The organism is Klebsiella grimontii, assembly GCF_900200035.1.
GTDB classification, from domain to species: Bacteria; Pseudomonadota; Gammaproteobacteria; order Enterobacterales; family Enterobacteriaceae; genus Klebsiella; species Klebsiella grimontii.
Genome location: NZ_FZTC01000021.1, coordinates 1 through 57,087 on the forward strand (window position 1 = coordinate 1; position 57,087 = coordinate 57,087).

At 59.1% G+C, this 57,087-nt stretch carries 54 protein-coding genes and 1 other annotated feature (1 of these 55 only partly in view); of the genes, 32 read left to right on the forward strand and 22 right to left on the reverse strand.

Annotated elements, in window-relative coordinates; genetic code table 11:
- The 5 genes from KOSB73_RS20335 to KOSB73_RS20355 form a co-directional block, all read left to right on the forward strand.
- The coding region (locus KOSB73_RS20335; protein WP_098140890.1) for a fimbria/pilus outer membrane usher protein at positions 1-1,726 on the forward strand (1,726 nt) is incomplete at its 5' end.
- A 10-nt stretch (positions 1,727-1,736) separates the two neighbouring features.
- The gene (gene fimF / locus KOSB73_RS20340; protein ID WP_024359987.1) at positions 1,737-2,264 is read left to right on the forward strand and encodes a type 1 fimbrial adaptor subunit FimF; all 528 of its coding nucleotides are present in this window, start codon (positions 1,737-1,739) and stop codon (positions 2,262-2,264) included.
- A 12-nt stretch (positions 2,265-2,276) separates the two neighbouring features.
- Positions 2,277-2,780, forward strand: a complete 504-nt coding sequence (gene fimG / locus KOSB73_RS20345; RefSeq protein WP_004138850.1) for a type 1 fimbrial minor subunit FimG — start codon at positions 2,277-2,279, stop codon at positions 2,778-2,780.
- Between the two features lie 17 nt (positions 2,781-2,797).
- Entirely contained in the window at positions 2,798-3,703 is a 906-nt protein-coding gene (locus tag KOSB73_RS20350) for a fimbrial protein (RefSeq protein WP_024359988.1), read from the forward strand.
- Positions 3,690-5,165 (forward strand): EAL domain-containing protein, encoded by a 1,476-nt coding sequence (locus KOSB73_RS20355; protein WP_171820865.1) that lies wholly within the window; start codon positions 3,690-3,692, stop codon positions 5,163-5,165. The genes KOSB73_RS20350 and KOSB73_RS20355 overlap by 14 nt, the downstream gene beginning before the upstream one ends.
- Positions 5,166-5,203: 38 nt before the next feature.
- Here the strand turns inward: KOSB73_RS20355 and KOSB73_RS20360 are convergent, their stop codons facing one another.
- Positions 5,204-6,532, reverse strand: coding sequence for a 6-phospho-alpha-glucosidase (locus KOSB73_RS20360; RefSeq protein ID WP_049089510.1), 1,329 nt, complete (start codon positions 6,530-6,532; stop codon positions 5,204-5,206).
- 11 nt (positions 6,533-6,543) lie between these two features.
- Entirely contained in the window at positions 6,544-8,079 is a 1,536-nt protein-coding gene (locus KOSB73_RS20365; protein WP_064342923.1) for a PTS transporter subunit EIIC, read from the reverse strand.
- A 258-nt stretch (positions 8,080-8,337) separates the two neighbouring features.
- Here KOSB73_RS20365 and KOSB73_RS20370 point away from each other — a divergent pair, with 258 nt between their 5' ends.
- Complete coding sequence (locus KOSB73_RS20370) at positions 8,338-9,036, forward strand: GntR family transcriptional regulator (RefSeq protein WP_098140892.1); 699 nt, start codon at positions 8,338-8,340, stop codon at positions 9,034-9,036.
- 84 nt (positions 9,037-9,120) lie between these two features.
- Here KOSB73_RS20370 and KOSB73_RS20375 read toward each other — a convergent pair whose 3' ends face one another.
- The 4 genes from KOSB73_RS20375 to KOSB73_RS20390 all read right to left on the reverse strand — a co-directional run bounded on the left by KOSB73_RS20375 (position 9,121) and on the right by KOSB73_RS20390 (position 12,439).
- Entirely contained in the window at positions 9,121-9,459 is a 339-nt protein-coding gene (locus tag KOSB73_RS20375) for a DUF1869 domain-containing protein (RefSeq protein ID WP_098140926.1), read from the reverse strand.
- 8 nt (positions 9,460-9,467) lie between these two features.
- Positions 9,468-9,800, reverse strand: coding sequence for a TehB family protein (locus KOSB73_RS20380; protein WP_098140894.1), 333 nt, complete (start codon positions 9,798-9,800; stop codon positions 9,468-9,470).
- Between the two features lie 205 nt (positions 9,801-10,005).
- Entirely contained in the window at positions 10,006-11,931 is a 1,926-nt protein-coding gene (locus tag KOSB73_RS20385; protein ID WP_024359991.1) for a putative bifunctional diguanylate cyclase/phosphodiesterase, read from the reverse strand.
- A 10-nt stretch (positions 11,932-11,941) separates the two neighbouring features.
- A complete protein-coding gene (locus KOSB73_RS20390; RefSeq protein ID WP_004138833.1) occupies positions 11,942-12,439 on the reverse strand; it encodes a putative pterin-binding protein in 498 nt (165 codons plus the stop codon).
- 303 nt (positions 12,440-12,742) lie between these two features.
- On the opposite strand from KOSB73_RS20390, the gene shiA reads away from it, so the two are divergent.
- Together shiA and KOSB73_RS20400 are read left to right on the forward strand one after the other, a co-directional pair.
- Complete coding sequence (gene shiA / locus KOSB73_RS20395) at positions 12,743-14,077, forward strand: shikimate transporter (protein WP_098140896.1); 1,335 nt, start codon at positions 12,743-12,745, stop codon at positions 14,075-14,077.
- A 9-nt stretch (positions 14,078-14,086) separates the two neighbouring features.
- Positions 14,087-14,818 carry a lipoyl protein ligase domain-containing protein gene (locus tag KOSB73_RS20400; RefSeq protein ID WP_098140898.1) on the forward strand — a complete coding sequence of 244 codons (732 nt, stop codon included), beginning with the start codon at positions 14,087-14,089 and terminating at the stop codon, positions 14,816-14,818.
- Here the strand turns inward: KOSB73_RS20400 and KOSB73_RS20405 are convergent.
- Entirely contained in the window at positions 14,811-15,728 is a 918-nt protein-coding gene (locus KOSB73_RS20405; RefSeq protein ID WP_004138824.1) for a LysR family transcriptional regulator, read from the reverse strand. The genes KOSB73_RS20400 and KOSB73_RS20405 overlap by 8 nt on opposite strands.
- A 114-nt stretch (positions 15,729-15,842) precedes the next feature.
- Between KOSB73_RS20405 and KOSB73_RS20410 the strand changes: the two genes are divergently transcribed.
- Positions 15,843-16,232, forward strand: coding sequence for a tautomerase family protein (locus KOSB73_RS20410; RefSeq protein WP_049087413.1), 390 nt, complete (start codon positions 15,843-15,845; stop codon positions 16,230-16,232).
- 49 nt (positions 16,233-16,281) lie between these two features.
- Here the strand turns inward: KOSB73_RS20410 and KOSB73_RS20415 are convergent, their stop codons facing one another.
- A complete protein-coding gene (locus KOSB73_RS20415) occupies positions 16,282-17,013 on the reverse strand; it encodes an HPP family protein (protein WP_049099671.1) in 732 nt (243 codons plus the stop codon).
- Positions 17,014-17,198: 185 nt separating this feature from the next.
- On the opposite strand from KOSB73_RS20415, the gene KOSB73_RS20420 reads away from it, so the two are divergent.
- Positions 17,199-18,308 (forward strand): adenosylhomocysteinase, encoded by a 1,110-nt coding sequence (locus KOSB73_RS20420; RefSeq protein ID WP_049087414.1) that lies wholly within the window; start codon positions 17,199-17,201, stop codon positions 18,306-18,308.
- 378 nt (positions 18,309-18,686) lie between these two features.
- Here KOSB73_RS20420 and cobS read toward each other — a convergent pair whose 3' ends face one another.
- The 7 genes from cobS to dacD form a co-directional block, all read right to left on the reverse strand.
- Complete coding sequence (gene cobS / locus KOSB73_RS20425; protein WP_024359996.1) at positions 18,687-19,427, reverse strand: adenosylcobinamide-GDP ribazoletransferase; 741 nt, start codon at positions 19,425-19,427, stop codon at positions 18,687-18,689.
- 39 nt (positions 19,428-19,466) lie between these two features.
- Positions 19,467-19,700 carry a bifunctional adenosylcobinamide kinase/adenosylcobinamide-phosphate guanylyltransferase gene (locus KOSB73_RS20430; protein ID WP_004138801.1) on the reverse strand — a complete coding sequence of 78 codons (234 nt, stop codon included), beginning with the start codon at positions 19,698-19,700 and terminating at the stop codon, positions 19,467-19,469.
- 193 nt (positions 19,701-19,893) lie between these two features.
- Positions 19,894-20,229: a DUF496 family protein gene (locus tag KOSB73_RS20435; protein WP_004103624.1), complete on the reverse strand. Its 336-nt coding sequence runs from the start codon at positions 20,227-20,229 to the stop codon at positions 19,894-19,896.
- Positions 20,230-20,397: 168 nt separating this feature from the next.
- Complete coding sequence (locus tag KOSB73_RS20440) at positions 20,398-21,456, reverse strand: FUSC family protein (RefSeq protein ID WP_004138799.1); 1,059 nt, start codon at positions 21,454-21,456, stop codon at positions 20,398-20,400.
- Positions 21,457-21,564: 108 nt separating this feature from the next.
- A complete protein-coding gene (gene sbmC / locus KOSB73_RS20445) occupies positions 21,565-22,038 on the reverse strand; it encodes a DNA gyrase inhibitor SbmC (RefSeq protein ID WP_024359997.1) in 474 nt (157 codons plus the stop codon).
- Positions 22,039-22,164: 126 nt separating this feature from the next.
- Positions 22,165-23,601 (reverse strand): capsule assembly Wzi family protein, encoded by a 1,437-nt coding sequence (locus KOSB73_RS20450; RefSeq protein ID WP_098140900.1) that lies wholly within the window; start codon positions 23,599-23,601, stop codon positions 22,165-22,167.
- Positions 23,602-23,754: 153 nt separating this feature from the next.
- Complete coding sequence (gene dacD / locus KOSB73_RS20455) at positions 23,755-24,921, reverse strand: serine-type D-Ala-D-Ala carboxypeptidase DacD (protein ID WP_004138794.1); 1,167 nt, start codon at positions 24,919-24,921, stop codon at positions 23,755-23,757.
- 180 nt (positions 24,922-25,101) lie between these two features.
- Between dacD and sbcB the strand changes: the two genes are divergently transcribed.
- Positions 25,102-26,526 carry an exodeoxyribonuclease I gene (gene sbcB, locus KOSB73_RS20460; RefSeq protein WP_004138792.1) on the forward strand — a complete coding sequence of 475 codons (1,425 nt, stop codon included), beginning with the start codon at positions 25,102-25,104 and terminating at the stop codon, positions 26,524-26,526.
- 104 nt (positions 26,527-26,630) lie between these two features.
- On the opposite strand, the gene fusA is transcribed toward sbcB, so the two are convergent.
- Positions 26,631-28,733, reverse strand: coding sequence for an elongation factor G (fusA, locus tag KOSB73_RS20465; protein ID WP_004138791.1), 2,103 nt, complete (start codon positions 28,731-28,733; stop codon positions 26,631-26,633).
- A 238-nt stretch (positions 28,734-28,971) separates the two neighbouring features.
- Between fusA and KOSB73_RS20475 the strand changes: the two genes are divergently transcribed.
- Positions 28,972-29,283, forward strand: a complete 312-nt coding sequence (locus tag KOSB73_RS20475) for an ArsR/SmtB family transcription factor (RefSeq protein ID WP_004138790.1) — start codon at positions 28,972-28,974, stop codon at positions 29,281-29,283.
- A gap of 7 nt (positions 29,284-29,290) precedes the next feature.
- On the opposite strand, the gene nifJ is transcribed toward KOSB73_RS20475, so the two are convergent.
- On the reverse strand, positions 29,291-32,806 hold the full coding sequence (nifJ, locus tag KOSB73_RS20480; protein WP_049089502.1) for a pyruvate:ferredoxin (flavodoxin) oxidoreductase: 3,516 nt from the start codon (positions 32,804-32,806) through the stop codon (positions 29,291-29,293).
- A 404-nt stretch (positions 32,807-33,210) separates the two neighbouring features.
- On the opposite strand from nifJ, the gene nifH reads away from it, so the two are divergent.
- From nifH to nifM, 14 genes are all read left to right on the forward strand, one after another.
- Entirely contained in the window at positions 33,211-34,092 is an 882-nt protein-coding gene (gene nifH / locus KOSB73_RS20485) for a nitrogenase iron protein (RefSeq protein ID WP_004122384.1), read from the forward strand.
- 16 nt (positions 34,093-34,108) lie between these two features.
- Positions 34,109-35,557, forward strand: a complete 1,449-nt coding sequence (gene nifD / locus KOSB73_RS20490; RefSeq protein ID WP_004138788.1) for a nitrogenase molybdenum-iron protein alpha chain — start codon at positions 34,109-34,111, stop codon at positions 35,555-35,557.
- A gap of 55 nt (positions 35,558-35,612) precedes the next feature.
- Positions 35,613-37,175 carry a nitrogenase molybdenum-iron protein subunit beta gene (gene nifK, locus KOSB73_RS20495; protein WP_004138787.1) on the forward strand — a complete coding sequence of 521 codons (1,563 nt, stop codon included), beginning with the start codon at positions 35,613-35,615 and terminating at the stop codon, positions 37,173-37,175.
- A 39-nt stretch (positions 37,176-37,214) separates the two neighbouring features.
- Entirely contained in the window at positions 37,215-37,433 is a 219-nt protein-coding gene (gene nifT / locus KOSB73_RS20500; protein WP_098140903.1) for a putative nitrogen fixation protein NifT, read from the forward strand.
- A 10-nt stretch (positions 37,434-37,443) separates the two neighbouring features.
- Positions 37,444-38,106 carry a NifB/NifX family molybdenum-iron cluster-binding protein gene (locus KOSB73_RS20505; protein ID WP_024360007.1) on the forward strand — a complete coding sequence of 221 codons (663 nt, stop codon included), beginning with the start codon at positions 37,444-37,446 and terminating at the stop codon, positions 38,104-38,106.
- 322 nt (positions 38,107-38,428) lie between these two features.
- Positions 38,429-39,802, forward strand: coding sequence for a nitrogenase iron-molybdenum cofactor biosynthesis protein NifE (nifE, locus tag KOSB73_RS20510; RefSeq protein WP_098140905.1), 1,374 nt, complete (start codon positions 38,429-38,431; stop codon positions 39,800-39,802).
- Positions 39,803-39,812: 10 nt separating this feature from the next.
- Positions 39,813-41,198 (forward strand): nitrogenase iron-molybdenum cofactor biosynthesis protein NifN, encoded by a 1,386-nt coding sequence (nifN, locus tag KOSB73_RS20515; protein ID WP_024360009.1) that lies wholly within the window; start codon positions 39,813-39,815, stop codon positions 41,196-41,198.
- Positions 41,185-41,655 carry a NifB/NifX family molybdenum-iron cluster-binding protein gene (locus KOSB73_RS20520; protein ID WP_004122400.1) on the forward strand — a complete coding sequence of 157 codons (471 nt, stop codon included), beginning with the start codon at positions 41,185-41,187 and terminating at the stop codon, positions 41,653-41,655. Before nifN ends, KOSB73_RS20520 begins: the two co-directional genes overlap by 14 nt.
- A gap of 195 nt (positions 41,656-41,850) precedes the next feature.
- On the forward strand, positions 41,851-42,675 hold the full coding sequence (gene nifU / locus KOSB73_RS20525; protein WP_004138782.1) for a Fe-S cluster assembly protein NifU: 825 nt from the start codon (positions 41,851-41,853) through the stop codon (positions 42,673-42,675).
- Positions 42,676-42,705: 30 nt separating this feature from the next.
- Positions 42,706-43,908 carry a cysteine desulfurase NifS gene (nifS, locus tag KOSB73_RS20530; protein ID WP_024360010.1) on the forward strand — a complete coding sequence of 401 codons (1,203 nt, stop codon included), beginning with the start codon at positions 42,706-42,708 and terminating at the stop codon, positions 43,906-43,908.
- Between the two features lie 14 nt (positions 43,909-43,922).
- Positions 43,923-45,065 (forward strand): homocitrate synthase, encoded by a 1,143-nt coding sequence (nifV, locus tag KOSB73_RS20535; RefSeq protein WP_049085767.1) that lies wholly within the window; start codon positions 43,923-43,925, stop codon positions 45,063-45,065.
- A complete protein-coding gene (locus KOSB73_RS20540) occupies positions 45,065-45,325 on the forward strand; it encodes a nitrogenase-stabilizing/protective protein NifW (protein WP_004122407.1) in 261 nt (86 codons plus the stop codon). The genes nifV and KOSB73_RS20540 overlap by 1 nt, the downstream gene beginning before the upstream one ends.
- Positions 45,322-45,768: a nitrogen fixation protein NifZ gene (locus tag KOSB73_RS20545; protein WP_024360013.1), complete on the forward strand. Its 447-nt coding sequence runs from the start codon at positions 45,322-45,324 to the stop codon at positions 45,766-45,768. Before KOSB73_RS20540 ends, KOSB73_RS20545 begins: the two co-directional genes overlap by 4 nt.
- On the forward strand, positions 45,765-46,565 hold the full coding sequence (gene nifM, locus KOSB73_RS20550) for a nitrogen fixation protein NifM (RefSeq protein ID WP_098140906.1): 801 nt from the start codon (positions 45,765-45,767) through the stop codon (positions 46,563-46,565). The genes KOSB73_RS20545 and nifM overlap by 4 nt, the downstream gene beginning before the upstream one ends.
- A 23-nt stretch (positions 46,566-46,588) precedes the next feature.
- Here the strand turns inward: nifM and KOSB73_RS20555 are convergent, their stop codons facing one another.
- On the reverse strand, positions 46,589-47,119 hold the full coding sequence (locus KOSB73_RS20555; protein WP_004138775.1) for a flavodoxin: 531 nt from the start codon (positions 47,117-47,119) through the stop codon (positions 46,589-46,591).
- A gap of 321 nt (positions 47,120-47,440) precedes the next feature.
- Between KOSB73_RS20555 and nifL the strand changes: the two genes are divergently transcribed.
- The 4 genes from nifL (at position 47,441) to KOSB73_RS20575 (ending at position 52,573) form a co-directional block, all read left to right on the forward strand.
- Positions 47,441-48,928 carry a nitrogen fixation negative regulator NifL gene (gene nifL, locus KOSB73_RS20560; RefSeq protein WP_049085768.1) on the forward strand — a complete coding sequence of 496 codons (1,488 nt, stop codon included), beginning with the start codon at positions 47,441-47,443 and terminating at the stop codon, positions 48,926-48,928.
- A complete protein-coding gene (gene nifA / locus KOSB73_RS20565; RefSeq protein WP_004138773.1) occupies positions 48,925-50,499 on the forward strand; it encodes a nif-specific transcriptional activator NifA in 1,575 nt (524 codons plus the stop codon). The genes nifL and nifA overlap by 4 nt, the downstream gene beginning before the upstream one ends.
- A gap of 164 nt (positions 50,500-50,663) precedes the next feature.
- Positions 50,664-52,070: a nitrogenase cofactor biosynthesis protein NifB gene (gene nifB, locus KOSB73_RS20570; RefSeq protein WP_024360016.1), complete on the forward strand. Its 1,407-nt coding sequence runs from the start codon at positions 50,664-50,666 to the stop codon at positions 52,068-52,070.
- Positions 52,070-52,573, forward strand: a complete 504-nt coding sequence (locus KOSB73_RS20575) for a nitrogen fixation protein NifQ (RefSeq protein ID WP_004138772.1) — start codon at positions 52,070-52,072, stop codon at positions 52,571-52,573. Before nifB ends, KOSB73_RS20575 begins: the two co-directional genes overlap by 1 nt.
- Before the next feature lie 74 nt (positions 52,574-52,647).
- On the opposite strand, the gene KOSB73_RS20580 is transcribed toward KOSB73_RS20575, so the two are convergent.
- The 4 genes from KOSB73_RS20580 to KOSB73_RS20595 all read right to left on the reverse strand — a co-directional run bounded on the left by KOSB73_RS20580 (position 52,648) and on the right by KOSB73_RS20595 (position 56,047).
- Positions 52,648-54,006, reverse strand: coding sequence for an APC family permease (locus KOSB73_RS20580; protein WP_004122426.1), 1,359 nt, complete (start codon positions 54,004-54,006; stop codon positions 52,648-52,650).
- A complete protein-coding gene (yoeI, locus tag KOSB73_RS31515) occupies positions 53,996-54,058 on the reverse strand; it encodes a membrane protein YoeI (RefSeq protein ID WP_096335043.1) in 63 nt (20 codons plus the stop codon). The genes KOSB73_RS20580 and yoeI overlap by 11 nt, the downstream gene beginning before the upstream one ends.
- A 235-nt stretch (positions 54,059-54,293) precedes the next feature.
- Positions 54,294-55,184: a LysR family transcriptional regulator gene (locus tag KOSB73_RS20590; protein ID WP_049085770.1), complete on the reverse strand. Its 891-nt coding sequence runs from the start codon at positions 55,182-55,184 to the stop codon at positions 54,294-54,296.
- A 38-nt stretch (positions 55,185-55,222) separates the two neighbouring features.
- Complete coding sequence (locus tag KOSB73_RS20595) at positions 55,223-56,047, reverse strand: SDR family oxidoreductase (protein ID WP_049131089.1); 825 nt, start codon at positions 56,045-56,047, stop codon at positions 55,223-55,225.
- Positions 56,048-56,222: 175 nt separating this feature from the next.
- Between KOSB73_RS20595 and hisL the strand changes: the two genes are divergently transcribed.
- Positions 56,223-56,273, forward strand: coding sequence for a his operon leader peptide (gene hisL, locus KOSB73_RS30485; RefSeq protein WP_009654477.1), 51 nt, complete (start codon positions 56,223-56,225; stop codon positions 56,271-56,273).
- Positions 56,249-56,371, forward strand: a sequence feature (His leader region). It overlaps the preceding gene by 25 nt.
- Before the next feature lie 47 nt (positions 56,372-56,418).
- A protein-coding gene (gene hisG, locus KOSB73_RS20600) for an ATP phosphoribosyltransferase (protein WP_004138766.1) crosses the window boundary here: on the forward strand, positions 56,419-57,087 show its 5' portion. The gene runs 231 nt beyond the window's last position; 669 of the gene's 900 nt are visible here — the first part of the coding sequence; it begins with the start codon at positions 56,419-56,421; the stop codon falls past the right edge of the window.

The window sequence follows — 57,087 nt, forward strand, 5'->3', positions numbered from 1 at the left end:
TGCCCGCGGCACCGCTCAGGTGTCGGTGAAGCAGAACGGCTATGAGATTTACCAGAGCACGGTGCCGCCCGGTCCGTTCACCATCAACGATCTCTACTCCGCCGGCAGCGGCGGCGACCTGCAGGTGACCATCAAAGAGGCCGACGGCAGCAGCCAGGTCTTCACCGTCCCTTACTCGTCCGTTCCGGTGCTCCAGCGTGAGGGCCATACCCGCTATGCCGTCACCGCCGGAGAGTATCGCAGCGGCAGCAATCAGCAGGAAAAACCGACGTTCTTCCAGGGGACTCTGCTGCGTGGTCTCCCGGCGGGCTGGACGCTGTACGGCGGCACCCAGCTGGCGGACCGCTACCGCGCCTTTAACCTCGGCGTCGGCAAAAATATGGGGGAGCTGGGGGCGCTGTCGCTGGATATCACCCAGGCCAACGCCACCCTGCCCGATGACAGCGAGCGTCAGGGGCAGTCGGTACGTTTCCTCTATAACAAGTCGCTGACGGATACCGGCACCAATATTCAACTGGTGGGCTACCGCTACTCGACGCGCGGCTATTTCAGCTTCGCCGACACCACCTACAGCCGGATGAGCGGCTACAACGTCGAGACCCAGGACGGGGTGATTGAGGTAAAGCCGAAGTTCACCGATTACTACAACCTCGCGTACAACAAGCGCGGCAAAGTGCAGCTCAGCGTTACCCAGCAGTTGGGGCGTACCGCCACGCTTTACCTGAGCGGCAGCCACCAGACCTATTGGGAGACCAGCAAGTCCGACCGGCAGCTCCAGGCCGGGCTTAACGCCGCCGTCGACGATATCAACTGGACCCTGAGCTACAGCCTGACCAAAAACGCCTGGCAGCAGGGTCGTGACCAGATGCTGGCCGTCAACGTCAATATTCCGTTCAGCCACTGGATGCGATCCGACAGCAAGTCGGCCTGGCGACACGCCAGCGCCAGCTACAGCATGTCCAACGATCTGAACGGCAGGACCACCAGCCTGGCGGGGCTATACGGCACGCTGCTGGAGGACAACAACCTGAGCTACAGCATGCAGACCGGCTACGCCGGCGGCGGTGAGGGCAACAGCGGCGGCACCGGCTACGCGGCGCTGAACTACCGCGGCGGCTACGGCAATGCCAACGTCGGCTACAGCCGCAGCGACGGCATCAAACAGCTGTACTACGGCCTGAGCGGCGGCGTGCTGGCCCACGCCGACGGCGTCACCCTGAGCCAGCCGATGAACGACACGGTGGTGCTGATCAAAGCCCCCGGCGCAGACAATGTAAAAATAGAAAACCAGACCGGGGTCCAGACCGACTGGCGCGGCTACGCCGTTCTGCCCTACGCCACCGAATACCGGGAAAACCGGGTGGCGCTGAACACCAACAGCCTGGCCGATAACGTCGACCTGGACGACGCGGTGGCCAGCGTAGTGCCAACCCACGGCGCGATAGTTCGCGCGGAGTTTAAGGCCCACGTCGGACTCAAGCTGCTGATGTCGCTCATCTATAACGGTAAGCCGGTTCCCTTCGGCGCGCTGGTCACCTCTGTCGGCAGCCAGGGCAGCAGCATCGTCGCCGATAACGGCCAGGTTTATCTGAGCGGGATGCCGCTGGTCGGCAAAGTACAGGCGAAATGGGGTGAAGGCCCGAATGCCAGCTGCGAGGCGAACTACAGCCTGCCGCCGGAAAAACAGAGCCAGATGCTGATCTCGCTGTCCGCCGAGTGCCGCTAAGGAAACCATGATGAGAAAAAACTTCTACCTGCTGAGCGCCCTCGTATCACTGGCGGTCAACAACGCCAGCGCGGCGGACAGCACCATCACCATCAGCGGCTACGTCCGCGATAACGCCTGCGCCGTGGCGGGTGAATCGAAAGATTTTACCGTCGATCTGATGAATAACGCCGCCAGGCAGCTTCATGCGGTTGGGGCGACCACGCCGCTGGTGCCGTTTCGCATCGTGCTGTCGCCCTGCGGCAGCTCGGTCACCGCCGTCAAGGTCGGCTTTGTTGGCGTTGCCGATAGCAGCAATACCGAACTGTTAAAGCTCGACGGCGGGGCTTCAGCGGCGGCAGGCATGGGCGTGCAGATCCTTGACGCGCGGCAAACGGCGCTGCCGCTCAACGCCGCTTCGTCAGCGATCGCCTGGACCACGCTGACCCCCAGCCAGGCCAACACGCTGAACTTTTACGCCCGGCTGATGGCCACCCAGGTGCCGGTGACCGCCGGACACGTTAATGCAACCGCAACCTTCACGCTTGAATTTCAGTAACCGGAGGCGCTGATGAACCCGACCTATTCCGGATGGCTGCTGGCCGCGATGCTGGCGGCGTCCTCCCCGACGCTACAGGCCGCCGACGTCACCATTACCGTTAACGGCAAAGTGGTGGCCAAACCCTGTACGGTTTCCACCGTTAACGCCACCGTCGATCTCGGCGATCTCTATACCTTTAGCCTGGTGTCCGCCGGCTCTTCGTCGCCCTGGCATAGCGTGGCGCTCAACCTGAGCAACTGCCCGGTCGGCACATCGCGGGTCACCGCCAGCTTCAGCGGCACGGCGGATGCCACCGGCTATTACAAAAACCAGGGTACCGCCGGCAATATCCAGCTTGAGCTCCAGGATGCGGGCGGCACCACGCTGAATACCGGCGCGAGAAAAGAGGTACAGGTGGATGACGCCACCCAGACCGCCAGCTTCCCGCTCCAGGTCAGAGCGCTAACGGTCAACGGCGGCGCTACCCAGGGAACGATCCAGGCGGTGATTAACGTCACCTATACCTACGCCTGAGCCAGGAGAAAAGAGGAATGAAAAAAATAGTCACCCTGTTGTTAACGCTGCTGCTGGCGGGCTGGTCGCTCAACGCCTGGTCGTTCGCCTGTAAAACCGCCGCCGGGGTGACAATCCCCATCGGCGGCGGCTCGGCGAACGTTTACGTGAACCTCGCGCCGGCGGTCAGCGTCGGGCAGAACCTGGTGGTGGATCTCTCGACGCAAATTTTTTGCCATAACGATTTCCCGGAAACCATGATCGACTACGTGACGCTGCAGCGCGGTTCAGCCTACGGCGGCTTACTGTCGAGCTTTTCCGGCACCGTCAGGTATAACGGCGTCAGCTATCCGTTCCCGACCACCAGCGAAACGGCGCGCATGACCTACAATTCCATTGTTGATAGCCCCTGGCCCACCGTCCTCTATCTGACGCCCATCAGCAGCGCGGGCGGCGTCGCGATTTCCGCCGGTTCATTAATCGCGGTCCTGATCCTGCGCCAGACCAACAACAAGGATAATGACGACTTCCAGTTCGTATGGAACATTTACGCTAACAACAGCGTCGTGGTGCCAACCGGCGGCTGCGACGTTTCCGCTCGCGATGTGACGGTGACGCTGCCGGAATATCCCGCGTCAGCCGCCATTCCGCTGACGGTTTACTGCGCGCAAAACCAGAATCTGGGCTACTACCTCTCCGGTACCACGGAGAACGCGGCCAATTCGATATTTACCAATACCGCCTCGGCCTCCCCTGCCCGGGGGGTGGGCGTTCAGCTAACCCGTAACGGCAGCGTCGTTCCCGCCAACACCACGGTGTCGTTAGGCAACGTCGGAACCTCGGCGGTCAGCCTCGGATTAACCGCCAACTACGCGCGCACCAGCGGCCAGGTGACCGCGGGTAACGTGCAGTCAATTATCGGAGTGACCTTTGTTTACGAATAACCCCCCGCCCCCTGCCGGCAGGCGGCAGGTCGACTGCATCCTGTCGCCCTGTTCGCTGGCCGCCGAGGGGCTGGTGCGGATAATAGAGGAAGGGGGAACCCGGCCCGTCGTGCTGCCGTCAGAGTCGCCTGCCCTACCGGCTGGCGTTCGCCGCGTGGTGGTCTTTCTCCCTGAAGCTCCCGCCCGGCTTCTCGCCACCCTGAAGCGGGCTGCCGCGCTGCTGGCTCGGTCCGCCACGCCGCTTCCCATGCTGTTTCTCAGCCGCAGCCCGGCGAGCTGGCTGTGGTCCACCCTGCTGCATCAGGTCGCCGACCGTCGCCTGCTTTCAGCCGTGCGGGCCGCCGCATCCGATCTGCCGGTCCCCAGCCTGGCGGCGCTGCTGCGCGACGCCATACTCGACGGCTATCCTTCCCTTGAACAGCTGGCAGAGGAAGAGATGCGAGCTTTCGGCAAGCGCCCCGCCGGGCTCACCAGGCCGGAGCTGGACGCCATCCTCGGTTTACTCTGCGGCTACAGCGCCAGCGCTCAGGCGAAACGCCGCGGCATCAGCCACAAAACGCTCTACAATCAAAGAACCGCAGGATTAAAAAAAATGGTGGAACACCATCCTGAAATGGCCCCCGGTTTTCCCGGCAGCCAGATACGAGAACAGAAAAGCGAGCCCATCGCCGCCCTTTCCGCTTTCGAGCGCGAACTCGTCCATGCGATCCACACCCGACATATCTTCCCGGTTTTCCAGGCCATTGCCGATGAACGCCGGCAATTAAAGGGGATGGAGATCCTCTCCCGCTGGAACCGAAACGGCAGCGTGCTGCTTGCCGATGAGTTTTTACCGCAAATAGGCTCGGAATATGCCTGGCTGGTGCTCACCGCTTTTGTGCTTCAGGAGGCGGTACAGAATATCAACCGGCATTCTGGCGAATGCTATTTCGCCGTGAATATTCCCGCCGCCGTCGCCAGTAATGATAACCTGCTTCGCATGATGGAAACCGCGCGCCAGCAGCTGCGTCAGCCACAGCGGTCGCAGAGGCTGGTGCTCGAGTTCGCTGAAAACAGCGACCTCAACCGCCACGGCAAAACAGCCGACAATATCGCCCGCCTGCAAAAGCGCGGCTTTCGTATCATGCTCGATGGCTGCTTCTCGCAAAGCAGCGTGATGTTTCCGGTACGTACGGTGAGATTCAACGCCTACAAGCTGGATATGAGCATCGTCAATGATATGCAGCGCGATCCGCACGCGCTCGCCCTGATTAAAAGCCTCATCCACTACTGCCAGTTGACCGACAGCCGCTGTCTGGCGGAAGGCGTGGACAGCCGGGATAAATTTAACAAACTCAAAGCGCTGGGCGTCGACTCTTTTCAGGGGGACGCCATCGCTGCGCCGGTAGGCAGGGAAAACGTGGCGGAGATGATGGCGGAGCTCTCAGGCGAAGCGGAGCCGCAGTCCGGCGTCGCAGTGTAGTCAGCGCCCGACGGGAGACATCGGGCGTTGACAGCGCATTAGCGCAGTTCCGGCCAGTAGCCGCGGTTGGCCACAATCAGTTCATCAAGGATCGCTTTTGCCACCGAAGCGCTCGGTACGGTTTTGGACAGGGTCATCGCCTGCCACAGCTTCTGATAGCTTCCTTCAACCCAGGCATCCACCACCAGTTTTTCAACCGCCACCTGCTGCTCCATCATCCCCTTTTGAAACAGCGGGATCTTACCCATCGCCAGCGGCTCGGGGCCATTAACGCCCACCAGGCAAGGCACTTCGACCATCGCGGTATCGTCAAAATTCGCAATAGCGCCGTTGTTTTCCACAATCAGCAGCATTCTCTCCTGAGTGTTAAAGGCGATGGCGCAGGCGAGGTCAACGATAAAGGTCGCATGCGCCCCGGCATGGAAATGCGCCGCTTTGCCGCTCTGCCGGGCGACGATTTCTCTGGCCATATCAAACACCTCCTTCTCTCTCCCCGCCATCACCTCGTTGGCGCGAGTAAAGTCGGGGTCCGAATGGGCCACCTCATAATCGGCATAAAAATAGTATTTCAGATAGGTATTGGGCAAGGTGTCGGTATCCAGCGCAAAGACGTCCTTCACCTTTTTGAAGGTCTCAATCCAGCTCGGCGCTTTATGCTGAAAATCCTCTTTCGGACTGCAATAGCCCAGTTCGGCAACGTGGTTTTTTAAGGCCGGCATGAGATCGTTACCGGCCTTGTCGGTAATGCTGGTCCACCAGCCAAAATGGTTCAGGCCGAAATAACGCACGTTCATCTCTTTACGCGATTTAAGTCCGAGAATATCGGCAAATAACCCTTCGATGGCCACCGGCATATCGCAAATATTAATAATTTTGGCCGTTGGGCGTAGCCGACGCGTGGCCTCGGCCACGATAGCCGCCGGATTGGAATAATTAAGCATCCACGCGCCGGGTGAATACGTTTCCATATAATCAACCAGTTCAAGGACGCCGGCGATAGAGCGCATACCATAAGCGATACCGCCCGGTCCGCAGGTTTCCTGGCCAATCACGCCATGCTTAAGCGGGATTTTCTCGTCTTTTTCGCGCATCTCATAAAGGCCTACGCGAATATGGGCCATCACAAAATCGACGCCGGTAAAGGCTTCCTGCGGATCGGTGGTGAAGCTAAATGCGACTTGCGGATAGCGTTCAGCCACCAGAATCGCACAGGCTTCACCGATAACGCTTTGCCGATCGCGATGATTATCATAGAGACGAATTTCGCTCAGCGGAAACCTGTCCATATTTTCCAGCAGCATCATCACAATTCCCGGCGTGTAGGTACTGCCGCCGCCTGCAATAGTCACAACAAATTTATTTTTCATCTTCCACCTCATTATTCATGCACATCTAAATAGCGATTCACAGCGTTACGGATTTTATTAACCCCTAAACCATAAATAACCTGAACGTGATGACCTTTAATAATGACGCTGGTACCGCCGCTGGTCTTCAGAATATGTTCCTGAATCAATGCAGGGTCCCGCACGTCAACCCGAAGTCGCGTAAAACAATTATCGACAGAACAGACATTTTCTTTGCCGCCAAGGCCGAGGATGACCTGCTCCCCTGACGCCGCGTCAGGCGAACCTGCGCTTGGCGGTTGATTAACCACGGCGACCTCTTGTTCCTGGCCGGGCGTTCGCATTTTGAAATGGATAATCATAAACTTACCGACATAATACATTGCCGCTGTTTCCATTAGCCCCAGCGCGACAAACACGGGCCAGCGCGTGAGATGCGCTCCCGCCGGAATGTTGTAAACAATAAAGTCGATAATGCCGTTGGTGGCGCAGACCCGTACATCAAGCAGCCACGCCAGCATCTGGAAAAACCCGTCTAACAGCGAATAAACCAGCCACAGCAGCGGTGCGGTAAAGATAAATAAAAACTCAAAAGGTTCGGTTATGCCCACCAGGAACGAGGTCACAATCAAAGGAATCAGCGTGATTTTTAACTTTTGCTTATTTTCGGGCCGGGCGGTTTTATAAAAGGCCAGCGCCATTCCGGCGGTACCGAATATTTTCACCATCCCGTAGGTGAGAAATCGCGCCGAATCGCTTAACGCGGCCCCGGTGTTATTGGCGATTTCCGCGAGGAAAATGGGTTTTGCCCCCACTACCGTCTGTCCATCAATCAACAGCTGTCCGCCAATGGAGGTAAACACAAACGGCGACCAAATCAGGTGGTGTAATCCGGTCGGAATAAGAAAACGATTGAGAAAACCATACAGAAAAACGCCCGCGGCCCCGAAGGTTTTCATCACCCCGGTCAGCGCCGAGATGCCGTGTTCCACGATCGGCCAGACATACACCGTGGCGATGGCAAATACGCCGACCAGCGGGATCATGATAATCAGGACCAGCTTGCTATTGCCATAAATAGAGAATGCGCCGCGAAACTCAATTTCGACAAACCGGTTATGAATAAAAGCGACCGCGCAGCCAAGAATGATGCCAAGAAATACGCCCATATCAATGACCTGGAAACCAAAAATATAGGTTTGTCCGCTGCCGTAAAGCTGCGCGTTACTGGCGCCGGCGGCGAGGCGCTGGGTCAAGGTTAGCCAACTATTATTCGCCGCCAGGTACATAAACCAGGTCATTGCGGCAACAAAAGCCGCTTCCGCTTTGCGGGTTTTAGCCAGCCCCCCCGCCAGCCCGAGGCAAAAGAAGAAGCCAAGGTTGTTCATCACTGCCCACAGCATGCTGGAAACGTATTTCCCCAGCAGATAAAGCGAGCTGTCTTCCGCTAGCCAAATTTTATTGGTTGTCATACTGAGCAACGCAATCAACAGACCAATCACCGGCAAATACAACACAGGCCCAATCATGGCCTTCGAAAAATCCTGTAATTTTTTTACCCCGATCATTCTCACCCCCGTACTGCTTATCGACCGTCAGCGCTCGAAACATGCGATTCAGCCTATGCGTCGACCGAAATAAATCAGAGGAGTTAAATCGTCATCTGTGATGAAAGTCATATATATCTTGAAGTAATAGATATATAAATAAAATCAAATAAATAGATGACAGCTAAGACACGAAAATCTATAAAAATAAATATAATTCTAAAATCAATAAGATAGAAACAAAATTCAATAAACAGCGCCGCCAGGAGACATCTATAAGTGATATACAAATTAATCGCCGGCAGGCTAAAAAATCGCATCAATAGCGATGAGTTTGAGGTCGGAGATGCGCTCCCGAGTGAAAAAGCGCTGGCCGGGGAGCTGGAGGTCTCAGTGATGACCATCCGTAAGGCGCTCACGCTGCTGGAGAGTGAGAAACTGATCGTCAAGCGTCACGGCAGCGGTTCATACGTGGCGCGCAAGAGCAATTATCACGGTGGGGAGCTTGACGGGTTCAACTACCAGATGCACATCGGCGGCGTCACCAACTATCATAACAAGGTTATTGAGTTCACGATGATCGATGCGCCTCTGGCGATCGCACAACAGTTGAAAATTGAGCCGGGTGAAAAGGTCTATTACGTCAGACGCATCCGGATGATTGACGACTCGCCTATTCTGATTGAAAACAGCTATATACCGGTGTCGATTTTTCCCTGGTTAAGCGTCGGAAATCTGGAAAGATCGAAATTTAACTATTTCAAGAAAGAGTGCAATATCACCATTCTGGAGAGCCACCGCAGCTATACCCCGGTTCTCGCCACCCGCGAACAGGCAGAGCTCTTGCAGGTTCCACAAAACAGCCTTTTGCTACGGGTGCAGTCAATCAGCTATGCGCATAACAATACCATTGTCGATTTATCCGATATTTACCAAAATACCAACAAATACAATGTCAAACACATCACTCGCCGCTAAAAACCGCTGGCTACCGCTGACGCGAATGGCGCTGGTCAACGCGGGGTGACCAGCGTCAGCTGACGATTTGCCTTCGGCACACGACTACCAGCCGCAGACGTTAGTCTCTTCGTCGGACTCGTAGCCGCGGACAATATTAATCAGGTCTTTTACCGCGTCGGCCGCCGTCTGCGGATCCTGCAGCCCGGCCAGGGTCGCAAATTCGCTATCGACCGACACGCCGTTATTATTATTGGTCACCGTTAATATAAATCCTTTTCCTCCGGCGTTATCCGCCGACAGCGTAGAAATAAGTTCAGACACGGCCTGGGCGGCGATATCAGGTACATAAAGAGCCATCGGCTTAAGATAGACTTTTTCTTTTTTCTCTTTATTGTTGCCGTTGATAACCGCTAACGCATAGCCTTTATTTTCACTGTTCATCATAATGCCTATCCTTCGATCAGAATTTTAGGGTCAACGTAAAAATCAACATTAAAAATGGTATCCTCCGTTAACGCCTCGATGCGGTGCCATTTCTCAGGGGGAAAAACGCCAAATTCGCCTTCGGCAATGGTCAGGGTTTCCAGCGGATCCACACTGGTCTCATCAGCATATCCAAAATAGCGGATCGCACCGCGCATGACCGACAGACGCGGATAGACGCCCTGGCGGGTACCGGCATCCAGGTGCCGCTTCCAGATTGAGGCCGGCGCCGTCTGTTTGGTCCACAGCGGCGTGCTCCGGGTATGCACATAGTGGGTAGGAATAATGATTCGCTGCATGATTTTGCCTCTCTTAACGCGCCGCATATACGGTCGGAACCAGGAAAATATGTTGCATATGATATACCCCTTTCAATCGCTAAGGGTATTATTTTTTAACGACACGAATCTCTACCCCTATTTATACCTATTAGGGATTACAGCGATTTAAAATAAATAAGGGCAATGTTCAGCTAAATTAACATTGCCCTTATTAAGAGATGAACTACCTGTTTTCGGGTGAATTAAGCGGCCCCGGCTTACCGATTAAATAGCCCTGTACCAGGTCACAGCCTAATTTGCGTAACGACTGCAGCTGCTCTTCTGTTTCGACCCCTTCAGCCACGATACGCATATGCAGGCTTTTGCCCATGCTGATAATCAGCCTGACGATATCGAGGTCATCTTTCTGGTCAGGAATATTAATGACAAAAGAGCGGTCGATTTTTATCTTATCAAAGGGGAAGTAGCTTAAACGCGATAACGAAGAGTAGCCGGTACCAAAATCATCAATCGAGATCTGCACCCCGAGCTCGCGCAGCTGGCTGAGGATCTCTAAAGAGCGGGTATTTTCGTTAAAGACGTCAGATTCGGTGATCTCCAGATCCAGACGATGCGGGTCAAGCCCGGTGCTTCTCAATATGGCCACCACGGTATCGGTCAGCGAGCTATTAATCAGCTGAATGGGCGACACGTTAACCGACACTTTTAGCGGCGACGACCAGCTGGCGGCCGCTTCGCAGGCGGTTCTCAACACCCACTCGCCCAGCTGATTAATCAGGCCAATCTTCTCCGCGACCGGGATAAATTCGGTCGGCGGAACGCTGCCGCGCAGCGGATGGAACCAGCGCACCAGCGCTTCGTAGCCGTAGATTTCACCGTTCAGGGTGTCAGCTATCGGCTGATAGTAAACCCTGAACTCACCTTTGTTCAGCGCCTGCATGAGATCATCTTCGAAGGATTTGTTTTCCTGCTGGCGCTGAAGCAACCCAGGGCGGTATACCTGGACTTTACCGGACCCCGCTTTTTTCGCTTCATACAGCGCCAGATCGGCGCATTTATATAAATAGTCGGTGCGGCTTTCGCCGTCAGAGATAACAATCCCGATACAGGCGCCAATCTGGATCAGCGTATCGTAAATCTGATACGGCTGACTGATCTTTTCCCGGATCGCCTCCGCCCGCTCCAGCGCCATTTCCTCGTTGAGATCGTGCGAAACCAGAGCAAACTCGTCCCCTCCCAGCCGGTACAGCGTTTCTGACGTTTTGCGAAAAAAGGAGAGACGGCTGGCCAAATCCTGCAGCAGCTTATCCCCGGCATCGTGCCCCTGGGTATCGTTGACGTCCTTGAAATTATCCAGGTCAAACAGCATGACGACCGCCGAGCCGTTATAAGGCCGCACCTGATTAACGACCTCCTGCAGACGTTGCCAGAAAGAGAGCCGGTTGGGCATACCCGTCAGCGAATCATGATAGGCATCGTACTGCAGCCGACGGTTCTGCACCTGAAGCTTCTCTTTTGAAGCCTGCAGATCGGTTGCCAGTAATTTCATCCGCACGTGGGCGCGACGCAGGGTGTTATTCTGCTTCAGCATCAACAGCCCAAGAGTGATACACAGAATAATCAGCAGAATAGAAATAGCCGAATAGATGTAATACAGGTTCTGTATTTTATCGTGGGTCAGATTAACAAGATTAAAATCCTGGGCGAGTGAAGTAGACGCAAGCGAGGTCAACGGCCCGTCGAGAGTGCTCATCTCCTGCAGCATCAGCTTCAGCTGCGCTGTCGACATGGTATCCAGCTGCTTATCCAGCCGGCCCAGAAGACCAATCAGGCTGTCAACTATCGCCTTACGGTGAGGATCTTTGCCGATAAACTTTCCCAAATCACCCTGCTGCAGCAGCGCGATCTGGCTCATCATAATTTCCAGGCGCAGGCGTACCTCATCGTGGTCGCTTCCCTTCACCTCCAGCCCCATCGCGCTTAGCCGCGCCTCGAGGCGCATGTACTCGGAGACTATCTGGGAAACGGACCACGAATCGGTATAACGCGTTAATTTTTGCAGCTCACTTTGCCGCTCATGCACCAGATAAGTAATGTAACCGGTCACAAGGAAGAGCAACAAAATAATGGCAGTGAGTATTCGATTCAAGATCAAACCCTTACTCAATTATAATCTTCGAAACCTGCCATGCCGAACGGGAATAATAAATCTGATTCTGCAATTCCGGGCTACTGTCGTAGGGATAAACAATAAATAAAGGCCCTTTATCGCGAATGCGCATATATTCGCCGTTCATTTTTAAAGCCAAAATTACCGGAAATTTATGAAAATCATCGATGGGTACGATGGTGGTGTAATCGTTTAGCGCCAGCACCCGCGCCGACTTACCTTTGGCACCGACTAAATCCATGAGTTTACTGAGGGAAATGCCGTCAAAGCGCACCTTTCCCGAGTACCACGGCGTGGTTGTGATCACCGTTTGCATCCCCAGCTTTTCTAATGCCGCGACATCAAAAACGGCGGTATCACCCTCATTCGTATTACTAATCAGGCCGGAAATAGTTAAAACGGGTTGGCCCACCGGCGCTGGCAGTTTTTCTGCAAAAGCGGAAGGGGAAACCATAACACAAAATAAAGCTGCAAAAATTAAACGCATTTAACTCACCCTTCCGAAATTGGAGACTTGTTAATTGTAAACCATTTAAGTCATTTCTTAAAAGGTGTCCCCATTGAGTTCAAAAATTAAAATTAAAAACAATAAGCGGACTCCGAAGCTCACATTCTGAACGCGTCGCAAAGACGTCCCGCGCCCGGTTAAGCAAACCCTTTATGCCTTTAAACGCCCAGAGCAGGTAAAAATCTTTTCTCTTAACCATCCGCGCGGTAGTCTCAAGGCTGGCGCGGATCCGAAAAGCGTCTCATTCCAATAATTAAAAACTCAGCAACAGACAGGACAGGTATGGACTCAACGTTAATTTCTCAACGCCCCGGCAAGGAGGCATGCTCACTCAACCGCGCCCGCAGAGCGGCCTGGGGCAGCTTCGCCGGGGCCGTGGTCGACTGGTACGACTTTCTTCTTTATGGCATCACCGCCGCGCTGGTATTTAACCGGGAGTTTTTCCCGCAAATCAGCCCGGCAATGGGCACCCTCGCCGCGTTTGCCACCTTCGGCGTCGGCTTCCTCTTCCGCCCTCTCGGCGGCATTATCTTTGGCCATTTCGGCGATCGCCTCGGCCGTAAACGCATGCTGATGCTGACGGTGTGGATGATGGGGATCGCCACCGCCTGTATCGGTCTGCTTCCCTCCTTCAGCCAGATTGGCTGGTGGGCGCCGGTTCTGCTGGTCCTCCTGCGCGCCGTCCAGGGTTTTGCGGTGGGCGGTGAATGGGGCGGCGCGGCGCTGCTGGCGGTAGAGAGCGCGCCGAAAAATAAGAAAGCGTTTTATAGCAGCGGCGTACAGGTGGGCTACGGCGTCGGGCTGCTGCTCTCTACCGGGCTGGTATCGCTGATAAGCGCCAGCACCACCGATGAACAGTTCCTCAGCTGGGGCTGGCGCCTGCCGTTCCTGTTTAGCGTCGTGCTGGTGCTGGCGGCGCTCTGGATCCGCAACGGCATGGCGGAATCCGCCGAATTTGAACAGCAGCAGCGCGAACAGCAGGGGCAGCCAAAGAAAAAGCGTCTGCCGGTCGTGGAAGCGCTATTCCGCCATCCGGGCGCGTTCTTAATGATTATCGGTCTGCGTCTGTGCGAACTGCTGACCATGTATATCGTCACCGCTTTTGCGCTCAACTATTCGACGCAAAACCTCGGTCTGCCGCGCGAGCTGTTCCTGAATATTGGCCTGCTCGTCGGCGCCATCAGTTGCCTGACCATCCCCTGCTTCGCCTGGCTGGCGGACCGCTTCGGTCGACGCCGCGTCTATATCATCGGCGCGCTGATCGGTACCCTCAGCGGCTTCCCGTTCTTTATGGCGCTCGAAAGCCAGTCTTACTTCTGGATCCTGTTTTTCGCGCTCATGCTGGCGAATATTGCGCACGACATGGTGGTTTGCGTACAGCAGCCGATGTTTACCGAAATGTTCGGCGCCAGCTATCGCTACAGCGGGGCCGGGGTGGGATATCAGGTCGCCAGCGTCGTCGGCGGCGGTTTTACGCCGTTTATCGCCGCCGCCCTGGTCACCTTATCCGGCGGCGCCTGGCATAGCGTCGCTATCTACTTGACCGCGGGCTGCCTGCTCTCCGCCCTCACGGCGATGCTGATGAAACCCAGCCGCCATGACGAAGAACCTCAGTAAGGAGAAATGATGACTCAGGATCCCTGCTGGCCGCTGCGCGTTAACCACCAGCAGCTGCCGGTTCGCTACTGCGCCGACCCAACGCTGGCCGAGCAACCGCTGTTTGACCGGGCTCGCGACGGGGAAGCGGTGGTTCAGCTCTGGCAGGCCCCGCAGGGGTTTGTGGTGCCGGGAAGCTATCGGAAATTTGCTGAACTCCCGGCGACGAGCGAGCAGTTCGCCAGCCGGGGATGGCCGGTCTGGCTGCGCCGCTCCGGCGGCGGGCTGGTGCCGCAGGGGCCGGGAATTGTCAATCTCAGCCTGGCCTGGCCGGTTTATCACTCGCTGGGCGAAGCCGCAGAGCCGATTTATCTTTCCCTCTGCGCGCTGCTGCAGCGCACGCTGGCGACTTTCGGCGTGGCCAGCCACTTCCAGGCGGTCAATGGTTCTTTTTGCGATGGTCGCTATAATCTGGCCTGCGGCGAGGGCGAGAATGCGCGAAAAATAGCCGGCACGGCCCAGTACTGGCGACCGATGGCGGAAGGTCAAGGCCATGTGGTTCTCGCGCACGCGGTGGTGTTGCTGGATGCCGACCTGGCAGCGGCTCACCGGGCAGCCAATGATTTTGAAGCCCGGCTCGGCAGTGGGCGGGTTTACCGCGCCGATAAAACCGTGACCCTGGCGGAGCTGATTTCAGACGGGGCCGATTTGCTGCCGCGCTTTCGCGAGGCGCTGGCGCAGCAGCTCGATAATATCAGCTGAAGGTCGCCTTCAGATAGCGGCTAAAGGCCTCTACCGCCCGCGATACGCGTGGCGTGTAGGGGCGAATGACGTAGAGACTTTCCGCAAACACATCCACCGGCCGCCATCCCGGCAGCAGCTCCTGTACCAGCCCGCGGCCAATCGCCTCCCTGGCGCTAAAATCCGGCAGTAAGGCAACACCCAGCCCCGCCAGCACCGCGTCGCGCAGGGATTCGCTGTTATTGGTGGCAAACGGCCCCTGCACCTTAACGCTCACCCGCTCGTCGTTGCGCTCAAAGGTCCAGTGCGGGCTTTGCGGCCCGCGCGGGTAGGTCAGGCATTGATGCTGACGCAACGCGTCAGGCGAATCGGGACGGCCAAAGCGGCGAATATAGTCCGCCGAGGCGACCACCAGGGTAGCCGTACGGCACAGCGGCCAGGCCACGTGGGTCTCCGGCAGCAGCTCGCGACGACAGTGGCGAATGGCGAGATCGAACCCCTCGCTGGCGAGCGACACCAGCCGGTCGGTCACCTCCAGTTGGAGATGAAGCTGCGGATGCTGATGCAGAAAAGGGGTAATGGCCGGGACTAGCTGCTGGCGTGAGAACGCCACCGGCGCGGTCAGGCGCAGCGTACCGCGCAGCGGGCCGCCCTCCTCATCGCAGGTGCCGGTAAAGATCTCGCGGATCTGCCCAAACGGCTCGTTCAGTTCCGCCACCAGCCGCAGGCCATCTTCGCTTAGGGTCACGCTACGGGTGGTGCGGTGCACCAGGGTTTTCCCGGTGACCCGCTCCAGTTCGCTAATTTTCTGGCTAATGGCGGATTTGCTGACCGCCAGCTTTTCCGCAGCGCGGGTATAGCTTTTTTGCTCCTCCAGCACCGTAAGCCAGTACAAATGGGTCCAGTAAATTTCCGGGCGTATCTCGCGCATATCGATTGTTCACAGAGAAAAACAATGCGTTCAAATATAGCGGTTTTTGTCGTCGTCAGCATTGGTTAGCATCACATTCACAGACCGTTAACCCGACAATAAGGATCATCTGCTATGCCATTACTGACGTTTGATATCATTGAAGGACGCAGCGAAAGCGAGATCAAAACCCTGCTGGATGCGGCACATCGCGCCGTCGTGCAGGCGTTCAAGGTGCCAGAGCGCGACCGCTACCAGATTGTTCATGAAAACAAAGCCTACCATATGATCGTTGAAGACACCGGGCTAGGGCTGACGCGCAGCCGGGAGGTGGTGGTGGTGAGGGTATATACCAGCCCGCGCAGCGAAGAGCAGAAGCAGCTTTTTTATGCCATCCTGCAAGCTGAACTCCAGGAGCACTGCGGGCTGAGCGGCGACGACCTGATGATCTCGGTAATCAGCAACCACAAAGGGGACTGGAGCTTTGGCCGCGGCGTGGCGCAGTACGTTACCGGCGAACTGTAGCCCTGGCGGCGATGCGGAGCGCCGCATCGCCCTGCGGGGGGCGGGAAAATCAGGATCGGCGGGCGCCGGCGATACGCTGTCTGGCCTTTTGTTCTATATTTTCCAGCAGCTCCTGCACATCGTCTTCATCAATGTCGAGAAACTGGCCATCCAGCAGGGCCGCGTGAATATCATCGCGGGTCACCGACAGGCCCAGCGGCACCGCTTTAGCCTTCACCTCTTCCGCGGCCAGCGGGTGCGGGTAGCGTCGTCCGACCAGGTTGTTGAAGACGATGGCCAGCAGCGCCAGCATCAGGGAATTGAGTAATACCGGGGTCAGAACAAAGTGGTAGCCCTCGCTCTGTATCCCCACCCCGCCGAGGATCGCCGTTAACGCCACCGCTCCGCCCGGCGGATGCAGGCAGCGCAGGAAGTACATGCCGGCGATCGCCAGCCCTGCCGCCACGCCGCAGGCCAGCGCCAGGTTCGGGATCGCTATGCCCACGGTCACGCCGATCAGCGCCGAGAGCACGTTGCCGCCGACAATCGACCAAGGCTGGGCCAGCGGGCTGCTCGGGACGCCAAACAGCAGTACCGCCGAGGCGCCCATAGGGGCGATAAACCAGATATTAACCTCGCCTAACAGCCAGTGGCTGAACAAGCTGGTCACCGCCAGGCCCGTCCCGGCGCCGATCGAGGCCAGAACAATATGTTTTCTGGCGACCGGTAAGGCGTGTGGCTTCAGGCGACCGAGAAAAATGCGGATCCGCGAAAAGAGCGATCCGGGTAATACGCTTAACATCCTGCTGCTCGCTTACGTCATCGTAAAAACTTATGCTTTATTTTCTTTTTTTAACCTTATTTTAACAACCATGTCTTTATCGTGGCTTTTTGCCATTCATTTTGTGAATGTAAAAACGGCGCGCGCTACGTTAAAATCCCCTCACCTCTGGGTATCAGCATTCTATGGATTGAAGGTCAAACACGTTGAATAACAAAATAAAATTAGAGAAAGAAATCGCATGGGCCAGTCAGAATATGCCGCGCACTCTGCGTCAGGTCGCCGCCCTGCCCGATCTCAGCGAGGTGCGTCTGGCCTGCTGTATGCATCTCGATATGAAAATGATCCCGCTGGTGCAGGGAATTCTGGAAAAAGGCGCGAAGGTTTTTCTCACCACCTGTAACCCAACCACGGTACAGGATGAGGTGGTCGCCTGGCTGGTGGAGCGCGGCGCGGAGGCCTGCGCCTGGCGCGATATGAGCGATGCCGACTGGCAGCAATCGTGGGAAAAAGCGATTGCCTGGCAGCCGACGCATCTGTGCGAAATGGGCGCGGATATCACGACCCTACTGCATCAGCGCGGGGAGTTCGGCAACGTTGTCGCCGGGCTTGAAGCGACAGGTTCGGGCGTGAGCCGTCTGGGCGATATTCGTCCTGGCTATCCGATTTTTAACTGGGATGATTTGCCGGTTAAGGAAGGACTGCACAACCGTCATATGGTCGGCCTGACCGCGTGGCATACCTTTTTCCAGACAACCCACCTGACCCTGCATGAGAAAAAAGTGCTGGTCATCGGCTATGGTCTGGTCGGCCAGGGCGTCGCGGCGGCAGCGAAGGCCTTCGGCGGCCAGGTGATGGTGGCGGAAATCGACCCGGCACGGAGATTACAGGCGGCCTATGATGGCTGGCACGTCGTTGAATTACAGGAGGCTATCGCCTCGGCGGACGTGGTGGCCACAGCGACCGGCGGCAAAAAAGTCGTTAACCGCCAGGCGCTGGATAAGTCCAAAGATGGGGTGTTTATCCTCAACGTGGGTCACGTGGCGGAAGAGATTGACTGCGAGTACCTGCGTCAGTTTGCGCAGGAAGAGGTCATGCCCTATATCAACGCTTACCGGATGGGCGATAAAACCGTTTATCTGCTGGCGAACGGTTCGATGCTCAACCTGACCGCGGGCTTTGGCGATAGCCTGAACGCCTTTGACGTCACCCTGGCGGTGATGGCCAGCGGCATTCAGCATATTGTGACCGACGGCATGACGGCACCGGCGGACGTTTATCTCCTGCCGCAGAGCGTATGGCAAAAAGCGCTATAGCCATAGGTGCCGGATAATATCCCGGCACATTTCCCGGAGGCGGCGCGAGGCGCCTGTCCGGGCTACCGCCCCGCAGAGCGCTGCTAACCCGTAGCCCGGCTAAGCGCAGCGCGAGCCGGGGAGAAGCCACGCCGATTCGTCAACCCCGGCATATTTCCCGAAGGCCGCGCGATGCGCCTGTCCGGGCGACCGCCCCGCAGAGCGCTGCTAACCCGTAGCCCGGCTAAGCGCAGCGCGAGCCGGTGAGAAGCCACGCCGATTCGTCAACCCGGCACATATCCCGAAGGCCGCGCGATGCGCCTGTCCGGGCTACCGCCCCGCAGAGCGCTGTTAACCCGTAGCCCGGTCAGCGCAGCGCCACCGGGAAGAAAGCCAATCCTACAGCAGGGCCAGCAGAAATATGACTTCGCCCAGCTCAATCGCCGCGCCTAACGTGTCGCCGGTTTGCCCGCCCAGAGTACGCTTCAGCGCCTGACCCAGCGCCCAGACCAGCACCAGCGTGATAAGCGCCGCGCGCAGACCGTTAACTCCGAGCAGCACTGTCGCCAGCGCCAAAGCGATCCCCATGGTAATCAGCGTCTGACGCAGCGTGATTTTGCCGATAAACAGGTTGCCCAGCCCCTCTTCGCGGGCGTAGCGCTGGCGATACATCAGCAGCACCGCCATACCGCGGCCGACGGCGCAGGCGGCTGCCAGCGCGGCAAGCGTCGACGTGCCGCGCAGCGCCACCTCGCTGACCACCAGCACTTTCGCCATTAGCACGAAAATCAGCGCCAGCCCGCCGTGAGTGCCCAGCCGACTGTCGCGCATAATTTCCAGCATCCGTTCGCGCCGGCGGGCGGAGAAAATGCCATCGCAGGTATCCGCCAGTCCATCAAGATGGAAGCCGCCGGTCAACAGCGCCAGCGCCAGCACGCCGAGCAGCGCGGCAAGCGGGCTGCCGCACCACGGCTGGAGCAGCATCACGACGGCGCCGGCAATCGCCCCGAGCAGCAATCCGACCAGGGGGAATGTGACTATACTGCGTTGATATTGTTCAATTTCCAGCCCCTGGGATAAACGCGCCGGGACCGGCAGGCGGCTAATAAACGATAATGCGGCAAAAAAAGACTTAATCATTGAGAGAGGACTCCTGTCGATAAACCCCGCGGCCAGCGGTTATTCATCTCCGCCGCCGGCCGTAACCTGACTTGTGCGCGCGGCTTGAGCGCGGCCGCGTTCTTCCAGCCGCCAGTGGGCAAGCCGGGTATCACGGTGGTGTTGAATGCGCGCGGCGATTTGATTGTCGGATATCCGGGAGGTAGCGATGTAGATCGCCGAAACGAAAGAGTTGAGTAAAGATTCGGCGTCGCGGCGTTGGCCGCTATGGGCGTCGCCGGTAATCAGTATCATCGCGGCGGCACCTGTTGCAGGGACAGCATGAGATAAACCCTTCCGATATCAATATGTTTACCGCGGAAGTATACCAAATTCCTCGGGAAAGATTCAGCGTTGCATGGGGTGTTTTGCGAAGGATTTGCGAGATGGCGCAAGAGAAAGAAGAGGAACTCCGGCAGCGAGCGCCGCCGGAGCGCTTAAACGGGAATTACTCGGCAGATTTATCTTCTACTTTCGCTTCGCCCATTGCTTTCAGCTTTTTAGAGATGTCGCGACGTTCTTTGGAGATCTCGGCGTTTTTGATGATGTAGTCGTCAACGCGATCTTCGTAATCGCTCTTCATGCTGGCAATGATGCCCTGAATAGCTTCAACGCTCATGCCCGGCTTGATGTAGTCGCTCAGGTTGTCCAGCAGCAGGACGCGCTTCTGGTTATCACGGATCTTTTTCTCAACGTCCTGAATTTCACGCTGCAGTTTGTTCTTACGACGATACAGGCGAACAAACTCCAGTACGTCCTGGAAAGAAGGCTTAGTTGTTTCCATTTTTATACCCCTAATATTTGAGATTCGGATTCGCTAAAGCGACTGCTACATAGGGCTAACATAACTGTTAGCAGCCGCTGATGACAATGTTTTTTCCTTTGCCGTTATCATAACCCTAAACGCTGCTGAATCGAAGCAAGCGATGGAAAAACCACGCGAGTCTGGTCTTTATTTACGCAATGCCCGGCAGATCAAATGCGACAGCAGTTCGAGCTGACGCGCCAGCTCGATAGTTAACCAGACATAACCATGAATGGGCGTTTCGGAGAAATTGTCGTCCTGCTGCTCTTTGATGAGCTGGCGCAGTTCGGCAACGATTTCGTTGAGCTTTTCATTGTTGGCCAGGATCGGCTGCGGGTTGCCCTCATACAGGGCGTGGGCGATAGTCAACAGCGTTTGCTGAGTCATCTGCTGGGTTTCGCGCAGCGTATGGGCATTAAGCATCACGAAGTGGCCGGGACGCGACGCCCAGTAAGCGTTGATTTGCAGCTCCAGCATGCACACCAGGTTACGGCTGACGGTCTGGATCGCCTCAAAGATGGCTTTCTGGATATGCGTCTCTTTGCTGGCGGGCGTAATCAATCCGCGCATTTTCACCACGTCGTTGAGGACCTTTTGCAGGTGCTTTTCCAGACGCGGACGCTCTACCAGGTTCGGCGAGAAGCCGGCCTGATAAAGCCGGTTGAAGGCGGTGACGTAGCTGGCCATCTGGATGCGCCAGTGCAGAAAGGCCCGCTGCGGCCAGATACCGGTGAACAGCATCGCCAGCAGGGAACCGAAGATAACGTCGCCGCTTCGCCAGAGCGCGGTCGTCATATCGCCCGGCGGCGCGCCGACAACCACCGCCAGGGTGATGCCGATCAGCAGCGCCTGGTAAGGCTTTTTGCCCAGTGCCAGCCAGCCGCAGAGGAACATCGCCACCGCGCACCACAGCAGCATGATAGGCAGCGAGATGAGCTCCAGCTTAAGCGCCACCAGCCCGAGCGCCGAGCCGAGGATCGTGCCGCCGATGCGCTCAAACGCGCGCGGTACGACGTTTCCCCAGAAGGAGATTGGCCCCATCACCACCACCAGGGTGATGAGAGGCCAGGTGCCTTCAGGAACGTTAAGCAGGCGCACCAGCACAAAGGTGAGCACAAAGGCCAATGCTATTCGCACGCCATGGACGATGCGGTAATGGCGATACAGCCGAATTTCAAATGGCTTAAGTGATTTATCCGCGCGCACAACCTACTCCGACTCCGACACAACGAAAAGGCCAATTGTAACTGCTTTTTCGCCGCAAGCATCACGCGAATGTAATAAACCTTGTCCAGCGAAGGGACAATGTTCGATTTACTTCACCACAGGCTCGACCGCGATATACATATCAATATCCCAGTAGCCGTCCTGGTTACCATCGTTAAGATAGACTTCAAAGCAGGGTTTCATCGCCATCTGGTGCGTTTTGCTTTGCATCAGACTCTCGAAGAACTGATACCACGGCGTTGCAAAGTCATAATTCTCGACTCTGGCACGGGCAACCGCGTACTCTCCGCCGGCGATATCGGTCATCATCACGCCTTCGCTGTTGGCGGGGATTGAGTAGTCCTCCGCCACCGTGACGGCGGTCGCGCAGCGCAGCTTTTCCGCCGGGACCTCATCAGGATTGTCGTAGTAAACGGCCACCCACTCCTGCGCCGGAACCTGGCTGTTATCAACCCACATCATTAGCTGTTCAAACCCCTGTTTAACCGTCTGCTCCCAGGGACCGACCAGATGAAACCCGGCAATTTTCTTCTTGCCCACGGACTTAACGTTATATTCCATGCTGCCTCCACCGTTGATAAAATACTGTATATATATACACATAAATTAGCAGTACTATCAGCCATAGTATGTGCGGCAATTCACAAATCCGCGCGGCAAGAAGAGTAAAAAACCACCGCCATCCGGTTATAAACTGAACGGCAGCTCAACGCCGATGCTGGCCCCGACATCGTCGCTGGCACTGTGGTTAGCGTCGGTGTACCACACGGAGGTATTCAGGCGTACCGTCGGCATGATATCGCCGCTCCAGCCCAGCTGTACGCCCTTCAGCGTATCGGCGCGCGGGAAGGCTTTATTGATTCGCTGGTTCTTCGGATTGACCTCAGCGTAGACCAGACGCGCACTCCAGCGCTGATTCTCTTCGGTTACCAGCTCCACCTTACCGGCATACAGACGCCCATCGCCGCCCATCGCGTCGCCCAGCGGATAGCCCTGCTGGTAGTAGCCGTCTTTATAGATGAAGTGGTTATAGATGTAGTTGGTGCGCCCCATGTTCGAACGGGTATCGTGGGCTTCCAGATACCAGTTAACCGCATTGCTGTTCCACTGGTGATGCCCTTCCACGCCGCCAAGATAGAGATGCGCCGAGGGTAAATATCCGGCTTCGTCCTCGCCGATCATCTGGCCGTAAATGCTAACCGGCCAGCCGAGTGTGGGCGCCAGCTTCAGCTTAAAATCAAAACCGGCCAGCTGGTTGCCGGGATCGTCGGCCGATTCGCCGGTGTTGTCATTGCCGGTCAGGCCGTCCCAGAAGCTGCTGAATGAGGAAGGTCGCCCTTCGCCGCCCCACTGCATGATGCGCGAGGCACCCAGCTCCAGCGAGGTGAGCGGTGAAAACGTCAGGCGGCCGCCGAAGATTTTGGTATGCGGTACGGCGGCATACTGGCTCATCTGACTGGCGGAAAGCTGATACTGCCAGGGGCCAATCCAGCTCAGCCACGAGGTTTCCGGCGCGCGCTGTTCGGCGCGCTGCAGCAGAAAACCGGTCATCGGCCGCGCGGCATCGGAGCGAATCAGGCTGCCCTCGTAGCCCGGCCCCCACCACTGCGGAATTTGCCCGAACGCCAGCCACTGATTCCACAGCTTTACCGCGCCGTATGCGCCGTTGGCGTTCACGCTCGAACCGTTGCTGATGCGCTTGTCGCCTTCAACATTGCCCTGTAGATGCAGATCCCACCCTTCGCCGCTGTTGTTCAGGGCGAGAGAAAGCGACTGGTCGGCGGGATAGGACTGGGCAAACCCCTGCGGGGTTCCCGGCTTATCAGTGGAACTGTAACCGGTAACGCGCACGTCGGCTTTCAGCGCCCTTAAACGCTGATTTACACGACTCAGAACCCCCCGCTCTGCGGAGGTTGTCGGATGCGCGTTGGCCAACGCGCGGTTAATCTCCTCCTCGCTCAGAGGCCAGGTCGACAGGCTTAACGCGAGGGTTCCGCGGTCGGATAACCAGGCTAAATCATTGCGAAATTCGTTATCGGCCAGAACGAGGCCAGAGGCAAAACTGGCGGTGCTAAAAACGGCGAAAAGTCCCAGAGAAAGCGCACTACGCGCAAAGTATTTCATCTTCCCAGCTCCATTTATGGCGCACAAACGCCAGGCTTTTTCCTGAAGGGTGACCGGGTAAGGTAATGGAGTGAAAGTAAACGAAGCGCCAACCGAAGCGGCATAATAATCAAACAGCTACGAGATGCCGCTCCGGGCGGAGCGGCGCGACAGTTACAGTTTTTGATGCAGATAATCGCTAAAGCGCGACAGCATGCCGCCCTTGCCAACGCTTTCCAGCGTCACCAGCGGCCAGTGGGCCACCACTTTATCACCATCGTAAAGGGAGATTTCTCCCACCCGCTGATGGGCGGCAATCGGCGCTTCCAGCACTTTGTTATCCAGCACGTATTTGGCCTTAATGCGCGCGACTTCCGACTTCGGCAGCGCTAGCCAGAAATCCTGATCGGTCCCCAGCTTAATCTGCTCTTTATCGCCATACCAGATTCGCTCAACGCCGACCTGCTTGCCATCCTGCAGGACCTGGACAGTATCGAAGTTTTGCTGGCCCCAGTGCAGCAGCTTCGCCGCCTGCTGTTCGCGCCCTTTCGGGCTGTCGGCTCCCATCACCACCGCAATCAGCCGACGCTGGCCGTCCACCGCGGAGGCAATCAGGTTGAAGCCGGCGCCGGAAGTGTGGCCGGTCTTCAGACCATCGACGTTCATGGTCTTATCCCACAGCAGGCCGTTGCGGTTCTGCTGGGTAATGCCGTTCCACGTCAGGCTCTTCTGACTGTACATATGGTAGACGTCCGGCTCGCCGTGAATAATCGCCCGCGAGAGCACAGCGAGATCGTAAGCCGAACTGTGCTGCCCCGGCGCGTCCAGGCCGTGGACGGTTTCAAAATGGGTATCCTGCAAATGCAGTTTTTCCACGTAGCTGTTCATCAGCGCGACGAACTGCGGCTGGCCGCCGGCGACGTAGTCCGCCAGCGCCACGCAGGCATCGTTGCCGGAGTCAACGATCAGCCCGCGGCTTAAGTCGCGTACGCTGACCCGATCGCCGGGCTTAAGGAACATCAGCGAAGAGCCATTAAAGACCGGGTTACCCTGCGCCCAGGCGTCTTTACCGACGGTGACGATATCGTCAAAGGTGATGCGGTGGCTGTCGATGGCGCGATCGACCACGTAGCCGGTCATCAGTTTGGTCAGGCTGGCGGGATTGCGCTGCTGATGCTCGTTACCGGCGGTCAGGATCTGGCCGGTGGTGTAATCCATCAGCACCCAGGAACCGGCCTGAATAGAAGGAGGCGTCACGTTGACGGGAAAATCATTGGCGGCAAATGCGCAGGAAACGCTCGCAGCGAGCAAAGATACAGCAATAAACAAACGGCCTTTCAACGGCATATCCTCTAAATTGACAGATTCGCCGTCCTTTTTACGGAACTTCTCGTTTCAAATCAGGGTTTAATTGCAAGAAAATATGACACCGCCGGCAAGGGGCAAAGGCGATACCCTTCTGATGGCCCGGCAAATCGTTTACCATGATGGCTGCTCGCCACCAGGGATAATGAACAGATTATGCAAGATAGCGCCAACCAGCCCGGATTTTTGTTTCACGATTACGAGACCTTCGGCACCAGTCCTTCGCTCGACCGACCGTCGCAGTTTGCCGCCATCCGCACCGATGAAGACCTCAATATCGTCGGCGAACCCGAAGTCTTCTACTGCAGGATCGCCGATGACTATCTGCCGCAGCCGCAGGCGGTTATGGTTACCGGGATCACGCCGCAGGAGGCGAACGCCAAGGGCGACAGCGAAGCCGCCTTTGCCCGCCGCGTTCACGATCTGTTCACGGTGCCAAAAACCTGCATCGTCGGCTACAACAACGTGCGCTTCGATGACGAAGTGACGCGCAATATCTTTTATCGCAATTTTTACGATCCTTACGCCTGGAGCTGGCAGCACGACAACTCCCGTTGGGATCTGCTGGATGTGATGCGCGCCTGCTACGCGCTGCGCCCGGAAGGGATCAACTGGCCGGAAAACGAAGAGGGCTTACCGAGCTTCCGCCTCGAGCATCTGACCGTCGCCAACGGCATTGAGCACAGCAACGCCCACGACGCGATGGCCGACGTTTACGCCACCATCGCGATGGCAAAGCTGGTGAAAACCCAGCAGCCGCGCCTGTTTGACTATCTCTACGCCCACCGCAATAAGCGCAAGCTGGCGACGCTGATCGACGTGCCGCAAATCAAGCCGCTGGTGCATGTTTCCGGCATGTTCGGCGCGGCGCGCGGTAACACCAGCCTAGTGGCCCCGCTGGCGTGGCACCCGGACAACCGTAACGCGGTGATTATGGTCGACCTGGCCGGAGATATCGCTCCCCTGCTGGAGCTGGATGCCGACACCCTGCGCGAGCGGCTGTATACGCCGAAAAGCGAGCTGGGCGACCTGCCCGCGGTGCCAATTAAGCTGGTCCACCTCAATAAATGCCCGGTGCTGGCGCAGCAAAACACCCTGCGTCCGCAGGATGCCGACCGGCTGGGCATCAATATCCAGCGCTGTCTGGATAACGCTCAGCTGCTGCGGGCCAATCCGCAGGTGCGTGAGAAAGTGGTGGCGATTTTTGCCGAAGCGGAGCCGTTTGTGCCTTCCGATAACGTCGATGCGCAGCTGTATAACGGCTTTTTCAGCGATGCCGACCGCGCGGCGATGAAAATCGTGCTCGAAACCGAGCCGCGCAACCTGCCGGCGCTGGATATTACCTTCGCCGATAAGCGTATTGAGCGCCTGCTGTTCAACTATCGCGCGCGCAACTACCCCGGCACGCTCGATGAAGCCGAGCAGCAGCGCTGGTTAGAGCACCGTCGCCAGGTATTTACGCCTGAGTTTTTGCAGGCCTACGCCGATGAGCTGCAGATGCTGTATCAGCAGTATGCGGATGATAAAGAGAAGCTGGCGCAGCTGAAGGCGCTGTGGCAGTACGCGCAGGATATTGTTTGATTGGCAGAAATTCCCGGAGGCGGCGCGTTGCGCCTGTCCGGGCTACAAGCCCGCAGGTTTTGTAGCCCGGACAGATGCGCAGCATCGCCTCCGGGAAACGTTGCTTAGCCTTTAGCGCGGCTGGCGATAATCGCCTCTGCTACGTTGCGCGGGGCTTCCGCGTAATGGTGGAACTCCATACTGTAGGTCGCCCGGCCCTGGGACATTGAACGCAGCGTGGTGGAATAGCCAAACATCTCGGCCAGCGGCACGTCGGCGCGGATAATCTGGCTGCCGAACCGCTCCTCCATCCCCTGCACCATTCCGCGACGGGAAGAGAGATCGCCCATGATATTCCCGGCGTACTCTTCCGGGGTCTCCACTTCCACGTGCATCACCGGTTCAAGAATAACCGGGTCGGCCCTGCGCGCCCCTTCCTTGAAGCCAAATATCGCCGCCATGCGGAAAGCCATCTCCGACGAGTCGACGTCATGATACGAACCAAACGTCAGTGTCGCCTTGATATCCACCACCGGATAGCCCGCCAGCACGCCAGTGCCCATCGCTTCGCGCAGCCCTTTTTCCACCGAAGGGATGTACTCGCGCGGCACCACGCCGCCTTTGGTCGCGTCTTCAAACACGAAACCGCTCCCCGGCTCCAGCGGTTCAAGGGTCAGCACCACGTGGCCGTACTGCCCTTTACCGCCGGACTGGCGGACAAACTTGCCTTCCACCTCTTTGACCGTTTTGCGGATCGTCTCGCGATAGGTCACCTGCGGACGCCCGATATTCGCCTCAACGCCAAACTCGCGCTTCATGCGGTCGACGATAATCTCCAGATGCAGCTCGCCCATCCCGGAAATGATCGTCTGGCCGGACTCCTCGTCAGTATGCAGACGAAACGACGGATCTTCCGCCGCCAGCCGCTGCAGGGCGATACCCATTTTCTCCTGGTCGGCTTTGGTTTTCGGTTCAATCGCCAGCGAAATCACCGGCTCCGGAAACTCCATCCGTTCGAGGGTAATCACCGCATCCGGGTCGCACAGCGTGTCGCCGGTAGTGACATCCTTCAGGCCGACGCAGGCGGCAATATCCCCGGCGTGCAGTTCGTCCACCTCATGGCGATCGTTGGCCTGCATCAGCACGATGCGTCCGATGCGTTCTTTCTTGCCTTTCACCGGATTCCACACCGCATCGCCTTTTTTCAACGTCCCGGAATAGACGCGGATAAAGGTCAGCTGTCCGACATAGGGGTCGGTCATCAGCTTGAAGGCCAGCGCCGAGAACGGTTCGTCGTCGTTCGGGTGACGTTCAGCAGGTTGCCCTTTCTCATCCACGCCCTGAATCGCCGGGATATCCAGCGGCGACGGCATCAGCTCAACCACCGCATCGAGCATCCGCTGCACGCCTTTGTTTTTAAACGCGCTGCCGCACAGCACCGCCTGGATTTCGCCCTTCACCGTACGCTGGCGCAGTCCGGCAACGATTTCCGCCTCGCTCAACTCGCCGGTTTCGAGATACTTATCCATCAGTTCGTCGTTGGCTTCCGCCGCCGCCGAGACCATTTTCTCCCGCCACAGTCGGGCGGTTTCCACGAGATCGTCAGGCACCGGCGCATAGCTGAAGGTCATCCCCTGGGTGGCGTCGTCCCACAAAATGGCGCGCATTTTGATGAGATCCACCACCCCGGTAAAGTGCTCTTCGGCGCCAACCGGGATCACAATCGGTACCGGATTGGCCTTCAGGCGATCGGTCATCATCTGCACCACGCGGAAAAAATCCGCGCCGGGACGGTCCATCTTGTTGACGAAGGCCAGCCGCGGGACGTGGTATTTATTCGCCTGCCGCCAGACCGTTTCCGACTGCGGCTGCACGCCGCCGACGGAGTCGTAAACCATCACCGCGCCGTCCAGGACGCGCATGGAGCGTTCCACTTCGATGGTAAAATCCACGTGCCCTGGGGTATCGATGATGTTAATCCTGTGCGGCTCGAAGCTGCGGTCCATACCGGGCCAGAAGCAGCTCACCGCCGCGGAGGTAATGGTGATCCCGCGCTCCTGCTCCTGCGCCATCCAGTCGGTGGTTGCCGCGCCATCGTGTACTTCCCCCAGCTTGTGACTCATCCCGGTATAAAACAGGATGCGCTCGGTGGTGGTGGTTTTGCCGGCATCGATATGCGCGGAGATACCGATGTTGCGATAACGTTCGAGGGGGATGGGTCGGGGCATGATGCGTCCTTAGTCATTTTGACTGTCAGCAGGCGGCCGGAATTGGCCGCCGTTCATATAACGGCATCTATCATAGTACAACTGTACGAGTATATTCGAACTATTTTTGCTATCGTTACTATTGGTGAAGCTGCGACGACGCGCGTGGCTTTAGAAAAGCAGTTTGGGTATATTACCGGCCAGCCGCCGATACGGGCCGCTGCTCGTAAGGCAGCGCAACCGCCGACACAGGAATAGTATGATCGCCAATCACCCCGAACGTGAACAAATTCGCCTCGAAAATGTCCTTTTCGCCCTCGGTAACCCGCTACGGCTTGAGATTATCCGCATCCTTGCCGACGGAAGCGAGCAGAGCTGTAACGCCCTGCGTCACGAAGATGTGGCGAAGTCGACCATGACCCACCACTGGCGCGTCCTGCGCGACAGCGGTGTGATCTGGCAGCGCCCACAGGGGCGGGAGAACTTGATTTCGCTGCGCCGGGAAGATTTAGACGCGCGCTTTCCCGGCCTGCTGGATACGCTGCTTAAGGTCATGCAGCAGGAGAACTAAAGGCCCGCTACTCCTCGCCGGCCAGCCGCCGATACTGGGCAAAGCGGGCCCGCGCGTCCTCCTCGGTTCGGCTAAAGAGCGCATCCGCCAGATGCGGCGTCGTTTTGTGCAGCGAGGCGTAGCGCACTTCGCCAAGCAAAAAGTCGCGGAAGCTCTCCTCCGGCTCTTCGGAATCGAGCATAAACGGCGTCTTACCTTCCGCTTCCCGCTGCGGATGATAGCGCCACAGGTGCCAGTATCCCGCCTCAACCGCCCGTTTCGCCTCGCGCTGGCTGCAGCGCATGCCGGCTTTCAGCCCGTGGTTAATGCAGGCGGCGTAGGCAATCACCAGCGACGGTCCCGGCCAGGCTTCGGCCTCGGCGATCGCCCGTAGGGTCTGATCTTTATCAGCGCCCATCGCGACCTGGGCCACGTACACATTGCCGTAGCTCATCGCCATCATGCCGAGATCTTTTTTCCGCGTGCGTTTGCCCTGCGCGGCAAACTTCGCGATGGCCGCCACCGGGGTCGATTTAGACGACTGGCCGCCGGTATTGGAGTAAACCTCGGTGTCAAATACCAGAATATTGACGTCTTCCCCGCTCGCCAGCACGTGATCGAGACCGCCGAAGCCGATATCGTAGGCCCAGCCGTCGCCGCCGAAAATCCACTGCGAACGACGAACAAAATAGTCGCGGTTCTGCCACAGCTGCTCCAGCAGCGGCACGCCCTCTTTTTCCGCCGCCAGCCGTTCGCTGAGCCGGTCCGCGCGCTCGCGGGTGCCCTCGCCTTCATCCTGCTTCGCCAGCCACTGGCGCATTGCGTCGCTAAGTTCGTCGCTGACAGCTAGCGCCAGCGCGGCGGTCATATCATCGGCGATTTGTTGACGCACCGCCTGGCCGCCGAGCATCATGCCGAGGCCAAACTCCGCATTATCCTCAAACAGCGAGTTCGCCCATGCCGGGCCGTGGCCGCGGTGGTTGGTGGTATAGGGAATCGACGGCGCGCTGGCTCCCCAGATAGAAGAGCAGCCGGTGGCGTTAGCGATCAACATCCGGTCGCCAAACAGCTGGGTTATCAGGCGGGCATAAGGCGTTTCACCGCATCCCGCGCAGGCGCCGGAAAACTCCAGCAGCGGGGTTTCAAACTGGCTGCCTTTGACCGTCGTCTTACGAAACGGATTGCTCTTCGGCGTCAGCGCCAGCGCATAGTCCCAGACCGGCGCCATCTGACGCTGGCTATCGAGAGACTGCATTTTTAACGCCTTGCCGCGCGCGGGACAGATATCCACGCAGTTGCCGCAGCCGGAACAATCCAGCGGCGAGATAGCCAGATGGTAGTGATACTCCTTCGCTCCCTGCGCGGGTTTGCTCAGCAGCCCAACCGGCGCGGCGTCATGCTCTTCGCCGTTGAGCAGCGCCGGGCGGATCGCCGCATGCGGGCAGATAAAGGCGCACTGGTTACACTGCGTGCAGCCCTCCGGCTGCCAGACCGGCACTTCCAGCGCGATCCCGCGTTTCTCCCACGCGGCGGTGCCCGAAGGAAACGTCCCGTCCTCCATACCGACAAACGCGCTCACCGGCAGCTGGTCGCCGCACTGGCGGTTCATCGGCTGCAGAATATCGCGGATGAAATCCGGCATCATGGCTGATGCTTGCGCCGCGGGTTCATCCAGCGTCGCCCAGTGCGCCGGAATCGTCACCTGATGCAGCGAGGCCATGCCCAGCTCGATCGCCCGCTGGTTCATCTCAATCACCGCCGCCCCTTTGCTGCCGTAGCTTTTTTCAACCGCCTGCTTGAGGTAATCCGCCGCGGTCTGCGGGTCGATAATCGCCGCCAGCTTAAAGAACGCCGCCTGCATCAGCATATTAAAGCGCCCGCCCAGCCCGAGCTCGCGGGCGATATCCACGGCGTTCAGGGTATAAAAATGGATATTTTCCCGCGCCAGATAGCGTTTGAAGCTGACCGGCAGATGCTGCTCCAGCTCCGCATCGGACCAGCTGCAGTTGAGTAAAAAGGTCCCGCCCGGCTTTAATCCGTCCAGCAGATCGTAGCGCTCAACGTAGGACTGCTGCGAACAGGAGATAAAATCGGCCCGATGGATCAGGTAGGGCGAATTGATCGGCCGGTCGCCGAAGCGCAAATGTGAAACGGTAATGCCGCCGGATTTTTTCGAGTCATAGGAAAAGTAGGCCTGCGCGTAGAGCGGCGTTTTATCGCCGATAATTTTGATCGCGCTTTTATTGGCCCCGACGGTGCCGTCCGAGCCCATGCCCCAAAATTTACAGGCGGTGATGCCGTCATGCGAGACCGCCAGCGTCTGCTGGCGCGGGGGCAACGAAGTAAAGGTTACATCATCGACAATCCCGAGGGTAAACCCGTCCATCGGCAGCGGTTTATTGAGGTTATCAAAGACGGCCGCGATATCGTTGGGCAGAACATCCTTCCCGCCAAGCGCATAGCGGCCGCCGACGATTAGCGGCGCATCGTCGTGGTGGTAGAAGGCGTTTTTCACATCCAGGCACAGCGGTTCAGCCTGAGCGCCGGGCTCTTTGGTACGGTCAAGGACGGCAATCCGCTGCACGGTTTTCGGCAGCTGGGCGAAGAAGTGGGCCAGCGAAAAAGGACGAAACAGATGCACGCTGAGCAGCCCGACCTTCTCTCCCGCCGCGTTCAGCGTATCCACCACTTCCTGAACGGTATCGCAGACCGATCCCATTGCGATAATCACCCGTTCGGCATCCGCCGCGCCGGTATAGTTAAACAGATGGTACTCCCGGCCGGTGAGCGCGCTGATTTGCGCCATATAGCTTTCGACAATGTCGGGCAGCGCCTGATAAAAACGGTTGCCCGCCTCCCGCTCCTGGAAGTAGATATCCGGGTTCTGCGCCGTTCCGCGGATGACCGGATGATCCGGATGCAGCGCGTTACGGCGGAAGCTGTCGAGCGCGGGCCGGTCCAGCAGCGTCGCCAGCTGCTCATATTCCAACACCTCGATTTTTTGAATTTCGTGCGAGGTGCGAAAACCGTCGAAGAAGTTAACAAACGGGATGCGTCCCTTAATCGCCGCCAGATGCGCCACCGCCGACAAATCCATCACCTGCTGCACGTTGTTCTCCGCCAGCATCGCGCAGCCGGTCTGGCGGACCGCCATCACATCCTGGTGATCGCCAAAAATATTCAGCGAATTGGTCGCCAGCGCCCGGGCGCTGACGTGAAAGACGCCCGGCAGCAGTTCACCGGCGATTTTGTACATGTTGGGGATCATCAGCAGCAGCCCCTGGGAGGCCGTATAGGTGGTGGTGAGCGCCCCGGCCTGCAGCGCGCCGTGGACCGCGCCTGCCGCGCCGGCCTCCGACTGCATCTCCATTAAGCGCACCGGCTGGCCAAAAAGGTTCTTTTTCCCCTGCGCCGCCCACTCGTCGACGTTTTCCGCCATCGGCGTGGAGGGGGTTATGGGGTAAATCGCCGCGACCTCGGTAAAGGCATAAGAGATCCAGGCCGCCGCGGCGTTGCCATCCATTGTTTTCATTTTTCCGGACATTGTTCAATCCTCGAAGGTGAGAGGCATCTTCGCCGCCTCAAATAAGCGGCAAACCCAGTTGTTGCCTCAAGCACAGCCTGTGCCAGCTCGCGGATGACAGAAGAGTTATCGCGAATTCAACGCGTTATGAAGAGAGTCGCCGCGCAGCGCGCAACGAGATTGCGTGGAATAAGACACAGGGGGCGACAAGCTGTTGAACAGGCGACAAAGCGCCACCATGGCCCCGGCAGGCGCAATTGTTCTGTTTCCCACATTTGGTCGCCTTATTGTGCCGTTTTGTTTTACGTCCTGCGCGGCGAAAAATAACTAACTTCATAAAAATCATAAGAATACATAAACAGGCACGGCTGGTATGTTCCCTGCACTTCTCTGCTGGCAAACACTCAACAACAGGAGAAGTCACCATGACCATGCGTCAATGCGCTATTTACGGTAAAGGCGGTATCGGTAAATCCACCACCACGCAGAACCTCGTCGCCGCGCTGGCGGAGATGGGTAAGAAAGTGATGATCGTCGGCTGCGATCCGAAGGCGGACTCCACCCGTCTGATCCTGCACGCCAAAGCACAGAACACCATTATGGAGATGGCCGCGGAAGTCGGCTCGGTCGAGGACCTCGAACTCGAAGACGTGCTGCAAATTGGCTACGGCGACGTGCGCTGCGCGGAATCCGGCGGCCCGGAGCCAGGCGTCGGCTGCGCGGGACGCGGCGTGATCACGGCGATCAACTTTCTTGAAGAAGAAGGCGCCTACGAGGACGATCTCGATTTCGTGTTCTATGACGTGCTCGGCGACGTGGTCTGCGGCGGCTTCGCCATGCCGATCCGCGAAAACAAAGCCCAGGAGATCTACATCGTCTGCTCCGGCGAAATGATGGCGATGTACGCGGCCAACAATATCTCCAAAGGGATCGTTAAATACGCCAAATCCGGCAAGGTGCGCCTCGGCGGCCTGATCTGTAACTCACGTCAGACCGACCGTGAAGACGAACTGATTATTGCCCTGGCGGAAAAGCTCGGTACCCAGATGATCCACTTTGTGCCCCGCGACAACATCGTGCAGCGCGCGGAGATCCGCCGCATGACGGTTATCGAGTACGACCCCGCCTGTAAACAGGCCAACGAATACCGCACCCTGGCGCAGAAGATCGTCAACAACACCATGAAAGTGGTGCCGACGCCCTGCACCATGGATGAGCTGGAATCGCTGCTGATGGAGTTCGGCATCATGGAAGAGGAAGACACCAGCATCATTGGCAAAACCGCCGCCGAAGAAAACGCGGCCTGAGCACAGGACAATTATGATGACCAACGCAACGGGCGAACGTAATCTGGCGCTGATCCAGGAAGTCCTGGAGGTGTTCCCGGAAACCGCGCGAAAAGAGCGCAGAAAGCACATGATGGTCAGCGATCCGGAAATGGAGAGCGTCGGCAAGTGCATTATCTCTAACCGCAAATCACAACCCGGCGTAATGACCGTACGCGGCTGCGCCTACGCCGGTTCCAAAGGGGTGGTATTTGGGCCGATCAAGGATATGGCCCACATTTCGCACGGACCGGTCGGCTGCGGCCAGTATTCCCGCGCCGGACGACGCAACTATTACACCGGAGTCAGCGGCGTCGATAGCTTCGGCACGCTGAACTTCACCTCTGATTTTCAGGAGCGCGACATCGTCTTCGGCGGCGATAAAAAGCTCAGCAAGCTGATTGAAGAGATGGAGCTGCTGTTCCCGCTCACCAAAGGGATCACCATTCAGTCGGAATGCCCGGTGGGGCTGATCGGTGATGATATCAGCGCGGTGGCCAACGCCAGCAGCAAGGCGCTGGATAAACCGGTGATCCCGGTACGCTGCGAAGGCTTTCGCGGCGTGTCGCAGTCTCTGGGGCACCATATCGCCAACGACGTGGTGCGCGACTGGATCCTGAACAATCGCGAAGGACAGCCGTTTGAAACCACCCCTTACGATGTGGCGATCATCGGCGACTACAACATCGGCGGCGACGCCTGGGCCTCGCGCATTCTGCTGGAAGAGATGGGGCTACGGGTAGTCGCGCAGTGGTCCGGCGACGGCACGCTGGTGGAGATGGAGAATACCCCATTCGTCAAGCTGAACCTGGTTCACTGCTACCGTTCGATGAACTATATCGCCCGCCATATGGAGGAGAAACATCAGATTCCGTGGATGGAGTACAACTTCTTCGGGCCGACCAAAATCGCCGAATCGCTGCGCAAAATCGCCGACCAGTTCGACGATACGATTCGCGCGAACGCCGAAGCGGTGATCGCCCGGTATGAGGGGCAGATGGCGGCGATTATCGCCAAATATCGCCCGCGCCTGGAGGGGCGTAAGGTGCTGCTCTATATGGGCGGCCTGCGGCCGCGCCACGTTATTGGCGCCTATGAGGATCTCGGGATGGAGATCATCGCCGCCGGCTACGAGTTTGCCCATAACGATGATTACGACCGCACCCTGCCGGATCTGAAAGAGGGCACGCTGCTGTTCGATGACGCCAGCAGCTACGAGCTGGAAGCGTTCGTCAAGGCGCTGAAGCCCGACCTTATCGGCTCCGGCATCAAGGAAAAATATATCTTCCAGAAAATGGGCGTGCCGTTCCGCCAGATGCACTCGTGGGACTATTCCGGCCCGTACCACGGCTACGATGGTTTCGCCATTTTCGCCCGCGATATGGATATGACCCTGAACAACCCGGCGTGGAACGAACTGACCGCTCCGTGGCTGAAGTCTGCGTGATTGCCCACTCACTGTCCCGTCTGTTCACCGATTTGTGGCGCGGGAGGAGAACACCATGAGCCAAACGATTGATAAAATTAATAGCTGTTATCCGCTATTCGAACAGGATGAATACCAGGAGCTGTTCCGCAATAAGCGGCAGCTGGAAGAGGCGCACGATGCGCAGCGCGTGCAGGAGGTCTTTGCCTGGACCACCACCGCCGAGTATGAAGCGCTGAATTTCCAGCGCGAGGCGCTGACCGTTGACCCGGCGAAAGCCTGCCAGCCGCTTGGCGCGGTGCTTTGCTCGCTGGGATTTGCCAACACCCTGCCGTATGTGCACGGCTCTCAGGGGTGCGTGGCCTACTTTCGCACCTATTTTAACCGCCATTTCAAAGAGCCGATCGCCTGCGTCTCCGACTCGATGACCGAAGACGCGGCGGTCTTCGGCGGCAACAACAATATGAACCTGGGCCTGCAGAACGCCAGCGCGCTGTACAAACCGGAGATCATTGCGGTGTCCACCACCTGCATGGCGGAAGTTATCGGCGATGACCTGCAGGCGTTTATCGCCAACGCCAAAAAAGATGGCTTCGTCGACAGCAGCATCGCCGTGCCCCACGCCCATACGCCAAGCTTTATCGGCAGCCACGTCACCGGCTGGGATAACATGTTTGAAGGCTTCGCCAAAACCTTCACTGCGGACTACCAGGGGCAGCCGGGCAAACTGCCGAAGCTCAATCTGGTGACCGGCTTTGAAACCTATCTCGGCAACTTCCGCGTATTAAAGCGGATGATGGAACAGATGGCGGTGCCGTGCAGCCTGCTCTCCGATCCGTCGGAAGTTCTCGACACGCCCGCCGACGGCCACTATCGGATGTATTCCGGCGGCACCACGCAGCAGGAGATGAAAGAGGCCCCTGACGCCATCGATACGCTGCTCCTGCAGCCGTGGCAGCTGCTGAAGAGCAAAAAAGTGGTGCAGGAGATGTGGAACCAGCCCGCCACCGAGGTCGCCATTCCGCTGGGGCTGGCCGCCACCGATGAACTGCTGATGACCGTCAGCCAGCTTAGCGGCAAGCCGATTGCCGACGCCCTCACCCTTGAGCGCGGCCGGCTGGTTGACATGATGCTCGACTCCCACACCTGGCTGCACGGCAAGAAGTTTGGCCTGTACGGCGATCCGGACTTCGTGATGGGCCTCACCCGCTTCCTGCTGGAGCTGGGCTGCGAGCCAACGGTGATCCTGAGCCATAACGCCAACAAACGCTGGCAAAAAGCGATGAACAAAATGCTCGATGCCTCGCCGTACGGGCGCGATAGCGAAGTGTTTATCAACTGCGATTTGTGGCACTTCCGTTCGCTGATGTTCACCCGTCAGCCGGACTTTATGATCGGCAACTCCTACGGCAAGTTTATCCAGCGCGATACCCTGGCGAAGGGTAAAGCCTTTGAAGTGCCGCTTATCCGCCTCGGCTTTCCGCTGTTCGACCGCCACCATCTGCACCGCCAGACAACCTGGGGTTATGAAGGGGCGATGAACATTGTGACGACGCTGGTGAACGCCGTGCTGGAGAAACTGGATAGCGATACCAGCCAGCTGGGCAAAACCGATTACAGCTTCGATCTCGTCCGTTAACCATCAGGTGCCCCGCGTCATGCGGGGCCAGGAGGGAGTATGCCCATCGTGATTTTCCGTGAGCGCGGCGCGGACCTGTACGCCTATATCGCGAAACAGGATCTGGAAGCGCGAGTGATCCAGATTGAGCATAACGACGCTGAACGCCGGGGCGGCGCGATTTCGCTGGAGGGGGGACGCCGCTACTACGTGCATCCGCAGCCGGGGCGTCCCGTCTTTCCGATAAGCCTGCGCGCGACGCGCAATACCTTGATATAAGGAGCTGGAGATGTCCGACAACGATACCCTATTCTGGCGTATGCTGGCGCTGTTTCAGTCTCTGCCGGACCTACAGCCGGCGCAAATCGTCGACTGGCTGGCGCAGGAGAGCGGCGAGACGCTGACGCCAGAGCGTCTGGCGACCCTGACCCAGCCGCAGCTGGCCGCCAGCTTTCCCTCCGCGACGGCGGTGATGTCCCCCGCTCGCTGGTCGCGGGTGATGGCGAGCCTGCAGGGCGCGCTGCCCGCCCATTTACGCATCGTTCGCCCTGCCCAGCGCACGCCGCAGCTGCTGGCGGCATTTTGCTCCCAGGATGGGCTGGTGATTAACGGCCATTTCGGCCAGGGACGACTGTTTTTTATCTACGCGTTCGATGAACAAGGCGGCTGGCTGTACGATCTGCGCCGCTATCCCTCCGCCCCCCACCAGCAGGAGGCCAACGAAGTGCGCGCCCGGCTTATTGAGGACTGTCAGCTGCTGTTTTGCCAGGAGATAGGCGGGCCCGCCGCCGCGCGACTGATCCGCCATCGCATCCACCCGATGAAAGCGCAGCCCGGGACGACGATTCAGGCACAGTGCGAGGCGATCAATACGCTGCTGGCCGGCCGTTTGCCGCCGTGGCTGGCGAAGCGGCTTAACAGGGATAACCCTCTGGAAGAACGCGTTTTTTAATCCCTGTTTTGTGCTTGTTGCCCGCTGACCCCGCGGGCTTTTTTTCGCGTATGGACGCTCTTCCCCACGTTACGGTCAGGGGAATATTCCGTTCACGGTTGTTCCGGGCTTCTTGATGCGCCTAACCCCCTCGCTGCCAGCCTTTCATCAACAAATAGCCATGCCAGCGCGATAGGTCATAAAGCATCACATGCCGCCATCCCTTGTCCGATTGTTGGCTTTGTCGCAAAGCCAACAACCTCTTTTCTTTAAAAATCAAGGCTCCGCTTCTGGAGCGCGAATTGCATCTTCCCCCTCATCCCCCACCGTCAACGAGGTCACTATGAAGGGAAATGAAATTCTGGCGCTGCTGGATGAACCGGCCTGTGAACACAACCATAAACAAAAATCCGGCTGCAGCGCGCCCAAACCCGGCGCCACCGCCGGCGGCTGCGCGTTCGACGGCGCGCAGATAACCCTGCTGCCCATCGCCGACGTGGCGCATCTGGTCCACGGCCCCATCGGCTGCGCCGGAAGCTCATGGGATAACCGCGGCAGCGCCAGCTCCGGCCCCACCCTTAATCGGCTCGGGTTCACCACCGATCTCAACGAACAGGACGTGATTATGGGCCGCGGCGAACGCCGCCTGTTTCACGCCGTGCGCCATATCGTCACCCGCTATCATCCGGCGGCGGTCTTTATCTACAACACCTGCGTACCGGCCATGGAGGGCGATGACCTGGAAGCGGTATGCCAGGCCGCGCAGACCGCCACCGGCGTACCGGTTATCGCTATTGACGCCGCCGGTTTCTACGGCAGTAAAAATCTCGGTAACCGGCTGGCGGGCGACGTCATGGTCAAACGGGTCATCGGCCAGCGCGAGCCCGCCCCCTGGCCGGAGAGCACGCTCTTTGCCCCGGAGCAGCGTCACGATATTGGCCTGATTGGCGAATTCAATATTGCCGGCGAGTTCTGGCATATTCAGCCGCTGCTCGACGAACTGGGGATCCGCGTGCTCGGCAGCCTCTCCGGCGATGGCCGCTTCGCCGAGATCCAGACCATGCACCGGGCGCAGGCCAATATGCTGGTCTGCTCGCGGGCGTTAATTAACGTCGCCAGAGCCCTGGAGCAGCGCTACGGCACGCCGTGGTTCGAAGGCAGCTTTTACGGGATCCGCGCCACCTCTGACGCCCTGCGCCAGCTGGCGGCGCTGCTGGGCGACGACGACCTTCGCCAGCGTACCGAAGCGCTGATTGCGCGGGAGGAACAGGCGGCGGAACTGGCGCTACAGCCGTGGCGCGAACAGCTGCGCGGCCGCAAAGCGCTGCTCTATACCGGCGGGGTGAAATCCTGGTCGGTGGTATCGGCGCTGCAGGATTTGGGCATGACCGTGGTGGCAACCGGCACGCGTAAATCCACCGAAGAGGATAAACAGCGGATCCGCGAGCTGATGGGCGAAGAGGCGGTAATGCTGGAAGAGGGCAACGCCCGCACGCTGCTGGATGTGGTCTATCGCTATCAGGCCGACCTGATGATTGCCGGCGGACGCAATATGTACACCGCCTATAAAGCCAGGCTGTCGTTTCTCGATATCAATCAGGAGCGCGAACACGCCTTCGCTGGCTATCAGGGGATCGTCACCCTCGCCCGCCAGCTGTGTCAGACCATCAACAGCCCCATCTGGCCGCAAACCCATTCTCGCGCCCCGTGGCGCTAAGGAGCTCACCATGGCAGACATTTTCCGCACCGATAAGCCGCTGGCGGTCAGCCCCATCAAAACCGGCCAGCCGCTCGGCGCAATCCTCGCCAGCCTCGGGATCGAACACAGCATCCCTCTGGTCCACGGCGCGCAGGGGTGCAGCGCCTTCGCCAAAGTCTTTTTTATTCAACATTTCCACGACCCGGTTCCCCTGCAGTCGACGGCGATGGACCCCACGTCGACGATTATGGGCGCGGACGGCAATATTTTTACCGCCCTGGATACCCTCTGCCAGCGCAACAATCCGCAGGCTATCGTACTGCTCAGCACCGGGCTGTCGGAGGCCCAGGGCAGCGATATTTCCCGCGTGGTTCGCCAGTTTCGCGAAGAGTATCCCCGTCACAAGGGGGTGGCGATATTGACGGTTAACACGCCGGATTTTTATGGCTCCATGGAGAACGGCTTCAGCGCGGTGCTAGAGAGCGTCATTGAGCAGTGGGTGCCGCCGGCGCCGCGCCCGGCTCAGCGCAATCGCCGGGTCAATCTGCTGATCAGCCACCTCTGTTCGCCGGGTGATATCGAGTGGCTGCGCCGATGCGTCGAAGCCTTTGGCCTGCAGCCGGTAATCCTGCCGGACCTGGCGCAATCGATGGACGGCCACCTGGCGCAGGGCGATTTCTCGCCGCTGACCCAGGGCGGGACGCCGCTGCGCCAGATAGAGCAAATGGGGCAAAGCCTATGCAGCTTCGCCATTGGCGTCTCCCTTCATCGCGCCTCATCGCTGCTGGCCCCGCGCTGCCGGGGCGAGGTTATCGCCCTGCCGCACCTGATGACCCTCGAACGCTGCGACGCCTTTATTCATCAACTGGCGAAAATTTCCGGACGCGCCGTTCCCGAGTGGCTGGAACGCCAGCGCGGCCAGCTACAGGATGCGATGATCGACTGCCATATGTGGCTCCAGGGCCAGCGCATGGCGATAGCGGCGGAAGGCGATTTGCTGGCGGCGTGGTGTGATTTCGCCAACAGCCAGGGGATGCAGCCCGGCCCGCTGGTGGCCCCTACCGGTCATCCCAGCCTGCGCCAGCTGCCGGTGGAACGGGTGGTGCCAGGGGATCTGGAGGATCTGCAAACCCTGCTGTGCGCGCATCCCGCCGACCTGCTGGTGGCGAACTCGCACGCCCGCGACCTGGCGGAGCAGTTTGCGCTGCCGCTGGTGCGCGCGGGTTTTCCGCTCTTTGATAAGCTCGGCGAATTCCGCCGGGTGCGACAGGGGTATAGCGGGATGCGCGATACGCTGTTTGAGCTGGCAAACCTGATGCGCGAGCGTCACCACCACCTCGCCCACTACCGATCGCCGCTGCGCCAGAACCCCGAATCGTCACTCTCCACAGGAGGCGCTTATGCCGCCGATTAACCGTCAGTTTGATATGGTCCACTCCGATGAGTGGTCTATGAAGGTCGCCTTCGCCAGCTCCGACTATCGTCACGTCGATCAGCACTTCGGCGCTACCCCGCGGCTGGTGGTGTACGGCGTCAAGGCGGATCGGGTCACTCTCATCCGGGTGGTTGATTTCTCGGTCGAGAACGGCCACCAGACGGAGAAGATCGCCAGGCGGATCCACGCCCTGGAGGATTGCGTCACGCTGTTCTGCGTGGCGATTGGCGACGCGGTTTTTCGCCAGCTGTTGCAGGTGGGCGTGCGCGCCGAACGCGTTCCCGCCGACACCACCATCGTCGGCTTACTGCAGGAAATCCAGCTCTACTGGTACGACAAAGGGCAACGCAAAAATACGCGCCAGCGCGACCCGGAGCGCTTTACCCGTCTGCTGCAGGAGCAGGAGTGGCATGGGGATCCGGACCCGCGTCGCTAGCCGTGTCGTTTCTGTGACAAAGCCCACAAAACATCGCGACACTGTAGGACGAACCTTGTCAGGAAAAATACACAACCATTTGAAAAATATTAATTTTATTCTCTGGTATCGCAATTGCTAGTTCGTTATCGCCACCGCGCTTCCGCGGTGAACCGCGCCCCGGCGTTTTCCGTCATCATCCCTGGAGCTGACAGCATGTGGAATTACTCCGAGAAAGTGAAAGACCATTTTTTTAACCCCCGCAACGCGCGCGTGGTGGACAACGCCAACGCGGTAGGCGACGTCGGTTCGTTAAGCTGCGGCGACGCCCTGCGCCTGATGCTGCGCGTCGACCCGCAAAGCGAAATCATTGAGGAGGCGGGCTTCCAGACCTTCGGCTGCGGCAGCGCCATCGCCTCCTCCTCCGCGCTGACGGAGCTGATTATCGGCCATACCCTCGCCGAAGCCGGGCAGATAACCAATCAGCAGATTGCCGATTATCTCGACGGACTGCCGCCGGAGAAAATGCACTGCTCGGTGATGGGCCAGGAGGCCCTGCGCGCGGCCATCGCCAACTTTCGCGGCGAAAGCCTTGAAGAGGAGCATGACGAGGGCAAGCTGATCTGCAAATGCTTCGGCGTCGATGAAGGGCATATTCGCCGCGCGGTACAGAACAACGGGCTGACCACCCTTGCCGAGGTGATCAACTACACCAAAGCGGGCGGCGGCTGCACCTCTTGCCACGAAAAAATCGAGCTGGCCCTGGCGGAGATCCTCGCCCAGCAGCCGCAGACGACGCCAGCCGTGGCCAGCGGCAAAGATCCGCACTGGCAGAGCGTCGTCGATACCATCGCAGAACTGCGGCCGCATATTCAGGCCGACGGCGGCGATATGGCGCTACTCAGCGTCACCAACCACCAGGTGACCGTCAGCCTCTCCGGCAGCTGTAGCGGCTGCATGATGACCGATATGACCCTGGCCTGGCTGCAGCAAAAACTGATGGAACGTACCGGCTGTTATATGGAAGTGGTGGCGGCCTGAGCCGCGGTTAACTGACCCAAGGGGGACAAGATGAAACAGGTTTATCTCGATAACAACGCCACCACCCGTCTGGACCCGATGGTCCTGGAAGCGATGATGCCCTTTTTGACCGATTTTTACGGCAACCCCTCGTCGATACACGATTTTGGCATTCCGGCCCAGGCGGCTCTGGAACGCGCGCATCAGCAGGCTGCGGCGCTGCTGGGCGCGGAGTATCCCAGCGAGATTATCTTTACCTCCTGCGCCACCGAAGCCACCGCCACCGCCATCGCCTCGGCGATCGCCCTGCTGCCGGAGCGTCGCGAAATCATCACCAGCGCGGTCGAACATCCGGCGACGCTGGCGGCCTGCGAGCACCTGGAGCGCCAGGGCTACCGGATTCATCGCATCGCGGTGGATAGCGAGGGGGCGCTGGACATGGCGCAGTTCCGCGCGGCGCTCAGCCCGCGCGTCGCGTTGGTCAGCGTGATGTGGGCGAATAACGAAACCGGAGTGCTTTTCCCGATCGGCGAAATGGCGGAGCTGGCCCATGAACAAGGGGCGCTGTTTCATTGCGATGCGGTGCAGGTGGTCGGGAAAATACCGATCGCCGTGGGCCAGACCCGCATCGATATGCTCTCCTGCTCGGCGCATAAGTTCCACGGGCCAAAAGGCGTAGGCTGTCTTTATCTGCGGCGGGGAACGCGCTTTCGCCCGCTGCTGCGCGGCGGTCACCAGGAGTACGGTCGGCGAGCCGGGACGGAAAATATCTGCGGAATCGTCGGCATGGGCGCGGCCTGCGAGCTGGCGAATATTCATCTGCCGGGAATGACGCATATCGGCCAATTGCGCGACAGGCTGGAGCATCGCCTGCTGGCCAGCGTGCCGTCGGTCATGGTAATGGGCGGCGGCCAGCCGCGGGTGCCCGGCACGGTGAATCTGGCCTTTGAGTTTATTGAAGGTGAAGCCATTCTGCTGCTGTTAAACCAGGCCGGGATCGCCGCCTCCAGCGGCAGCGCCTGCACCTCAGGCTCGCTGGAACCCTCCCACGTGATGCGGGCGATGAATATCCCCTACACCGCCGCCCACGGCACCATCCGCTTTTCTCTCTCGCGCTACACCCGGGAGAAAGAGATCGATTACGTCGTCGCCACGCTGCCGCCGATTATCGACCGGCTGCGCGCGCTGTCGCCCTACTGGCAGAACGGCAAGCCGCGCCCGGCGGACGCCGTATTCACGCCGGTTTACGGCTAAGGCGGAGGTGGCTGATGGAACGCGTGCTGATTAACGATACCACCCTGCGCGACGGCGAGCAGAGCCCCGGCGTCGCCTTTCGCACCAGCGAAAAGGTCGCCATTGCCGAGGCGCTTTACGCCGCAGGAATAACGACGATGGAGGTCGGCACCCCGGCGATGGGCGACGAGGAGATCGCGCGGATCCAGCTGGTGCGTCGCCAGCTGCCCGACGCGACCCTGATGACCTGGTGTCGGATGAACGCACTGGAGATCCGCCAGAGCGCCGATCTGGGCATCGACTGGGTGGATATCTCGATTCCGGCTTCGGATAAGCTGCGGCAGTACAAACTGCGCGAGCCGCTGGCGGTGCTGCTGGAGCGGCTGGCGATGTTTATCCATCTTGCGCATACCCTCGGCCTGAAGGTATGCATCGGCTGCGAGGACGCCTCGCGGGCCAGCGGCCAGACCCTGCGCGCTATCGCCGAGGTCGCGCAGCAATGCGCCGCCGCCCGCCTGCGCTATGCCGATACGGTCGGCCTGCTCGACCCTTTTACCACCGCGGCGCAAATCTCGGCCCTGCGCGACGTCTGGTCCGGCGAAATCGAAATGCATGCCCATAACGATCTGGGTATGGCGACCGCCAATACGCTGGCGGCGGTAAGCGCCGGGGCCACCAGCGTGAATACGACGGTCCTCGGTCTCGGCGAGCGGGCGGGCAATGCGGCGCTGGAAACCGTCGCGCTGGGCCTTGAACGCTGCCTGGGCGTGGAGACCGGCGTGCATTTTTCGGCGCTGCCCGCGCTCTGTCAGAGGGTCGCGGAAGCCGCGCAGCGCGCCATCGACCCGCAGCAGCCGCTGGTCGGCGAGCTGGTGTTTACCCATGAGTCAGGTGTCCACGTGGCGGCGCTGCTGCGCGACAGCGAGAGCTACCAGTCCATCGCCCCTTCCCTGATGGGCCGCAGCTACCGGCTGGTGCTGGGCAAACACTCCGGGCGTCAGGCGGTCAACGGCATTTTTGACCAGATGGGCTATCACCTCAACGCCGCGCAGATTAACCAGCTGCTGCCCGCCATCCGCCGCTTCGCCGAGAACTGGAAGCGCAGCCCGAAAGATTACGAGCTGGTGGCTATCTACGACGAGCTGTGCGGTGAATCCGCCCTGCGGGCGAGGGGGTAATGATGGAGTGGTTTTATCAAATTCCCGGCGTGGACGAACTTCGCTCCGCCGAATCTTTTTTTCAGTTTTTCGCCGTCCCCTATCAGCCCGAGCTGCTTGGCCGCTGCAGCCTGCCGGTGCTGGCAACGTTTCATCGCAAACTCCGCGCGGAGGTGCCGCTGCAAAACCGGCTCGAGGATAACGACCGCGCGCCCTGGCTGCTGGCGCGAAGACTGCTCGCGGAGAGCTATCAGCAACAGTTTCAGGAGAGCGGAACATGAGACCGAAATTCACCTTTAGCGAAGAGGTCCGCGTCGTACGCGCGATTCGTAACGACGGCACCGTGGCGGGCTTCGCGCCCGGCGCGCTGCTGGTCAGGCGCGGCAGCACCGGCTTTGTGCGCGACTGGGGCGTTTTTTTGCAAGATCAGATTATCTACCAGATCCACTTTCCGGAAACCGATCGGATCATCGGCTGCCGCGAGCAGGAGCTGATCCCCATCACCCAGCCGTGGCTGGCCGGAAATTTGCAATACGGGGATAGCGTGACCTGCCAGATGGCGCTCGCGGTCAACGGCGATGTGGTCGTGAGCGCCGGCCAGCGGGGACGCGTTGAGGCTACCGATCGGGGAGAGCTCGGCGACAGCTACACCGTCGACTTTAGCGGCCGCTGGTTCAGGGTCCCTGCGCAGGCCATCGCCCTTATAGAGGAAAGAGAAGAATGAACGCATGGCAACGTTTTGCCCGGCAGCGGCTAGCGCGCAGCCGCTGGAATCGCGATCCGGCGGCCCTGGATCCGGCCGATACGCCGGTTTTTGAACAGGCCTGGCAACGCCAGTGCCATATGGAGCAGACGATCGTCGCGCGGGTCCCTGAAGGCGATATTCCGGCGGCGTTGCTGGAGAATATCGCCGCCTCCCTTGCCATCTGGCTCGACGAGGGGGATTTTACGCCGCCCGAGCGCGCTGCCATCGTGCGCCATCACGCCCGGCTGGAACTCGCCTTTGCCGATATCGCCCGCCAGGCGCCGCAGCCGGATCTCTCTACGGTACAGGCATGGTATCTGCGCCACCAGACGCAGTTTATGCGCCCGGAACAGCGTCTGACCCGCCATTTACTGCTGACGGTCGATAACGACCGCGAAGCCGTGCACCAGCGGATCCTCGGCCTGTATCGGCAAATCAACGCCTCGCGGGACGCTTTCGCGCCGCTGGCCCAGCGCTATTCCCACTGCCCGAGCGCGCTGGAAGAGGGTCGTTTAGGCTGGATTAGCCGCGGCCTGCTCTATCCGCAGCTCGAGACCGCGCTGTTTTCACTGGCGGAAAACGCGCTAAGCCTTCCCATCGCCAGCGAATTGGGCTGGCATCTTTTATGGTGCGAAGCGATTCGCCCCGCCGCGCCCATGGAGCCGCAGCAGGCGCTGGAGAGCGCGCGCGATTATCTTTGGCAGCAGAGCCAGCAGCGCCATCAGCGCCAGTGGCTGGAACAGATGATTTCCCGTCAGCCGGGACTGTGCGGGTAGCCTCGGCGGCTACCCGTTAACGCCTACAGCACGGTGCGTTTAATCTCCTCAAGCCAGCTCGCCAGACGCGCTTCGGTCTGGTCGAACTGGTTATCCTGATCCAGCACCAGCCCAACAAAGCGGTCGCCTTCCAGCGCCGAGGACGCGCTGAATTCATAACCCTCATTTGGCCAGCTGCCAATCATCTGCGCGCCGCGCGCGCTCAGGGCGTCGAACAGCGGGCGCATCCCGCTGACGAAGTTGTCCGGATAGCCTCTCTGATCGCCGAGGCCGAACAGCGCCACGGTTTTCCCTTTCAGGCTGGCGTCGTCGAGGCCGCTGATAAATTCGCTCCATGACTCGCTTTCGCATCCGGCCTCCAGCCCCGGCAGCTGGCCGTCGCCGAGCGTCGGCGTGCCCAGCAGCAGCACCGGATAGGCCATAAAGTCGTCCAGCGTCGTGCGGTTAATGTTGACCGGGGCATCCGCCAGCTCGCCCAGCTGCTTGTGGATCATTTTCGCGATTTTGCGGGTTTTACCGGTATCGGTGCCAAAGAAAATACCAATGTTCGCCATGTTGCGCTCCTGTCGGAAAAGGGGGTTGAAAATACGCGTTCTCGCAGGGGTATTGCGAAGGCTGTGCCAGGTTGCTTTGCACTACCGCGGCCCATCCCTGCCCCAAAACGATCGCTTCAGCCCCCTCCCGCCGCGCGCGGCGGGGCTGGCGGGGCGCTTAAAATGCAAAAAGCGTCTGCTTTTCCCCTACCGGATCAATGTTTCTGCACATCACGCCGATAAGGGCGCACGGTTTGCATGGTTATCACCGTTCGGAAAACACCGCGGCGTCCCTGTCACGGTGTCGGACAAATTGTCATAACTGCGACACAGGAGTTTGCGATGACCCTGAATATGATGCTCGATAACGCCGTACCCGAGGCGATTGCCGGTGCGCTGACTCAACAACATCCGGGGCTGTTTTTTACAATGGTCGAACAGGCATCGGTAGCGATTTCCCTCACCGATGCCCGGGCGAATATTATCTACGCCAACCCGGCGTTTTGCCGCCAGACTGGATACTCGCTGGCGCAATTGCTCAATCAAAACCCGCGCCTGCTGGCCAGCAGCCAGACGCCGCGCGAGATCTACCAGGAGATGTGGCAAACCCTGCTCCAGCGCCAGCCGTGGCGCGGTCAGCTAATTAATCAGCGCCGCGACGGCGGCCTGTATCTGGTGGATATCGATATCACGCCGGTGCTGAATCCGCAGGGTGAGCTGGAGCATTATCTGGCGATGCAGCGGGATATCAGCGTCAGCTATACCCTGGAACAGCGGCTGCGCAATCATATGACGCTAATGGAAGCGGTGCTCAATAACATCCCCGCCGCCGTGGTCGTGGTCGATGAGCAGGATCGGGTGGTGATGGATAATCTCGCCTACAAAACGTTCTGCGCGGACTGCGGCGGGAAAGAGCTGCTGGTCGAGCTCCAGGTTTCCCCGCGCAAAATGGGGCCCGGCGCGGAGCAAATCCTGCCGGTGGTGGTTCGCGGCGCGGTCCGCTGGCTGTCGGTGACCTGCTGGGCGCTGCCCGGCGTGAGTGAAGAAGCCAGCCGCTACTTCGTCGACAGCGCCCCGGCGCGCACGCTGGTGGTGATCGCCGACTGTACCCAGCAGCGCCAGCAGCAGGAGCAGGGCCGGCTCGACCGTCTGAAACAGCAAATGACCGCCGGTAAGCTGCTGGCCGCGATTCGCGAGTCGCTGGACGCGGCGCTGATTCAGCTTAATTGCCCAATCAATATGCTGGCGGCGGCCCGCCGGCTGAACGGCGAAGGCAGCGGCAACGTGGCGCTGGACGCGGCGTGGCGCGAAGGTGAAGAGGCCATGGCGCGCCTGCAGCGCTGCCGCCCTTCTCTTGAGCTGGAAAGCAATGCCGTCTGGCCGCTTCAGCCCTTTTTTGACGACCTGTACGCCCTCTACCGCACCCGCTTTGACGATCGCGCGCGGCTGCAGGTGGACATGGCATCGCCGCATCTGGTCGGCTTCGGCCAGCGTACCCAGCTGCTGGCCTGCTTGAGTTTATGGCTCGACCGGACGCTGGCCCTCGCCGCCGAGCTGCCCTCCGTACCGCTGGAGATCGAGCTTTACGCCGAAGAGGACGAGGGCTGGCTCTCTTTGTATCTCAACGACAATGTCCCGCTGCTGCAGGTGCGCTACGCCCACTCCCCCGATGCCCTAAACTCTCCCGGCAAAGGGATGGAGCTGCGGCTGATCCAAACGCTGGTCGCCTACCACCGCGGCGCGATTGAACTGGCTTCGCGACCGCAGGGAGGCACCAGCCTGGTTCTGCGTTTCCCGCTCTTTAATACCCTGACCGGAGGTGAGCAATGATCCATAAATCCGATTCGGACACCACCGTCAGACGTTTCGATCTCTCCCAGCAGTTTACCGCCATGCAGCGGATAAGCGTGGTCCTGAGTCGCGCCACCGAAGCGAGCAAAACCCTGCAGGAGGTCCTGAGCGTGCTACATAACGATGCGTTTATGCAGCACGGGATGATTTGCCTGTACGACAGCCAGCAGGAGATCCTGAGCATCGAAGCGCTGCAGCAAACGGAAGACCAGACGCTGCCCGGCAGTACGCAAATTCGCTACCGGCCGGGGGAAGGATTAGTCGGTACCGTGCTGGCGCAGGGCCAGTCGCTGGTGCTGCCGCGCGTCGCCGACGACCAGCGTTTTCTCGATCGTCTGAGCCTGTACGACTATGACCTGCCGTTTATCGCCGTTCCGCTGATGGGCCCCCACTCCCGGCCCATCGGCGTACTGGCGGCGCAGCCGATGGCGCGTCAGGAAGAGCGGCTGCCCGCCTGCACGCGCTTTCTCGAAACCGTCGCCAATCTGATCGCCCAGACGATTCGCCTGATGATCCTGCCAACCTCCGCCGCGCAGGCGCCGCAGCAGAGCCCCAGAATAGAGCGCCCGCGCGCCTGTACCCCTTCGCGCGGTTTCGGCCTGGAAAATATGGTCGGTAAAAGCCCGGCGATGCGGCAGATTATGGATATTATTCGTCAGGTTTCCCGCTGGGATACCACGGTGCTGGTACGCGGCGAGAGCGGCACCGGGAAAGAGCTCATCGCCAACGCCATCCACCATAATTCTCCGCGCGCCGCCGCGGCGTTCGTCAAATTTAACTGCGCGGCGCTGCCGGACAACCTGCTGGAGAGCGAGCTGTTTGGTCATGAGAAAGGCGCGTTTACCGGCGCGGTGCGCCAGCGGAAAGGCCGCTTTGAGCTGGCGGACGGCGGCACCTTATTCCTCGATGAGATCGGCGAAAGCAGCGCCTCGTTTCAGGCTAAGCTACTGCGTATTCTGCAAGAGGGGGAGATGGAGCGCGTCGGCGGCGACGAAACCCTGCGGGTCAACGTGCGCATTATCGCGGCGACCAACCGCCATCTGGAAGAGGAGGTGCGGCTGGGTCATTTCCGCGAGGATCTATACTACCGCCTGAACGTAATGCCTATCGCGCTGCCGCCGCTGCGCGAGCGCCAGGAGGATATCGCCGAGCTGGCGCACTTTCTGGTGCGAAAAATCGCCCACAGCCAGGGGCGAACGCTGCGCATCAGCGATGGGGCGATTCGCCTGCTGATGGAGTACAGCTGGCCGGGAAACGTGCGCGAACTGGAAAACTGTCTCGAACGTTCGGCGGTGCTGTCGGAAAGCGGCCTGATAGACCGGGACGTGATTCTGTTCAACCATCGCGATAACCCGCCGAAAGCGCTCGCCAGCAGCGGCCCGGCGGAGGACGGCTGGCTCGATAACAGCCTCGACGAGCGCCAGCGGCTGATCGCCGCCCTGGAAAAAGCGGGCTGGGTGCAGGCCAAAGCGGCGCGGCTGCTCGGCATGACCCCGCGCCAGGTGGCGTATCGCATTCAGATTATGGATATCACCATGCCGCGACTGTGAAGCCTTATGTGAGATTCAGGACATTGTCGCCAGCGCGGCGGAATTGCGACAATTCAGGGACGCGGGTTGCCGGTTAAAAAGTCTACTTTTCATGCGGTTGCGAAATTAACCTCTGGTACAGCATTTGCAGCAGGAAGGTATCGCCCAATCACGAAGGTACGACCATGACTTCCTGCTCCTCTTTTTCTGGCGGCAAAGCCTGCCGCCCGGCGGATGACAGCGCATTGACGCCGCTTGTGGCCGATAAAGCTGCCGCGCACCCCTGCTACTCTCGCCATGGGCATCACCGTTTCGCGCGGATGCATCTGCCCGTCGCGCCCGCCTGCAATTTGCAGTGCAACTACTGTAATCGCAAATTCGATTGCAGCAACGAGTCCCGCCCCGGGGTATCGTCAACGCTGCTGACGCCTGAACAGGCGGTCGTGAAAGTGCGTCAGGTCGCGCAGGCGATCCCGCAGCTTTCGGTGGTGGGCATCGCCGGGCCCGGCGATCCGCTCGCCAATATCGCCCGCACCTTTCGCACCCTGGAGCTGATCCGCGAACAGCTGCCGGACCTGAAATTATGCCTGTCGACCAACGGACTGATGCTGCCTGACGCGGTGGACCGCCTGCTGGATGTCGGCGTTGACCACGTCACGGTCACCATTAATACCCTCGACGCGGAGATTGCCGCGCAAATCTACGCCTGGCTATGGCTGGACGGCGAACGCTACAGCGGGCGCGAAGCGGGAGAGATCCTGATTGCCCGTCAGCTTGAGGGCGTGCGCAGGCTGACCGCCAAAGGTGTGCTGGTGAAAATAAATTCGGTGCTGATCCCCGGTATCAACGATAGCGGCATGGCCGACGTGAGCCGCGCGCTGCGGGCCAGCGGCGCGTTTATCCATAATATTATGCCGCTGATCGCCAGGCCGGAGCACGGCACGGTGTTTGGCCTCAACGGCCAGCCGGAGCCGGACGCCGAGACGCTCGCCGCCACCCGCGGCCGGTGCGGCGAAGTGATGCCGCAGATGACCCACTGCCACCAGTGTCGCGCCGACGCCATTGGGATGCTCGGCGAAGACCGCAGCCAGCAGTTTACCCAGCTTCCGGCGCCAGAGAGTCTCCCGGCCTGGCTGCCGATCCTCCACCAGCGCGCGCAGCTGCACGCCAGCATTGCGACCCGCGGCGAATCTGAAGCCGATGACGCCTGCCTGGTCGCCGTGGCGTCAAGCCGCGGGGACGTCATTGATTGTCACTTTGGTCACGCCGACCGGTTCTACATTTACAGCCTCTCGGCCGCCGGTATGGTGCTGGTCAACGAGCGCTTTACGCCCAAATATTGTCAGGGGCGCGATGACTGCGAGCCGCAGGATAACGCAGCCCGGTTTGCGGCGATCCTCGAACTGCTGGCGGACGTTAAAGCCGTATTCTGCGTGCGTATCGGCCATACGCCGTGGCAACAGCTGGAACAGGAAGGCATTGAACCCTGCGTTGACGGCGCGTGGCGGCCGGTCTCCGAAGTGCTGCCCGCGTGGTGGCAACAGCGTCGGGGGAGCTGGCCTGCCGCGTTGCCGCATAAGGGGGTCGCCTGATGCCGCCGCTCGACTGGTTGCGGCGCTTATGGCTGCTGTACCACGCGGGGAAAGGCAGCTTTCCGCTGCGCATGGGGCTTAGCCCGCGCGATTGGCAGGCGCTGCGCCGGCGCCTGGGCGAGGTGGAAACGCCGCTCGACGGCGAGACGCTCACCCGTCGCCGCCTGATGGCGGAGCTCAACGCCACCCGCGAAGAGGAGCGCCAGCAGCTGGGCGCTTGGCTGGCGGGCTGGATGCAGCAAGATGCCGGGCCGATGGCGCAGATTATCGCCGAGGTTTCGCTGGCGTTTAACCATCTCTGGCAGGATCTTGGTCTGGCATCGCGCGCCGAATTGCGCCTGCTGATGAGCGACTGCTTTCCACAGCTGGTGGTGATGAACGAACACAATATGCGCTGGAAAAAGTTCTTTTATCGTCAGCGCTGTTTGCTGCAGCAGGGGGAAGTTATCTGCCGTTCGCCAAGCTGCGACGAGTGCTGGGAACGCAGCGCCTGTTTTGAGTAGCCGTTTCCCGAAGGGGGCGCTGCAAACAAAAAAGCCGGAGGTTTCCCTCCGGCTTTTCACATCATCAAATGTGATTATGCGACGTCTTCGTACTGCGGCACCGGGTTGCGGAAGCTTTTGGTCACGCAGGCCAGGTAGACCAGACCAATACCGCCCCAGATCAGGCCGAGAACCATGGAGCTCTCTTCGAGGTTAATCCACAGTGCGCCGACGGTCAGCGCGCCGCAGACCGGCAGAATCAGATAGTTGAAGTGGTCTTTCAGCGTTTTGTTGCGCTTTTCACGGATCCAGAACTGGGAGATCACCGACAGGTTAACGAAGGTGAACGCCACCAGCGCGCCGAAGTTAATCAGCGCCGTCGCCGTGACGAGGTCGAATTTAATCGCCAGCAGCGCGATCGCGCCAACCAGCAGCACGTTCCATGCCGGAGTACGCCATTTCGGATGCACGTAGCCGAAGAAACGCGTCGGGAACACGCCGTCGCGGCCCATCACGTACATCAGACGGGAAACGCCCGCATGCGCGGCCATGCCGGATGCCAGTACGGTAACGCTGGAGAAAATCAGCACGCCCCACTGGAAGGTTTTGCCCGCCACGTACAGCATGATTTCAGGCTGCGAGGCGTCCGGATCTTTAAAGCGCGAGATGTCCGGGAAGTACAGCTGCAGGAAGTAGGAAGCGCCGATAAAGATCAGGCCGCCAATCAACGCGGTCAGGAAGATAGCCTTCGGGATCACGCGCTCCGCGTCTTTGGTCTCTTCAGACAGCGAAGAGATGCCGTCGAAGCCGAGGAACGAGAAGCACAGGATGGTCGCGCCGGTAATCATCGGCACCACGTGCGCGCCTTCAGACCAGAATGGACGGGTGCTGGTCAGCGTGCCCGCGCCTTCGCCGTGCATAACGCCGTAGATAATCAGGCCAACAATCACCGCCACGATACCCATCTGCAGGATAACGATCAGGGTATTGAAGTTCGCCACGGTCTTGATGCTGCGCAGGTTGGAGATGGTCATAAAGGCCACCAGCGCGACAACGAAGATCCACGAAGGAATAGAAGGCACCAGCGCTTCAAAATAAATTTTGGCCAGCAGAATGTTGATCATCGGCATGAACAGGTAGTCCAGCAGCGATGACCAGCCCACCATAAAGCCGACGGCCGGGCTAATGGATTTCTGCGCGTAGGTATAGGCGGAACCCGCCGACGGGAAACGGCGAACCAGTTTACCGTAGCTCAGCGCCGTGAAGAGAATGGCGATCAGCGCGAAGGCGTAAGCCGTCGCTACGTGACCATCAGTCAATCCAGAGACGATACCAAACGTATCGAACAGCGTCATCGGCTGCATATAGGCCAGGCCCATCATGACAACCGGAATCAACGTAAGCGTTTTACGTAATTCCACGCGAGAGGTTTTTGGAGTAGCGTTATGCGACATAGTTATCCCCTTTTACGGTGAACGCCAGCGCGTAAGCAAAAAATTGCCCCATTTCTTTGTATTCCTCAGCGACAACCACTGTCGGTTTTTAGTAAATATCTATCCGGTACGAAGCCCGGCCTCTTGGTATTGAATGATGTGTCTTTCAACCAAAAAAATAACCGACACTTTAAAAAAGCGTCGGCCAGTTTCTGATTTTCAGGACGCGTATTTTGCAACAACTGCTGGCCCGATGACAAGATGTTACAAGGCTTAATAATCTTGGTAATTCTCTAACAGATTAATATTCATACGATTTTAGTATTATAGACCTGATGGATAGCACTATTTGCTAATATCTCCTTTCGCCACCACTCGCCCGCCTGCCCGCAAACGTCTTCATTCCAGCCTATCCATGCGCGATTGACCGGTTCGGGGACCGTCGTTTTTATTATCAGTAGCTCGCCGCGGGCGATTAAAGGCTGCACCTGGAATAGCGGTAAATAACCCCAGCCCAGTCCGGCGCACAGCAGCATCAGCTGGGCGGGAAGATCGAATACCGTCAGGCTCTCCTCGCCGTCGGCCTGCGGCCACGCGCCGTCGGTGGTAATCGCGCGATGGCGGCGCAGCGTCCGCCAGCCCACAGGACCGGCAATCTGCGCAAGCGGATGCTGGGGCGCAACGACAAACGCCTGCGCCACCTCCCCCAGTAGAACAGAGCCGTAGCCGCTGAGCGCCGGAGGGTCGCCCAGCGCGCCGAGCAGAAGATCCGCCCGCCCTTCCACCAGCGTCTGCCAGTTTGCGCCGAGGGTATCGCGGCGGAATTCAAGACGGGTGGCGTGATGCTGGCGATAAAACGCCGCGATCGACGGGGCCAGCAGCGAGAACGGAAAGGTAGCGTCGACGTTGAGTATCAGCGCATTTTCCCAGCCCTGATGCAGCCTGACGGCCTGCTTTTCCAGTTCGCGGGCGGTGTGCAGCACGTCGCGCCCCTTTTCCAGCAGCATCTGCCCGGTACGGGTGAAGCGCGCCCGGTGGCCGCTGCGGTCGAGAAGTTGAATATTGAGATCGCTTTCCAGCTTATGAATGGTATAGCTCAGCGCCGACGGCGTTTTATAGAGCTTCGCCGAGGCGGCGGCAAAGCTGCCCTCTTTGTCGAGGGCATCAAGAATGACGAGCACATCCAGCAGTGGTTTCATCGCTACCCCCTTTCGGTACGCGATTCACCGCTGGCGCATTACTCCATCGGCATCACCAGCGGATCGGGGTACTGGTACTCAAACCCCAGTTCGTTGCAAATACGGCTGCCATCCACAATCTTGCCGCAACCGTTCTCCGGGTTATCAGAGAATACGGGGACGGGAAGCCCAAGCTCGCGGGCCATCTGCGGATAAAAGACGCCGCGCGCGGGATGCTTAGGCGCACATATATTATAGATGCGCCCGCCTTTCGGAGCCTGCAATAACAGTTCGATCGCGGCGATCACATCCTGGAGATGCACCAGATTGACGCCGTGCTGGCCGTCCGGCGCGGATTTCCCGGCAAAGAAGCGCCCCGGATGACGGGACGGCCCCACCAGCCCGGCGAGGCGCAGAATGTCCACCGAGGTGCCGGGAAGGTTATGCAGCCAGTCCTCCAGCTCTTTCAGCACCCGTCCGCTGGCGGTTTGCGGGTTACGGGGGGAGTTCTCCTTTAGCGTGCCGCTGGCGTTGCCGTAAACCGACGTTGAGCTGGTGAATATGATGCGCGGCACGTGATGCGCCAGCGCGGTATCAACGATTTCCTGTACCGCCTGAAGGTAAAAGTCCTCTCCGGGACCGGTCCGCCGCGCCGGTAAAGTAATCACCAGCGCGTCGACGTTCATTAAGGTATCCAGATCCTCGGTGTCGCAGACCAGCTGCGGCTCCAGACGCAGCGGATAGCTGTCGATGCCGCACATCCGCGCCGCCTCCACGCCATCCTGCGTGGTCTTACTGCCGGTCACCTGCCATCCCCGCGACATCAACGACAGCGCAAGCGGCATACCCAGCCATCCTAAACCTACAATCGCGACCTTCTTCATCCCCTTGCTCCTGACTTTTCGCTGTGCTGACTTAAGGCTACGCCAGCCGGCGGCAACTGACAATTTCTTCGGTCAATATGAAATGAATTAATGATAGAAAAAAGCCCTTGCTTTATGCGAGTAAAGTGGTTTAGGTTAAAAGGCATCAAATGCATAGTCATTCACAGAGAATTTTATGAACAGCGTTCAATTTAAAAACCACCATCATCACCATCATCCTGACTAGTCTTTCAGGCGATGTGTGCTGGAAGACGTTTGGATCTTCCAGTGGTGCATGAACGCAAAGAGAGCCCCCGGAAGATTCGCTTCCGGGGGCTTTTTTTTGGACCGAATTCGGACAGATTCAGACAGGGTTACAGAGGAAAATAAGAATGTTAGACAACAGCCGTTTACGCATAGCTATTCAGAAATCAGGGCGTTTAAGCGAAGATTCACGCGAATTACTCAGCCGCTGCGGCATCAAAGTGAATCTGCACACCCAGCGCCTGATCGCGCTGGCGGAAAATATGCCCATCGATATTCTGCGCGTGCGAGATGACGATATTCCGGGCCTTATCATGGACGGCGTGGTCGATTTGGGGATTATCGGCGAAAACGTGCTGGAAGAAGAGCTGCTGAGCCGCCGCGCTCAGGGCGAAGATCCGCGCTACTTCACCCTGCGCCGTCTCGACTTCGGCGGCTGCCGCCTGTCGCTGGCGACCCCGGCGGATGAACCCTGGGACGGCCCGGCGATGCTTAACGGCAAACGCATCGCCACCTCCTACCCGCACCTGCTGAAGCGCTACCTTGACCAGAAAGGCATCTCGTTCAAATCCTGCCTGCTGAACGGCTCGGTTGAAGTGGCCCCGCGCGCCGGTCTGGCTGACGCGATCTGCGACCTGGTCTCAACCGGCGCGACACTCGAAGCGAACGGCCTGCGCGAAGTGGAAGTGATGTTCCGCTCCAAAGCCTGCCTGATCCAGCGCGACGGCGAGATGGCCGATAGCAAACAGCAGCTGATTGACCGCCTGCTGACCCGTATTCAGGGCGTGATTCAGGCC

Excerpts from the sequence above, each read along its gene's own strand:
- fimF (WP_024359987.1), top strand. The coding sequence starts at position 1,737 with ATGAGAAAAAACTTCTACCTGCTGAGCGCCCTCGTATCACTGGCGGTC.
- fimG (WP_004138850.1), top strand. The coding sequence starts at position 2,277 with ATGAACCCGACCTATTCCGGATGGCTGCTGGCCGCGATGCTGGCGGCG.
- KOSB73_RS20350 (WP_024359988.1), top strand. The coding sequence starts at position 2,798 with ATGAAAAAAATAGTCACCCTGTTGTTAACGCTGCTGCTGGCGGGCTGG.
- KOSB73_RS20360 (WP_049089510.1), bottom strand. The coding sequence starts at position 6,532 with ATGAAAAATAAATTTGTTGTGACTATTGCAGGCGGCGGCAGTACCTAC.
- KOSB73_RS20365 (WP_064342923.1), bottom strand. The coding sequence starts at position 8,079 with ATGATCGGGGTAAAAAAATTACAGGATTTTTCGAAGGCCATGATTGGG.
- KOSB73_RS20375 (WP_098140926.1), bottom strand. The coding sequence starts at position 9,459 with ATGAACAGTGAAAATAAAGGCTATGCGTTAGCGGTTATCAACGGCAAC.
- KOSB73_RS20380 (WP_098140894.1), bottom strand. The coding sequence starts at position 9,800 with ATGCAGCGAATCATTATTCCTACCCACTATGTGCATACCCGGAGCACG.
- KOSB73_RS20390 (WP_004138833.1), bottom strand. The coding sequence starts at position 12,439 with ATGCGTTTAATTTTTGCAGCTTTATTTTGTGTTATGGTTTCCCCTTCC.
- shiA (WP_098140896.1), top strand. The coding sequence starts at position 12,743 with ATGGACTCAACGTTAATTTCTCAACGCCCCGGCAAGGAGGCATGCTCA.
- KOSB73_RS20400 (WP_098140898.1), top strand. The coding sequence starts at position 14,087 with ATGACTCAGGATCCCTGCTGGCCGCTGCGCGTTAACCACCAGCAGCTG.
- KOSB73_RS20405 (WP_004138824.1), bottom strand. The coding sequence starts at position 15,728 with ATGCGCGAGATACGCCCGGAAATTTACTGGACCCATTTGTACTGGCTT.
- KOSB73_RS20410 (WP_049087413.1), top strand. The coding sequence starts at position 15,843 with ATGCCATTACTGACGTTTGATATCATTGAAGGACGCAGCGAAAGCGAG.
- KOSB73_RS20415 (WP_049099671.1), bottom strand. The coding sequence starts at position 17,013 with ATGTTAAGCGTATTACCCGGATCGCTCTTTTCGCGGATCCGCATTTTT.
- cobS (WP_024359996.1), bottom strand. The coding sequence starts at position 19,427 with ATGATTAAGTCTTTTTTTGCCGCATTATCGTTTATTAGCCGCCTGCCG.
- KOSB73_RS20430 (WP_004138801.1), bottom strand. The coding sequence starts at position 19,700 with ATGATACTGATTACCGGCGACGCCCATAGCGGCCAACGCCGCGACGCC.
- KOSB73_RS20435 (WP_004103624.1), bottom strand. The coding sequence starts at position 20,229 with ATGGAAACAACTAAGCCTTCTTTCCAGGACGTACTGGAGTTTGTTCGC.
- sbmC (WP_024359997.1), bottom strand. The coding sequence starts at position 22,038 with ATGGAATATAACGTTAAGTCCGTGGGCAAGAAGAAAATTGCCGGGTTT.
- KOSB73_RS20450 (WP_098140900.1), bottom strand. The coding sequence starts at position 23,601 with ATGAAATACTTTGCGCGTAGTGCGCTTTCTCTGGGACTTTTCGCCGTT.
- sbcB (WP_004138792.1), top strand. The coding sequence starts at position 25,102 with ATGCAAGATAGCGCCAACCAGCCCGGATTTTTGTTTCACGATTACGAG.
- fusA (WP_004138791.1), bottom strand. The coding sequence starts at position 28,733 with ATGCCCCGACCCATCCCCCTCGAACGTTATCGCAACATCGGTATCTCC.
- KOSB73_RS20475 (WP_004138790.1), top strand. The coding sequence starts at position 28,972 with ATGATCGCCAATCACCCCGAACGTGAACAAATTCGCCTCGAAAATGTC.
- nifJ (WP_049089502.1), bottom strand. The coding sequence starts at position 32,806 with ATGTCCGGAAAAATGAAAACAATGGATGGCAACGCCGCGGCGGCCTGG.
- nifH (WP_004122384.1), top strand. The coding sequence starts at position 33,211 with ATGACCATGCGTCAATGCGCTATTTACGGTAAAGGCGGTATCGGTAAA.
- nifD (WP_004138788.1), top strand. The coding sequence starts at position 34,109 with ATGACCAACGCAACGGGCGAACGTAATCTGGCGCTGATCCAGGAAGTC.
- nifK (WP_004138787.1), top strand. The coding sequence starts at position 35,613 with ATGAGCCAAACGATTGATAAAATTAATAGCTGTTATCCGCTATTCGAA.
- nifT (WP_098140903.1), top strand. The coding sequence starts at position 37,215 with ATGCCCATCGTGATTTTCCGTGAGCGCGGCGCGGACCTGTACGCCTAT.
- KOSB73_RS20505 (WP_024360007.1), top strand. The coding sequence starts at position 37,444 with ATGTCCGACAACGATACCCTATTCTGGCGTATGCTGGCGCTGTTTCAG.
- nifE (WP_098140905.1), top strand. The coding sequence starts at position 38,429 with ATGAAGGGAAATGAAATTCTGGCGCTGCTGGATGAACCGGCCTGTGAA.
- nifN (WP_024360009.1), top strand. The coding sequence starts at position 39,813 with ATGGCAGACATTTTCCGCACCGATAAGCCGCTGGCGGTCAGCCCCATC.
- KOSB73_RS20520 (WP_004122400.1), top strand. The coding sequence starts at position 41,185 with ATGCCGCCGATTAACCGTCAGTTTGATATGGTCCACTCCGATGAGTGG.
- nifU (WP_004138782.1), top strand. The coding sequence starts at position 41,851 with ATGTGGAATTACTCCGAGAAAGTGAAAGACCATTTTTTTAACCCCCGC.
- nifS (WP_024360010.1), top strand. The coding sequence starts at position 42,706 with ATGAAACAGGTTTATCTCGATAACAACGCCACCACCCGTCTGGACCCG.
- nifV (WP_049085767.1), top strand. The coding sequence starts at position 43,923 with ATGGAACGCGTGCTGATTAACGATACCACCCTGCGCGACGGCGAGCAG.
- KOSB73_RS20540 (WP_004122407.1), top strand. The coding sequence starts at position 45,065 with ATGATGGAGTGGTTTTATCAAATTCCCGGCGTGGACGAACTTCGCTCC.
- KOSB73_RS20545 (WP_024360013.1), top strand. The coding sequence starts at position 45,322 with ATGAGACCGAAATTCACCTTTAGCGAAGAGGTCCGCGTCGTACGCGCG.
- nifM (WP_098140906.1), top strand. The coding sequence starts at position 45,765 with ATGAACGCATGGCAACGTTTTGCCCGGCAGCGGCTAGCGCGCAGCCGC.
- KOSB73_RS20555 (WP_004138775.1), bottom strand. The coding sequence starts at position 47,119 with ATGGCGAACATTGGTATTTTCTTTGGCACCGATACCGGTAAAACCCGC.
- nifL (WP_049085768.1), top strand. The coding sequence starts at position 47,441 with ATGACCCTGAATATGATGCTCGATAACGCCGTACCCGAGGCGATTGCC.
- nifA (WP_004138773.1), top strand. The coding sequence starts at position 48,925 with ATGATCCATAAATCCGATTCGGACACCACCGTCAGACGTTTCGATCTC.
- nifB (WP_024360016.1), top strand. The coding sequence starts at position 50,664 with ATGACTTCCTGCTCCTCTTTTTCTGGCGGCAAAGCCTGCCGCCCGGCG.
- KOSB73_RS20575 (WP_004138772.1), top strand. The coding sequence starts at position 52,070 with ATGCCGCCGCTCGACTGGTTGCGGCGCTTATGGCTGCTGTACCACGCG.
- KOSB73_RS20580 (WP_004122426.1), bottom strand. The coding sequence starts at position 54,006 with ATGTCGCATAACGCTACTCCAAAAACCTCTCGCGTGGAATTACGTAAA.
- KOSB73_RS20590 (WP_049085770.1), bottom strand. The coding sequence starts at position 55,184 with ATGAAACCACTGCTGGATGTGCTCGTCATTCTTGATGCCCTCGACAAA.
- KOSB73_RS20595 (WP_049131089.1), bottom strand. The coding sequence starts at position 56,047 with ATGAAGAAGGTCGCGATTGTAGGTTTAGGATGGCTGGGTATGCCGCTT.